We start from the raw sequence: 57,671 nt of genomic DNA, 5'->3' as shown, positions 1-57,671 counted from the left end.
TCTTTAATGATCCATTTTTCATTGCTCAGCCACAGCGGAAGCGCGCCGCTAACCGGGCCGGACATCGCAAATTGTTTGGGATTCACCGCGCTGATCAGTTCGCTGGAAGAGACATTTTGCACCCGCAGCAGTGCCGGATCGTGCTGCGGCATACGTAGCTGTTTCATGATGATTTTGCCGCCCAGCACATCCACGCTCACGTCACTCAGCAATAAAGGATTCTCTTCGCTCCACGGATAACTTCCCTGGAGATCGGCCGTGATATTTTTCGCGGTGACCTGGTTTACCACCTCTGCGATGCGTAATGACACCGGCCCGCGCGTTCCCAGTTGCCAGGCGCCCTGACTGAAACGGAACGGCAACACAAAATCGACGCCGTTGATTTGGTTGTCCGGCATCCAGGCGCTACCGCCTTTCAATACGCCGTGTCCACCCGCTTCGAACCCCTGATCCTCTGCGGCGGAAAAAGCCACCTGCGCGTACAGTTCGCCTGCGCGCAAATTCATTTTCCAGTCAGGAGGCAGCAAGGGCTGGAAGACCGTAACCGACTGTTTTGGCCACCAGGCCTGCCCGCGTAAACGAATGCCGTCCCAGCGCCCATTTACCCGCACTGGCCCAATCGCCCCGGCATGCAGGTCGCCTTTGAACTGGAATACCGTTGGGTCCGTTCCTTCAACGCTGAATTTGAGCGTTGACGGCGGTAAGACGCTGCCGCCGGTGAACACAGTATTGCCCGCATCCAGCGATAACGCGCCGCTGAAGGTCGGGTTCCCGGCATCACGAACCCACACGATCGGTTTATCCAGCACCAGGCGCGGAGACGCCACCGTCATCGTGCCGTATTGCAGTTGATCGAACCCGGTGGACAGGTCGGTAAGCGTGATGGTGTTGTCGTGCCATTCTCCTTTCCCGGCGACATCCCAACCGGCGTTCATCGGAGTGAAGCTGCCCTCGCCCCAGTAGCGCCACTGCCAGCGCCCCGCATCGGGAAGAAAATCATTCGCCAGCCCATCAAGATGCAGGACAAAGTCGCCCATCTTATTTTCGTGCGCGCGTAAAATTGCCTGTAATCGGCCATCAACTCCGCGTTGGGTGACTTTTACGCCAGCCAGCGGCCAGCGAATTTCGTCAATATCCAGAGAGTCAATCACCCGGCCACGAGAACGCAACAGCGCGCCGGGTTCAAAGGTCAGTTGTGGATCGGCCAGACTGCCGGTGAGCTGTGTCGGCAGTACTGCATAAAAAATCAGATCGTCCTGTTTCGCTTCACCGGTTAAACGCAGGGGCATGTCGCTGTTATCCATACTCAGCTTGCCTGGCCCAATCGTCAGCACCGCATTGCCTTTACCCGCATCGCCTTGCGTCAGAACATTCAACCGGCCGCTTATCACCGCATTTTCAAGACCTGCCTGCCAGTTATTAATGTTGATCCCCAGACGTCCGCTCAGCGGAAAGCCCTGATACGGCCAGTTCCAGCGTCCATCGCTGATGGCAAGTTGCTGGCGAGTAACCTGCCAGGGGAGATCGAGCAGCGGCTCCGGGTTACCGCGCGCCATGACGATCAGCTGTCCGGCGTTGTCCCGCCACTCCAGTTCCGCATCCACCAGCGACGGTTCCTGCGGCAGGCTCAGCGTTGCGACGGCGTGTCCGTTCACCGGCAGCCCGTCCGGCACCAGAGGCAGCGTAAATTCCCCTTCCAGTTTTACAGGGGGCTGATTTTCGAAGGCGCTCACCTCCAGTTGGCTGACGGTGAAGTTTTGCCCGTGTAGCTGCCCCTGAAAGTTGACCTTCTCGCCCTGATAACGAATCTGTTGGAGGGCTGGCGTCAGCGAAAGCGACAATTTCCCCTGCCATTCCTGCCAGGGAGAAAGAATAAGCCGGTCGATATTAACCCAGGTATCAGGCAGCATAGACTGCCATTCTGCGAGCGTGCGCGGCGCCGCGGGCGATGGTTCAGATTCAGGAAGTTTTGCCAGACAGGCGGAGTCCAGTTCAAGCGTACCGATATTCAGCTGCCAGCGGCTGGGATGGGTGAGTTCCGTGCCGCTCATGCGCGCTAACGGGCAGTCCTCCACCAGATAACGCAGCTCCGGGATATGCAGGCCGTGGCGCGTAAGTTTCGGGCTTTCATCCAGCGCGATACGCGTACCAACCGGTAACCAGATGCCCGCCAGCGTAGGAAGCCACAGGCCAAGCGTCATGAGCAGCGTTAACGGTATAAGGATCAATAATAAAAGTAGCGCGAGAACGGCTTTGTATTTACCCTTCATGGGTAGTTAATATCCTGATTTAGCAAAAATTAAGCCGGTAAGGCCCGTATTGTGGCATGTTTGGGCGCTCAGTTGAAGGCGTCGCCCTCACTAAGGATAGATGTTCTGCCGCGACCCAACAATTTTGAGGCCGTCTTAGAAATGATAAAGTTGATGATATAACAGAGCGTTAGTATCCGATCCTTCTGCCATCTCACCGTGATGGCGCACATCCGCAGTCAGGCAAACATTTTGTACTGAATTAACTCAGTCTCCTGATTTATTACGGAAAACAGAGGCGCAGAGGACTGACCATTTGCAGATCCTCTGCCAGGGCTCACATTCCTGCCATCCTGTAGCAGCGTTTATACCCGGTATGTTCCATTCCTGAATGCCAGATACCGGGTAAGGTCATATTTCAGCAAAACTGCGCCAGCGCCAATCAAGAGAACATCCTTGATAATGAAGCTGTCAATTTTCCCCAGTTGTGGCAGCAGGCTCAGAGTCGTTACTCCTGTAGTGATAACAATGAGATCGCCAGATATGCCAACACCAGGTCGGGCGAAGCCAATGATCAACGCAAGAAATGTAATGGTTTCCATAACGCCAAGGAAATAACTTCCCCCGTGGACACCAAAAATCAAATACAGAATATTGAGCCATGTTGATGAAATCAGAGGCTCCAGGGCCATAACTTCAAAGTCAAACCATTTATAAGTACCAAACAACATAAATACACCGATAACGCTCAGGCGAAGAATGACGATATCGTAATCTGAGCGAATAAATCGATTAATGAAATTCTTCATTCATATTCTCCGGGAAGATAATAATGAGATGCCAGCCAGATTTTATCTCAGATGGGAAATATCAGTTCAAAAAAAGCATTCCGATCAATGCCGTTACTTTTAAATGGCAGGTGCATTCCATTTTTTAAGCCGATTTTTTTCTTGATATTGTAAATATGCGAATATACTGTTTTCTTACTTCGACCTCTCACCCTGGCGATTTGCTCTACACTAAAGTGTTTATAGTATAAAAGGAAAGCGATAATTCTTTCATTATGTGTTAATGATTTACCTTGATCATTCAAACAAGAACCATGCTTCATATTGCAAGGCTCTGACTTGCAGGCAAGGTAAAAATCATACCCGTAGAAAAGTATGCTCATGAGTCCGGCAAACTCATTATCACAGATAATAAAATACGTTTCTCTTTTGCTGTTAAAATGTTCAACGCCAAGTGCCTCACACGAATTGAATAATACTTCAGCGCCTTGCTGAAAATAAAAATCATGCGTCGCGATGATAATTTTCATTATTGCTCCCTGAGCAGGGAGTAAAATACCCCCTGCTGTAAGCTTTAATCAGAACTCCAGACTAATACCCGTGTTCCATGAAACGGAATCTCCACCGGCCGCAACTGCCATTTTACCTGCAACATTGTCTGTAAAGCGGTAGCCGATCCCAACGGCTACTGCCTGCTTATCTGAATATCCTCCCAATGCCGCAGTAGCATTAAATTTACCCACGCTATAAGGCTGGAATAAACCTGCAAGCGCCGCATTCTGAGCTGCACTTTCACGAATTTCTTTGCGGTTGTTAGATATCTGTTTTTGCAGACCATTCATTCTGTCTGCCGCCATTTTTTGCCAGGATTCATGAAGATCTAAACGGCGACTATTCTTACTGGCCGCAGACTGGTTAGCATTGATTTTTCCAGATAAATATTTGCTGGTCTGAGAAAGCTCGCCACGAACAGCTTCCGTATTGTTGTCTATACGCGCGTAAGCATCCCTTTTGACACTGCCGATTTCGCCGCGCAGGGAATCACCCTGCTGCTTAAGCTCGCCACGCACGGCTTTTGCATTACTGTCGGCCCGTGCGTAGGCATCCCTTTTGGCGCTGCCGATTTCACCACGCAGGGAATCACCCTGCTGCTTAAGCTCGCCACGCACGGCTTTTGCATTATTGTCAGCCTGTGCAATTGCATCAGCTTTGGCCTGGCCGATTTCGCCGCGCAGAACATCCTTTTGTTCATCCAGTTCTTTATTAACCTTCCCAACGCTTACGGTCACGTCCTGTTTCACCGTATTTATTGCGTCCTGCTGTGAAGACAGCGAGCGATTTTGAGCATCAATATGCTCCGCTAAAACATCAGTATAAACACTCTGCAAGATATCCCGAGCACTAATAGCATTATCAACATACTCTCTCGTACTTTTATCTGTAGATTTAATATACTCTCTCGTACTGTCATTTGTAGCCTTTACATGACTATCTATATACTTAATCAGTTCTTCTTTAGAAACGCCCCCTTTTTGAGAAACGGTTTGAGCTAATGTAGCCAGTTGGTTATATAGCTCACGTTTAGTGACTGTTTTATCGAGATCGTTGTCCTGGCCCGCTGCCCAACTGATATTGCTTAGAGCCCCGAACAAAACCATACCTAACATAGAGGCCATAACATTCTTATGCATGTAAACACCCTTAAATTAAAATTAGGAACAATTTTTATCTATTGCAGAAATAAACAGACTCAACCAGAGAACAACAATCTGGAATTCGCCATCTTTTGCGTAGGAAGTTTTCAATCAACCAGACTTGCCTGATTCCAACTTTTAAATTAATTGCTATCATCTCTCGACTGAAGCCAGAAAGTATTAGTGCAAGAACACTTTTAGACAGCTTCGATAACCTCCCGGAAGAAAGTCGCGCATGTGTTATTTCATTAAGTAAAGGTACTGTATCCGTAAGATATGCTGTATCCTGAACAGATTCTTTCCTTAGTAAAACAGGAGGAAGAAAATAAATTACACGCTGTATTGTTTTATCGTGGTGTTTTACACCGCTTCTCCCTTCAATAGTGAAGTAGTTAAAAAACTCAGCAATGGTCTCATCCACAGGCAAAAAATAGCCATGCTTAAATATCAATGCTGCGCACGGGTAACATTCCCGAACATGCAGCCAGAAACTCAAAAATAAAGACGGCCGCCCATATATTACGACAGTAGCTGAAGGATACCTGTGAAGCTGCTCCAGTAGACTACATGTAGAGCAGGCATTTTCAGTTATTGAAATTGGTTTATTCAATAAGGTTATCTTGCTTACTGTTCCAGGCTTATTCATCGACAGATTCATCGCGTACATTTTTATTCCATTAAAAAGTCGCTACGATACTGCGCGCAGTCATAATAACACCTCCAACTTAACTTCGCCGGATAAGACAGGATTTAACATGCTGTGTTGTTAATAGTATGTATTAAGTTACGGCAATATCACCCCTCCACTCTTGTTTGTATTAAACGTGTTAATAAAAGTCACGAGGATTCAAGTTAAAATAACAAAACTAATTTCTTGGTTAAATTATGCTTATTTGGAATCCTTTGACAATCCCTTGATAAACGGGATAACAGGAGCATATCAACACCTGTTTAAATAAGTGCAAAAAATAAAAGGGAAATTACTGCTGGTCACACCAGACAGGACAATTGGTGAAATTTACAGAAATGTGATAAACATCACAGCAAATGAAAAAGTGCATTAAATTCATCATGGAATGGAGCGATGAGCGGAGCAATTATCAATTTTTGTCAATCAATTGAAGCGATAGGTGATTTCGTATGAAAGTGAGGGTTTGCAGGTTATGTCTGTCGGTTGTTCGACGTTACGAACGTCTGTCAGCCTGATTCGCTACAGAAAGGATACGTCAGTCTGTGGAAGAGTAACTGACCCACTGATAAGGCGTGGGTTCAGAATGACCGAAAGGGAAATATGTGTTAAAGAAAGTTGTTTAATTTTAGTATGATAGGTGCCTTAAGAAGAGATGTTCTAAAATTATTCATTATGTCATGGTCACGCCTATCAATTATTTTTTAAATTTTGTAAGATAATTTTAATTGATTCAATGTTATTCCACCATCGCTGGAGAAAGTCTTATGAAACTCGCTGTTTACAGTACAAAGCAGTACGACAAGAAGTACCTGCAACATGTTAACGAGTCCTTTGGTTTTGAACTTGAATTTTTTGACTTTCTGCTGACTGAAAAAACGGCAAAAACCGCCAACGGTTGCGAGGCGGTATGCATCTTCGTTAACGACGACGGCAGCCGCCCGGTTCTGGAAGAGCTGAAAAAGCACGGCGTAAAATACATTGCGCTGCGTTGCGCTGGCTTCAATAACGTCGATCTGGACGCCGCAAAAGAACTGGGTCTGCAAGTCGTGCGCGTCCCGGCCTATTCTCCTGAAGCCGTCGCCGAACATGCGATTGGTATGATGATGACGCTGAACCGTCGCATTCATCGCGCTTATCAACGTACCCGTGATGCAAACTTTTCACTGGAAGGTCTGACCGGTTTTACCATGCACGGTAAAACGGCTGGCGTGATCGGGACGGGCAAGATCGGCGTCGCCGCGCTGCGTATTCTGAAAGGTTTTGGTATGCGACTGCTGGCGTTTGATCCTTACCCAAGCGCCGCCGCGCTGGAGCTTGGCGTGGAGTATGTCGATCTGCCGACGCTGTTTGCGGAGTCTGATGTCATTTCTCTGCATTGCCCGCTGACAGCTGAAAACTACCATTTGCTTAATCATGCCGCGTTCGATCAGATGAAAAACGGGGTGATGGTGATCAACACCAGTCGTGGGGCGTTGATTGATTCGCAGGCGGCAATTGAAGCGCTGAAAAACCAGAAGATTGGTTCACTGGGGATGGACGTCTATGAAAACGAACGCGATCTGTTCTTTGAGGACAAGTCCAACGATGTGATTCAGGATGACGTATTCCGTCGTCTGTCTGCCTGCCATAACGTGCTATTCACCGGGCACCAGGCTTTCCTGACTGCGGAAGCGTTGACCAGCATCTCGGAAACCACTCTGCAAAATCTGGAACAGCTCTCAAAAGGTGAAACCTGCCCGAACGCCCTGTTCTGACCCTTCTGCTCCCCTGCGTTCAGGGGAGCACTTTCAGATAATCCCCGATGATATACCAGGCTATATCATTACAATTATGAATGATTTCCCGTCAGCAAATGTAGAGAGTTTTAATGAAGAAGATCATCGCACTGGTTGCACTCAGCATGCTTATGGCAGGCTGCGTCAGCAATGGAAAAGTCTCCGTTAACCGTGATCAGCTACAGCATCACCGTTTTGTTCTGGAGAGTGTAAACGGAAAACCAGTCGCTGCGGGAAAGAACGCCCCGGAGTTAAGCTTCGGTGAAAAAATGACGGTTTCTGGCCGCATGTGCAACCGCTTCAGTGGCCAGGGCAAGCTGTCTGATGGCGAGCTGAAAGTCAAAGAAATGGCGATGACGCGTATGATGTGCGCCGACCCGCAGTTAAATGAACTGGATCACACCATTAGCGCGATGCTCAAACAGGGCGCGCAGGTCGACTTAACGGCTAACCAGTTGACGCTGGCGACCGCAGAACAAACGCTGATGTTCCGACTGGCTGATTTAGTGCATTAATAGCTGCCGCAGCTTCCAGCGGCGAGCGACTGTTCACTACAGCGTTTGCCGTTGGGTAATGCGCACATGCCAATCGCCGATCCGTCAAGCTGACGGGCAACAGAGAGCGACCCGCCAATCATGGCGCAGTTAGCTTCCCCGGAACTGGACATTGCCGCCTTTAACCCCGGCGCAACATGCGCTGCCGTCGCCTGCTGAACAGGCTCATTACTACAGGCCGACAATAATAACGCGGCACACCCCACTAAAAACGCTGCGCGCATCTCTCTCCCCTCTGAACGTTAGCCGAAACGACACCGCCATAAATAATAGGCAGGCTGCCCTGCGTCGTCGAGAGGCAAACTGCCCATTTATGCGGTTCATTGACATTTTTTAGCAATTTTTTTGCCCTCTCTTTGATCAAATCATTCATTCCCTCTATTCCAGGGACACAAAAGCGAAAATGGTAGAGATCGGGGTTTGCTAAAATAGAGAGATAACTATCAGGGCCCGCCGATGTTTCGCGAGTCCCTCTTTTTGTGCAATGTAAGGGTGTCATATGATCACTATTGACGGTAATGGCGCGGTTGCTTCGGTCGCATTCCGTACCAGCGAAGTTATCGCCATCTACCCAATTACGCCCAGTTCGACAATGGCTGAGCAGGCGGATGCCTGGGCCGGAAACGGGCTTAAGAACGTCTGGGGCGATACCCCTCGCGTCGTAGAAATGCAGTCGGAAGGCGGCGCCATCGCCACCGTTCACGGGGCATTACAGACCGGCGCGCTCTCGACCTCATTTACCTCATCTCAGGGCCTGCTGCTGATGATCCCAACGTTGTACAAACTGGCGGGACAGCTCACGCCGTTTGTACTCCACGTCGCCGCACGCACCATTGCTACTCATGCCTTGTCTATTTTTGGCGATCACTCTGATGTGATGGCGGTTCGCCAGACAGGCTGCGCCATGCTGAGCGCCGGTAGCGTTCAGGAAGCGCAGGATTTCGCGCTCATTTCGCAGATTGCCACGCTGAAAAGCCGCGTGCCATTTATTCATTTCTTTGATGGTTTCCGCACCTCGCATGAAATCAATAAAATTGTGCCGCTGGCGGATGACACCATTCTGAAACTGATGCCGCAGGCTGAAATTGACGCGCACCGCTCCCGCGCGCTCAATCCTGAACATCCGGTGATTCGCGGCACGTCGGCCAACCCGGATACCTACTTCCAGTCCCGTGAAGCCACGAACCCGTGGTACAACGCGGTTTATGACCACGTTGAACAGGCAATGAATGATTTCGCCGGGGCCACCGGTCGCCAGTACAAGCCATTTGAATACTATGGCCATCCGCAGGCGGAACGCGTCATTATTCTGATGGGTTCCGCAATCGGCACCTGTGAGGAAGTGGTGGACGAGCTGCTGGCGCGCGGCGAAAAAGTGGGCGTACTGAAAGTCCGTCTGTTCCGTCCGTTCTCAGCAAAACATTTATTACAGGCGCTGCCGGAAACCGTACGTACCGTCGCCGTACTGGATCGCACCAAAGAGCCTGGCGCACAGGCCGAACCGCTGTATCTGGATGTGATGACCGCGCTGGCGGAGGCATTCAACAGCGGCGAGAGAGAAACCTTACCGCGGGTGATCGGCGGGCGCTATGGTCTCTCCTCAAAAGAGTTTGGCCCCGATTGCGTGCTGGCTGTTTTCAACGAACTGGCGAGCGCCAGACCCAAATCCCGCTTCACGGTTGGCATCTATGATGATGTCACTAATCTGTCTCTGCCCCTGCCGGAAAACACCCTGCCCGGTACAGCGAAACTGGAAGCACTATTTTACGGTCTGGGCAGCGACGGCAGCGTTTCTGCAACCAAAAACAACATCAAGATTATTGGTAACTCCACGCCGTGGTATGCACAGGGTTACTTCGTCTATGACTCGAAGAAAGCTGGCGGCCTGACGGTCTCTCACCTGCGCGTCAGCGAGCAGCCGATTCGTTCCGCTTACCTAGTAGCGCAGGCTGATTTTGTCGGCTGCCACCAGTTGCAGTTTATTGATAAGTATCAGATGGCGGAACGTCTGAAACCAGGCGGTATTTTCCTGCTCAATACGCCGTACAACGCAGATGAAGTCTGGGCACGTCTGCCGCAGGAAGTTCAGGCGGTGCTGAACCAGAAAAAAGCGCGGTTCTTTGTGATTAACGCGGCTAAAATCGCCCGCGAATGCGGACTGGCGGCACGTATTAATACCGTGATGCAGATGGCCTTCTTCCACCTGACGCAGATTCTGCCTGGTGATAGCGCGCTGGCGGAATTACAGGGAGCGATAGCGAAAAGCTACAGCAGTAAAGGCCAGGAGCTGGTTGAGCGTAACTGGCAGGCGCTGGCGCTGGCGCGCGAATCGGTAACAGAAGTTCCGTTGCAGGCGGTGGACCCGCACAGCGCAAATCGTCCTCCGGTGGTGTCTGACGCAGCGCCCGATTTCGTTAAAACGGTTACAGCCGCCATGCTCGCCGGGCTTGGTGACGCCCTGCCCGTTTCAGCGTTGCCGCCAGACGGCACCTGGCCGATGGGGACGACCCGTTGGGAAAAACGCAACATCGCCGAAGAGATCCCTATCTGGAAAGAAGAGCTGTGTACCCAGTGTAACCACTGTGTCGCCGCCTGCCCGCACTCGGCGATCCGCGCTAAAGTGGTTTCGCCGGAAGCAATGGAGAACGCCCCGGCCAGTCTGCACTCGCTGGATGTGAAATCACGCGATATGCGTGGTCAGAAATACGTGTTGCAGGTGGCGCCGGAAGACTGCACGGGTTGTAACCTGTGTGTTGAAGTTTGCCCGGCGAAAGACCGCCAGAACCCTGAAATCAAGGCCATCAACATGATGTCCCGCCTTGAACATGTCGAAGAAGAAAAAGTGAATTATGACTTCTTCCTCAATCTGCCGGAAATCGACAAGAGCAAGCTGGAGCGTATTGATATTCGCACCTCTCAACTGATCACGCCGCTGTTCGAATACTCCGGCGCCTGCTCCGGTTGTGGTGAAACGCCGTATATCAAGCTGCTGACCCAGCTGTATGGCGACCGCATGTTAATTGCCAATGCGACCGGCTGTTCTTCTATTTATGGCGGTAACCTGCCTTCAACGCCTTACACCACCGATGCCAACGGTCGCGGCCCCGCATGGGCGAACTCGCTGTTTGAAGATAACGCCGAATTCGGTCTGGGCTTCCGCCTGACAGTTGATCGGCATCGCGTGCGCGTCATGCGGCTGCTGGAACAGTTCGCCGATCGCATCCCAACGGATTTAAACGACGCATTGCACGCCGACGCGACGCCGGAAGTTCGTCGTGAACAGGTCGCCGCATTACGCCAGCATCTGAAAGATGTCGACGGCGCGCATGAACTGTTAACCGATGCCGATGCGCTGATTGAGAAATCAATCTGGCTGATTGGCGGTGACGGCTGGGCCTACGATATTGGCTTTGGCGGTCTGGATCATGTGCTGAGCCTGACCGAGAACGTCAATATTCTGGTTCTGGACACGCAGTGTTATTCCAATACCGGCGGACAGGCGTCGAAGGCGACGCCACTTGGCGCGGTCACGAAGTTTGGCGAACACGGCAAGCGCAAAGCGCGTAAGGATCTGGGTGTGAGCATGATGATGTACGGTCATGTGTATGTCGCGCAGATCTCGCTGGGCGCGCAGTTAAACCAGACGGTGAAAGCAATCCAGGAAGCGGAAGCGTATCCGGGGCCATCGCTGATCATTGCATACAGCCCATGTGAAGAACACGGCTACGACCTGGCGCTGAGCCACGATCAGATGCGTCAGTTAACGGCTACCGGCTTCTGGCCGCTGTACCGCTTTGACCCGCGTCGCGCCGATGAGGGTAAACTGCCGCTGGCGCTGGATTCCCGTCCACCGTCAGACGCGCTGGCAGAGACGCTGCTCAACGAGCAACGCTTCCGCCGCCTGAATGCACAGCAGCCAGACGTTGCTGAACAGCTCTGGAAGGATGCGACGGCGGATCTGCAAAAACGCTATGACTTCCTTGCTCAACTGGCAGGTAAAGCAGAAAAGAGCAGTGCTGAATAATACGGCTGTTTGAGTATTCGTCAGGACGAAAAAAAGCCCGAACCAAGGTTCGGGCTTGTCAATTCATTCGCTGGAAGATCAGTACTTATCGCAATGGCCCAACGAAAAAAGCAAAATGTGACAATAAAGGCATATAACCCGCGCAGAATATCGCAACAAAATTAAATTGTATAATTTTTATTTTATATGTTTTATTAAAAAACATTCATGTCAATTATCATCATTTCTGTAGAATTATTTAATTAAGATTTTACTTAAGGCGTAACAATTCATATTTATCTCTTTACGGAACTTCTCCTTTAGCATGATTTCACTTCCCTTATGGGGAGTCACAGGTAAATAAAAAAACTAAAGGGTTATTTCAATGAAAAGAAAAGTACTGGCTCTCGTAATCCCTGCCCTGTTAGCAGCAGGCGCGGCCCACGCCGCTGAAGTTTATAATAAAGACGGCAATAAATTAGATCTCTATGGCAAAGTAGACGGTCTGCATTATTTCTCTGATGACGCAAATTCTGACGGCGATCAAACATACATGCGTATGGGTTTCAAAGGTGAAACTCAGGTTAACGATATGATCACGGGTTACGGCCAGTGGGAATATCAGGTTCAGGCTAACGGTACCGAAGGTGATAAAGGTGACTCCTGGACTCGTCTGGCATTCGCAGGTATTAAAGTCGGTGACTATGGTTCATTCGACTACGGCCGTAACTACGGCGTACTGTACGACGTGGAAGGCTGGACCGATATGCTGCCAGAATTCGGCGGCGACTCTTATACCAAAGCAGACAACTTCATGACCGGTCGTGCTAACGGCGTAGCAACCTACCGTAATACCGACTTCTTCGGTCTGGTGGATGGTCTGAGCTTTGCGCTGCAATATCAGGGGGCGAATGAAAACCAGGTTACCAACGAGCAGGAAGGTACGGGCAACGGCACTGGCGACGACCGTAACGTGAAAAACTCCAACGGTGACGGCTTCGGTATCTCCTCAACTTACGATCTGGGTATGGGCGTCAGCTTCGGTGCGGCATATACCACTTCCGACCGAACGAATCAGCAAGCAAATCACTCTACTGCTGGCGGTGATAAAGCAGATGCGTGGACTGCTGGCCTGAAATATGACGCTAACAACATCTATCTGGCGACTATGTATTCTGAAACCCGTAATATGACTCCTTACGGTGGCTCAAACGGCAGTGATAACACCATTGCCAACAAAACCCAGAACTTTGAAGTTACAGCGCAGTACCAGTTCGACTTCGGTCTGCGTCCTGCCGTATCTTTCCTGATGTCTAAAGGTAAGGATCTGGCCGGCGGTGAAGATAAAGACCTGGTTAAATATGCTGACGTAGGCGCGACCTACTACTTCAACAAAAACTTCTCCACTTATGTTGATTACAAAATCAACCTGCTGGATGAAGATGACAGCTTCTACACTCGCAACGATATGTCTACTGACGACGTCGTTGCTCTGGGTATGGTTTACCAGTTCTAAGTTCGTCAGCCCGCTAGCAACGGCGGGCTTTTCTCATAACAACAGTGTTTTATCTATACTAAAACAATATATTTGTTGCGCTAAAACTCTCCATTGATAGATGATATATTGCATAAAGATCTGCTGTAGAGGACGCCGGCAATGAACCATCATCCCGTTAAATCATCCCGTATTGCATCCGTCGGCTATGACGAAACCTCCAGCACGCTGGAAATTCGTTTTCATCGAACCGGTACTCTGCAATATCTCGGCGTCCCGTCGCGTATTTTCCGTGATTTTCTTGTCGTGGTTTCTAAAGGCCGCTTTTATGACGGCGTGATCAAAGGGAAATTTCCAGAGCAGAAACCAAACTCACGCTAAAATGTGACTCCTGTCATTGTACATAAAGTGCCATTAAGGGTTAAACTTTAATCGGATACTTAAACAGGAGGTTTTATGAGCAGAACGATTCTTGTGCCCATCGATATTTCAGATTCAGAATTAACTCAACGCGTTATCACCCATGTTGAAGCCGAGGCAAAAATAGATGACGCAGAGGTTCATTTCCTGACCGTTATTCCGTCACTGCCCTATTACGCCTCTTTAGGCCTGGCCTACTCAGCAGAGTTACCGGCTATGGACGATCTGAAAGCCGAAGCAAAATCTCAACTGGAAGAGATTATCAAGAAGTTCAGTATTCCTGCCGACAGAGTACAGATTCATATCGCGGAAGGTTCTCCGAAAGATAAAATTCTGGAAATGGCTAAAAAATTACCGGCAGACATGGTGATTATTGCTTCTCACCGCCCGGACATCACCACGTATCTGCTGGGCTCCAACGCCGCAGCGGTCGTACGCCATGCCGAATGTTCCGTCCTGGTGGTTCGCTAAACGCATCAGTCCGCACGCCGTTGCGGGCTTTTCATATCCACTTTTCAACCCTGCACGCTTACCTGCAACCTGAGGTATAACGGGTATAAATGTGCTGACATTCTTCTCGCCAATCCGTACCATACACGCCACAGTTTTTATATCAGATTTCTTTTGCCGGTCTTTCCGGCGTGATGCATACTTTTCTGATGCCACACAATGAATTGAGCCTCTATTAAATGTCGCAAAATCAAGATATTAGCAAGAAAGAACAGTACAACCTGAACAAATTACAAAAACGTCTGCGTCGTAACGTGGGCGAAGCGATTGCTGACTTCAATATGATCGAAGAAGGCGATCGCATCATGGTGTGCCTTTCCGGCGGGAAAGACAGCTATACCATGCTGGAAATTCTGCGTAATTTGCAGCAAAGCGCACCCGTCAACTTTTCACTGGTCGCCGTTAACCTTGACCAGAAGCAACCGGGTTTTCCCGAACACATTCTGCCGGAATATCTTGAGAACCTGGGCGTAGAGTATAAGATCGTTGAAGAAAACACCTATGGGATCGTTAAAGAGAAAATTCCTGAAGGCAAAACGACCTGCTCTCTGTGCTCCCGACTGCGCCGCGGTATTCTCTACCGCACCGCAACAGAACTGGGTGCAACCAAAATTGCGTTAGGCCACCACCGCGACGATATCCTGCAAACGTTATTCCTGAACATGTTCTACGGCGGGAAAATGAAAGGGATGCCGCCGAAGCTGATGAGCGATGACGGCAAACACATCGTTATCCGCCCGCTGGCCTACTGCCGCGAAAAAGATATTGAGCGTTTTTCAGAAGCCAAAGCGTTCCCGATCATTCCGTGCAACCTGTGCGGGTCGCAGCCAAACCTGCAACGCCAGGTCATCGCCGACATGCTGCGCGACTGGGATAAGCGTTATCCAGGGCGTATTGAAACCATGTTCAGCGCGATGCAGAACGTGGTGCCTTCTCATCTGAGCGATATTAATCTTTTTGATTTCAAAGGCATTAATCATGATTCCGATGTAGTGGACGGTGGTGATTTAGCCTTTGACCGCGAAGAGATCCCTCTGCAACCCGCAGGCTGGCAGCCAGAGGAAGACGATAACCAACTGGATGAACTGCGTCTGAACGTCGTGGAAGTGAAGTAATTTCTGACTCAGCCGGATGGCGACGTAAACGTCTTATCCGGCCTACGATGCGCATAAGCACCTGTAGGCCGGAGCGGGCATTTATTTCAATAAACGAACCCGACAGCTCTTCCCTTTTATCTTTCCGTTCTGCAATTGCTTCCAGGCTTTCTGCGCCACAGGCTGGCGAACCGCCACATAAACATGGGCCGGATGTACGGTAATTTTGCCAATATCAGCGCCATCCAGACCAATATCTCCCGTTAATGCTCCCAGCACGTCGCCCGGGCGCATTTTTGCCTTTTTACCGCCATCAATACACAGCGTCGCCATTTCAGCTTCCAGCGGTGCAACCGGAACGTTGCCCGGCGGCGTCAGCCAGTTCAGTTTAAGCTGCAACATTTCAGACAGGATATTGGCGCGCTGCGCCTCTTCCGGCGCGCAAAAGCTGATCGCCAGACCGCTATTGCCTGCACGGGCGGTACGACCAATACGGTGTACGTGAACTTCCGGGTCCCACGCCAGCTCGAAGTTTACGACCAGCTCCAGCGACTTGATATCCAGCCCACGCGCGGCGACGTCCGTCGCTACCAGTACGCGTGCGCTACCGTTAGCAAAACGAACCAGCGTCTGGTCACGATCGCGCTGCTCAAGGTCGCCATGCAGCGATAATGCGCTCTGCCCGACAGAATTGAGCGCATCACAAACTGACTGACAATCTTTTTTGGTATTACAGAAAACAACGCATGACGCAGGCTGATGCTGGCTCAGCAGCTTTTGCAGCAGCGGGATTTTCCCCTGCGAAGATGTTTCAAAAAACTGCTGCTCGATAGATGGCAGCGCATCCACCGAATCAATTTCAATCGTCAGTGGATTTTGCTGAACCCGACCGCTGATCGCCGCGATGGCCTCAGGCCAGGTTGCGGAAAACAGCAGAGTCTGACGGCGTGACGGCGCAAAGCGAATCACCTCGTCAATAGCGTCGCTAAAGCCCATATCCAGCATCCTGTCGGCTTCATCCATCACCAGCGTTTGCAGGGCATCCAGAGAAACGGTGCCTTTTTGCAGATGGTCAAGCAGGCGGCCCGGCGTCGCGACAATAATGTGCGGCGCATGCTGGAGAGAGTCTCGCTGCGCGCCGAAAGGTTGCCCGCCGCACAACGTCAGGATTTTGGTATTAGGCAGAAAACGCGCCAGACGACGCAGCTCCCCTGCCACCTGATCGGCCAGTTCGCGCGTAGGACAAAGCACCAGCGACTGGGTCTGGAACAGACTGGCATCAATATGCTGTAAAAGCCCGAGACCAAATGCAGCCGTTTTTCCGCTGCCGGTTTTTGCCTGCACGCGCACATCTTTTCCGGCCAGGATCGCCGGTAACGCAGCGGCCTGGACAGGCGTCATCTCAAGATAACCCAACTCGTTAAGATTCTCGAGTTGGGCGGCAGGCAGGACATTCAGAGTAGAAAAAGCGGTCACAATTTAATCTCGCGGTAAAAGACACACAGTCAGCAGGCGCGTATCCTCGCAGATCTCCGCTCTTGATGCGACAATTTAATCGGTTCTTCATCCGGCGGCGGATCTGGCATAGGTTGTGGGCGCGGGATAGGATCGGGAATCGGCACCGGATCGGTTGGTACGGAATCCGACTGGCGCGTTTGCATTTGCAACAACGTGAACAGGCTGGTCATATTACCCTCCGGTCATACAGATTGACTCTTTTAGGGTAGACGCTGATATCCCGCAGGCAAAAAAAAGCCGACTAATCTAAGTCGGCGTCGTACGAATCAATTGTGCTATGCAGTAATTCAAAAAAGGAAGTAAGACAATATGGAGCGCAACGCCCATCGCTTGACGTTGCATTCACCTGCGAGAGAGATATTGCCCCGAATGGGTAGATTGTTTATTGACTTCGCTCAAATTATGCGGCGTTTTTCTGCTCAAAGGACGATGAAAAGCGTTGTTGTTACAACCATTTACTACGATGCAACCATAAGGTAACACCACCAATCAGGACAACTAACAGAATACAGAACATAGAAAATCCAAAATGCCATGCGCCGCCCGGAATTCCCCCGAGATTCACGCCGAACAATCCGGTTAAAAATGTGCTGGGCAGAAAGACCATCGCCATCAGCGACATCGTATAGGTTCTGCGCGCTAAGGACTCCTGCATGACTTGCGCGATTTCATCGGCCATCACGCCCGTGCGCGCAATACACGCGTCGATCTCATCCAGCCCCCTTCCCAGACGATCCGCGATATCCTGCATTCGACGCCGCTGATCATCATTCATCCAGGCCAGACGCTCGCTTGCCAGTCGCGCATAAACATCACGCTGAGGCGCCATGTATCGACGCATCACAATCAGTTGCTTACGCAGTAACGCCAGGAAACCACGCGGCGGGATCTGCTGATCGAGCAGATTGTCTTCCAGGTCGATAATTTTATCGTGTAATTGCTCGATAAATTCGCTGGCGTGATCCGTCAGGGCGTCACACACGTCGACCAGCCAGCCGCCGCAATCGGACGGGCCCGTCCCTTCCTGCAAGTCGCTAACCACCTCATCAAGCGCCAGAACTTTTCGCTGTCGCGTTGAGACGATAAAACGTTCATCCATATATACACGCATCGCCACTAGCTGATCAGGGCGTTCATCGGTACTGCCGTTGATGCAGCGTAAGGTGATCAGCGTGCCTTCCCCCATCCGACTGACGCGTGGGCGCGAACTCTCGCCAGCCAGCGCATCGCGTACAGAATTCGGTAACAAAGGCGTCGACGCCAGCCACTGCGCGCTGTCAGGGTGGGTGTAATTGAGATGCAACCAGCAGGGATGCTGGCTGTCGATAATATCGTCATTTTCAAGCGGTTTAATGCCGCCGCGACCATCCAGTAGCCAGGCAAAAACGGCATCCGGCACATTGACTTCCGATCCCTTGATGGCTTCCACAACGCCTCCACATTCATTCAACGCTTTTTCGTTAGTCTAGCCTTCGGCGTATGTTAAGCAATACCTCATTATCCCATTGCGCTGAAATGATTCAGAAAAGTACGGTATGGCAGGAAAGGCGCCGGCATCACCGGCGCAAATGTGTTGTGCGAGACAATATGGGGTGTTCAACGGATGATAATTTACTTAATCGAAATTTATGAATTTTAGTCTGTAGATCGATAACCTTGCGTTGCATCATCAGCTTTAATATGTCGTACGGGAAAGGGTTAACCTCTTTCAGAATGATTAGCCTGAGTAATGTTTATATAAGTCGCCATCAACCTTTCTTCCTTTTTACTCGTTCACACTTATATCGACCATTGAAAAAAAACTTATCATTCGTGGATTTGTCCAGGTTCCCTGCTAGATTTATCTGCACGTCTATTGTTGTCTCCCGATTTGTGAAAAAACGCTCCATATCACTGTAAGCTGTTAATAAAAAAGCCATTCACCAATAAACCGGCAACACAGCATGTGAAGATAACGGGATTATCGATGATTGCTCACGAACTCAATGCTCTGGATTTATTAAGTTTTCCTGTCTGGATTGTTTTACCACACACAGAAGAGTTAGTTTTCGCTAATACCGCCGCACGCGAACTGACACAGGAACAGACTTTCAGCCGTCTCAGAAAGGGGATATTTTCAACTTATGCGCAAAATGAACTGCGCATGTACGTTGCTGATTTACACCACCATCACGATATTGTTGAAATTCTGACGGTCTGTCGTGATGGTAAAGAAATCGCCTTAACCTGCCGCCTCTCGGTTAAAACCCTGTCGACGCAGGGGGACGTTATTATTTTTGAAGGCATAGAGACACCCACGGCGCAAGGCCTCAAGGCCAGCCGTTCGGCAAACTATCAGCGTAAAAAACAAGGGTTTTACGCCCGTTTTTTCCTGACGAACTCCGCGCCGATGCTGTTGATAGACCCTTCACGGGACGGTCTGATCGTCGATGCCAATCTGGCCGCACTCAATTTCTATGGCTACAGCCATGAAGCGATGTGCCAGAAACATACATGGGAAATCAACGTATTAGGCCGCCAGATCTTACCCGTTATGCATGAGATTGCCCGTCTGCCCGGCGGACATAAGCCCTTAAACTTCGTCCATAAACTCTCTGACGGCACCACCCGGCACGTACAAACCTATGCGGGTCCCCTTGAGATATACGGCGATAAGCTCATGTTATGCATCATTCATGACATTACCGAGCAAAAACGGCTGGAACAGGAGCTGGAACGCGCAGCCCTGCATGATGCGCTGACCGGCTTACTGAACCGCAGGCAATTTTATCTTCTTACTGAGCAAAACCATACGCCCCATCTGTCGATGACAATGGATTACAGCCTGCTGCTCATCGATACCGATCGCTTCAAAAGCATTAACGATTTATACGGTCATTTGAAAGGCGATGAAGTGCTGTGCGCTCTGGCGCGAACGCTGGAAGCCTGCGCACGTAAAGGCGACCTGGTCTTCCGCTGGGGCGGTGAAGAATTTGTCTTGCTGCTGCCGCGAACCTCGCTGGAGGTTGCGCTTAATCTTGCAGAATCAATACGCGCCGCCGTGGCGAAAGTCTGTATTCCTGGCCTGCCCCGTTTTACCGTCAGCATCGGCGTCGCACGGCATGAATCGAATGAAAGTATTGATGAATTATTTAAGCGGGTGGACGATGCCCTGTACAAAGCCAAAAACGACGGCAGAAATCGGGTGCTGGCGGCGTAATAAACGTCACAGGCTGCTCGTAAGTAGCCTGTGAACGCCCTTAACGGCTGCGTTTCGCGTGACGCTCCCAGTTTTCCTGCTTTGCCTGCGCCGTTTTACGCAACGCAACATAACACGCTCCACTGCCGCCATGATGAGGCAGCGCCGTACAGTAAGCCTGAACGTCGTCAAATTCCGTCAGCCAACGCGCCACATAGCTGCGCACAATATTGGCATGCGCGTTATCTTCCCGCCCTTTGCCATGAATGATCAGCACGTTGCGTAAACCATCCTGACGCGCCTGGCAGATGAAGCTAAACAGCATCTTGCGACATTCCTCAACCGGCTGACGAAGCAAATTGAGACTCGCCTGCTGGCTGTATTTTCCCGAACGCAGTTTGTCGAGCACGCCCTGCTGCAACCCTTCCCGGCGAAATTCCAGCGGTTCGCCCAAAGGAAGAATATCCAGAAACCCGGTAGTGAGAAAATTGTCGAGCTGGAGCGTATCGATACGCTGCGGCGCCCGTGAATTGCGCGTGGGCTGCCAGTGTACATCAGCGCAACGTTTCAACGGTTGGACATCCTCCATGGCGTCAAGAAACAGCGTTTTGTCGTCAAGGTTCATGATTCCTCCTCCAGCGCGTTAAGACAGGCACTATCATAACCGCGCGCTATTATACCGACAACGGTTTACAGTTATTTCCAATAAACGACACTGGCTCAATTATCTGGCTATGCGCATCTCACTATTTCATCCCCGGTAAAGCCACGTTTTATCCTGCGTTAACCGACAATTTCAGCGGGGCTTTTGTAAAATCAATTATGCCCTGAAAGTGGAATATCTCTTTTATAGCCGTTATAACTTTATTACCCGCTGAGGGAAAACCAGGCCGGGAAAAGGTTAAGGAAGCACTGCTGTGTAGATTTTAGGGGCTGGCGGATGTCGACAGTCCCTGTTTTTTATTCTCCTGCCGTGCTTCATTTTTTCAGCATCTTTATTTGTTCGCTTTTTCAACAAACAATGACGCTAAACGTATTATGCCCGCTTATCTTTTTAGGGGTATGGTTGCGGATATTGGTCGCATGGTATCTTGTTGAACTGCTGATAAGTCCGGGAATTATCCCGCCTGCAATGAGAGATAACGGATGCTGAGATTACTTGAAGACAATATCGCGACCCCGCTGGGGCCGTTATGGGTGATTTGCGATGAGCAATTCCGCCTGCGCGCCGTCGAATGGGAGCAACACAGCGACCGTATGGAACAGCTACTGGGCATACATTATCGTTCAGAGGGATACGAGCGCGTCGCCGCCAAAAATCCGGGTGGCCTGAGCGATAAGCTCACCGCGTATTTTGAGGGAAATCTCAGCATCATTGATACGCTGGAGACCGCCACCGGGGGAACACCTTTTCAGCGGGAAGTATGGCAGGCGCTGCGCACCATCCCCTGCGGTCAGGTTATGCATTATGGTCAACTTGCCGAAAAATTAGGCCGTCCGGGAGCCGCTCGCGCCGTAGGCGCCGCTAACGGATCTAACCCGGTCAGTATCGTTGTACCCTGCCATCGCGTAATCGGGCGCAACGGGACAATGACGGGATATGCTGGCGGCGTGCAAAGAAAAGAGTGGTTATTACGCCATGAAGGGTATCTGCTGCTGTAGAAACCAGGCATTTTGTGCCTTACCCGTCACACTTTGATGCAAAGTAACCACTTATAAAGCATGGATTTTCAAAGGGATATAAATATTTCTCCTGCTTATGCCTGAATTATCCTCTATTGGGGGTAGCTCAGGCTTACGTGCTCACCAAAAAGATGTTAAAATTGACAAATATCAATTACGGCTTGAGCAGACCTATGATCCCGGAAAAGCGAATTATACGGCGCATTCAGTCTGGCGGTTGTGCTATCCATTGCCAGGATTGCAGTATCAGCCAGCTTTGCATCCCGTTCACACTTAACGAACATGAGCTTGATCAGCTTGATAATATCATTGAGCGTAAAAAGCCTATTCAGAAAGGGCAAACGCTGTTTAAAGCAGGTGATGAACTGAAATCGCTCTATGCTATCCGCTCCGGTACGATTAAAAGCTACACCATTACCGAGCAGGGCGACGAGCAAATCACTGGTTTTCATTTAGCGGGCGACCTGGTCGGCTTTGACGCGATTGGCAGCGGGCACCACCCGAGCTTTGCCCAGGCGCTGGAAACCTCAATGGTATGTGAAATCCCGTTTGAGACTCTGGACGATCTCTCCGGTAAGATGCCTAACCTACGTCAACAGATGATGCGTCTGATGAGCGGCGAGATCAAAGGCGATCAGGATATGATCCTGTTACTGTCGAAGAAAAATGCGGAAGAACGTCTGGCAGCCTTTATCTACAATCTGTCCCGTCGTTTTGCCCAGCGCGGTTTCTCTCCGCGTGAATTCCGCCTGACGATGACCCGTGGCGACATAGGTAACTACCTTGGCTTAACGGTCGAAACGATCAGCCGTCTGCTGGGTCGTTTCCAGAAAAGCGGTATGCTGGCGGTGAAAGGTAAATACATCACCATCGAAAACAGCGATGCGCTCGCAGTGCTTGCTGGTCATACTCGCAACGTTGCTTAATCTTTCCGCAAGTAAGTCAGTTATCCTTCTGTTAAATCATTAAATTTTCCTGATTTATTGGTTTGACAGAAGGAATCACACCACGTCAATAAGCTAAAGAAATCTCAAATACGTAGCCATCACTCCAGTTGGACACCACTGGCATGGTTTACGCCCTGCCAGGCCGTTTTCGGATTAACCACATTGATTCATCATGCCGGAAAAGTACAATCCGCAGCGGCTGGCAACCGTTCTATATTCGCACTATCGAACGATCGTCGGCTGGCCGCAGTTGCGTTCTTGCATACGACGCAACTGCGGCAACCCTAACCCCTTGTCATTTATAATGATTATTGATTTAATTCCCCCCGAAAACTATAAACAGGTGGAATTAATGAATAGAAACACAGATAACGGATCTAAAGTTTACACCCCCCTCACACTAAAACTTTATGACTGGTGGGTCTTGAGGGTATCAAATCGGCTTGCATGGGGGTGCCCCACTAAGGAATACCTTCTTCCACACTTCCTCCGACATTTAGGGAAAAAACATCTGGATATTGGTGTAGGAACCGGATATTACCTCACTCACGCTCCTGAAAGCCGTTTAATATCGCTAATGGATTTGAACGAAGCAAGCTTGAGCGCAGCATCAACAAGGGCTGGAGAAACGAAAATTCAGAGCAAAATTACCCATGATGTTTTCGAGCCTTACCCAAAAACCTTGCATAATCAATTTGACTCCATCTCCATGTTTTACCTTCTTCACTGCCTGCCTGGAGATATGTCTGCAAAAGGATGTGTAATACAGAATGCCGCGCAGGCTTTAACCGACAATGGCACTCTTTACGGCGCTACCATTCTTGGTGATGGCGTTAAGCACAATACTTTCGGTCAAAAACTGATGCGCATTTACAACCGGAAAGGCATTTTCTCAAATACCGGAGATTCAGAGGCGGGCTTAACGCAAATACTGTCCGAGTACTTCGAGGATGTTAAAACTACGGTTAAAGGTACTGTAGTTATGTTTTCAGCTTCAGGAAAAAAATAACAGTCAGCCGCACCAGGGTCCTGCATCGTGCGTAAACCCCGTCGTCAGCGGTTTGGTGAGTATAGAAAAAGTGTGACCTTGATCAAAAACAAAAAAAGATTATGGCAAAGGTGTATTTATATTACGTTCGCTTCTGGACTGCGGCCCGGATTGTTAAGCGGATTTTTTGATACCCAGATATTAAGAGGAGAAAGAACCATGATCACTTATGATCGTAACCATAATCCTATTACTAATGGCAGTCGGGTTATGATTAATGGGACGGGCAGAACGGGTAAAATCGTTGCCATACATTCTAACGGGTTAACTCCAGCCCAGTTACGCCGCAACAAAACCGTCGAAGTGGAAGGCTGTGAAGGCCAGTTCGAACCCGTTGAACTGATCCGTCTTGGTTCCCACTAACGATAAGAATGCCGCTATGGCGGCATTCATGAATCAAACAGATTTAATTACAGACTCTACTAAGCAGCTATTTACCCCAGGTATGCCCCGGAAGTCTGATTTTACTGATAGAAATTGTTTACATTCAATACACTGCCCTATAGAACAGCAAATTTTCCTGATTTATTGATCTGGCAGAAGGTTCCCCCCTGTTTCATTCAACATATATGGGTTACTCTTTTAATTACAAACTGCGGTGACAGTTGTAAGGAGACCCTGTATGGCTATGTATCAAAATATGCTGGTGGTCATCGACCCAAACCAGGACGATCAACCCGCATTACGACGCGCTGTTTATTTGCATCAACGGATTGGTGGCAAAATTAAAGCCTTTTTGCCGATCTATGATTTTTCCTATGAAATGACTACCCTGCTCTCGCCTGATGAGCGTACCGCGATGCGTCAGGGCGTCATCAGCCAGCGAACAGCCTGGATACGCGAACAAGCGAAATACTACATCGAAGCAGGTGTTCCCGTTGAGATAAAAGTGGTCTGGCACAACCGTCCCTTTGAAGCCATTATCCAGGAAGTGATCAGCGACGATCACGATCTGGTGCTCAAAATGGCGCACCAGCATGACCGCCTGGAAGCGGTAATCTTTACGCCGACTGACTGGCATTTGTTGCGTAAATGCCCAAGCCCGGTATGGATGGTCAAGGACCAACCGTGGCCTGAAGGCGGTAAAGCGCTGGTGGCCGTGAACCTGGCAAGCGAAGAACCTTATCACAATGCGCTGAATGAAAAGCTGGTCAAAGAAACGCTGCAACTTGCAGAACAGGTGAACCACACCGAAGTCCATCTGGTTGGCGCCTACCCCGTGACGCCCATCAATATCGCAATCGAACTGCCTGAATTTGATCCGAGCGTTTACAACGACGCGATTCGCGGTCAGCATTTGCTGGCGATGAAGGCGCTACGGCAGAAATTCAGCATTGATGAGAAAGTGACGCATGTTGAAAAAGGGTTGCCTGAAGAGGTTATCCCGGATTTAGCCGAGCACCTACAGGCGGGTATCGTTGTACTGGGTACGGTTGGTCGTACCGGGATATCTGCGGCCTTCCTGGGCAATACGGCGGAACAGGTTATCGACCATTTGCGCTGCGATCTGCTTGTCATTAAACCCGATCAGTATCAGACACCGGTAGAACTGGACGACGAAGAAGACGATTAAGCCTATTTTCGTGCCGGGTAGCGCTTATGCCTACCCGGCGAAGCCGCTCACTCACGTTACTGTTTGTCCTCACCACCGAGGAAATAGATCCCCAGCGGAATGGCCAGCAGAATGGTGAAAACCAGACTGTAGACGCAAATCATTGATGACTGAATGAAATACATCGAGGTTGTCCACTCGGACAACGGAATATCATACTGTTCGATCACGCCGCCGATAGTCGCCCGCGTAACCACTGATGCCGCAATAATAAACACCGCCAGCAGGCCCAACAGAAATTTCTTCCCCTTTGCTGTCTTCAGCTTTGTCATGATCATGGTATCGTCCTTTTGCAGATGAAAGCTCTGTTACTTGCGCGTAACAATACCATGACAATCCCCCGTTGTCTGCCACACAAGTCGTGACATAATATTCACATCGCGCGTCCCTGTCTGAAAATGCGCTACGTCTTATTCTTTTTGATCAATGACCAGCGCATTCGAAGCGGATAAAATATCTGCACCTCAGGATCTTTTAGCGTTATATCAACCATACGGGGTAGTGACAGACCAAAATGATTGCAGAATTTTTTTTCAAAAACGCGTTTAATCTGGCAATAATTTTTGGCAGTGGCGCCGCCTTACTTCTGATGAGTATTGTGTTTCGTCGTGGCGAGAAAAGAAGAAAAGGATTTATATTTCATGCCGTACAGTTCTTCGTTTATGCCCTTATCATCGGCACGCTGGGCAGTATCGCCAATAATGTTATTGAAAACTACGATCTGAAATTCATCTCTCCAAATGCCGTCGATTTTATCTGCACATCTCTGATTGCGCTGATTCTGACAATAAAACTGTTTTTACTCATCAACCGCTTTGAAAAATCACAGATCGGTAAAGGCAGAGACGTCACCAGTGCGAAGATCCTGTCTCGCATTATTAAGATCACCATTATTATCGCCATCGTTTTACTCTATGGCGAACACTTTGGCATGAGTCTGTCCGGGTTGCTGACTTTTGGCGGTATTGGCGGCATCGCTGTTGGGATGGCGGGTAAGGACATTCTGAGCAACTTTTTCTCGGGGATTATGCTCTATTTTGATCGCCCCTTTAGCATTGGCGACTGGGTCCGTTCCCCGGACAGAAATATTGAAGGCACCGTGACTGAAATCGGCTGGCGAATGACCAAAATTAACACCTTCGACCACCGCCCTTTATATGTGCCGAATTCGATTTTCTCCTCCATTAGCGTGGAGAATCCCGGCAGGATGACCAACCGACGTATTAAAACGGTGATCGGGTTACGGTATCAGGATGCCAGTAAAACAGGCGTTATTGTTGATGCGGTCAGAACGATGCTGCAAAACCACCCTGATATCGATCAGCGCCAGACGCTACTGGTCTATTTCAATGAATTCGGCGAATCATCGCTGAATATCATGGTCTATTGCTTTAGCAAAACCACCAAATGGGAAGCCTGGCTTGCGGTTCAGCAGGATGTTTACCTGAAGATTATCGACATTGTTCAGACGAACGGCGCAGATTTTGCGTTTCCAAGCCAGACGCTTTATCTGGATAACGCCGCGTCACCGCAATCCGCAAATTAAAAAAGACGCGGTATTCCGCGTCTTTTCGCTCACTGCCGCATATTATTTGTCGTGCTTCACAATATACATTGTCCGGCTATACGCCACGTCTTCCGGGTTATTAATGGGATAACCTTTCAGCCACGGTTTGATCAAACGTCCGTTGGTATACTGGTAAATCGGCGCAATCGGCGCCTGTTCCATCAGGATTTTCTCTGCCGCATTATAGTCCGCATTGCGCGCCTTCGCCGTATTTTCTACTGTCGCCTGCGTCATGATTTTATCGTAGGCCGGGTTATTGAAGCGCGAGATATTGCCCGTATGGGTCGAGGTTAACAATGACAGGAAAGTAGACGGTTCATTGTAGTCCCCCACCCAGGAGGCGCGGATAACATCAAAATTACCGGTGTTGCGGCTATCGATATAGGTTTTCCATTCCTGGTTTTGCAGCTTCACCTCTACGCCCAGATTCTTTTTCCACATCGAGGTGACCGCAATCGCGATTTTCTGATGATTTTCAGATGTATTATATAACAGCGTCAATTTGAGCGGTTTCTGCGGGCCATAGCCAGCCGCAAGCAATAACGTTTTCGCCTGAGCATTGAGTTCTTCCTGGCTCATTTGTTCAAATGGCGAAGGATCGGGAGTAAAGCCTGCCGTCACGTCCGGGGTGAAGCGCCAGGCCGGTTTCTCCCCGGTTCCTAATACTTTTTCCGCCATGATGCGGCGATCAATCGTCATGCTCAGCGCCAGACGAACGCGGGAATCCGCCGTCGGGCCTTTTTGGGTGTTAAACGCATAATAATAGGTGCCCAACTGCGGCGGTGTGTAAACCTGCCCCGGTATATCCTTCAGCAACTTCTGATACAGATTTTTCGGGAAAGACTCGGTGATATCGATATCGCCAGCCAGATAACGTTTAGTCGCTGACGACTCCTGATTAATCGGCAGGAAAGTCACTTTTTGCAGCACCGTCTTCGCATTGTCCCAGTAGTGGGTATTGGGTACCACCACCAGTTTCTCGTTGACCACGCGATCATTCAACACATAGGCGCCATTGCCGATCAGGTTTCCGGGCTTCGTCCAGTCTTTACCGCTTTCTACATTGGCTTTCTGTACCGGGTAAAAAGCAAAGTTGGCAGTCAGGTTAACAAACCACGGCAGCGGTTTATCCAGCTGTATTTTTAGCGTGCGGGCGTCCACGGCGCTAACCCCAAGCGTATCCGGCAACGCTTTACCATCAATAATCGCCTGGGCGTTATTAATGCCAGCAAGGGCGGCAAACCAGGCAAACGGTGACAGGGTTTTCGGATCAACCAGACGTTGCCAGCTGTAGACAAAATCCTGCGCGGTCACCGGAGTGCCGTCCGACCACTTTGCGTTATTGCGCAGGGTAAACGTCCAGATCCGGTTATCATTGGTCTTCCAGCGCGTAGCGACGCCAGGAATGATTTCTCCTTTCTCGTTCTGATTCACCAGACCTTCAAACAAATCGCGAATGACCTGAATCTCCGGCAGCCCAACCGCTTTTGCCGGATCTAACGACGCCGGTTCATCTTTAATATGGCGGACCAGTTCTTGCTTCTCTGCCAGTACCGTTCCGCCGGGAACATCCGCAGCGTGTGTCAGGGAGACGCTGCTAATCAACAGCGCACAACAGGTAACTGAAACAGAGTGCTTCATAAGATGCCCTTAAATGATGAAGTTAGATGACTGCGTAATTATTTGTTTCGCATGAAGGAAATGCAAACATCTTCCTACAGAAAGTTGATATTAACCCGATATACGCATCCGCTTCCAGGAAGCCAGACAGAGGATATTGCATAGCGCGCGCAACGCGTGAAAACGATTTGATTATCTGGGCAATTTGCACAACACTGCGAGTAATAACAACAGCATTCAGAGACACTTATGACCGTTACCCGTCCTCGTGCCGAGCGCGGCGCATTTCCGCCAGGAACCGAACATTATGGACGTTCATTACTGGGAGCGCCGTTGATCTGGTTTCCGGCTCCGGCTGCCGATCGCGAAAGCGGCCTGATTCTGGCCGGAACGCACGGCGATGAGAACGCGTCAGTGGTGACGCTCTCGTGTGCGCTGCGTACGCTGAATCCTTCACTCCGCCGTCATCATGTGGTGCTGGCGGTGAACCCGGACGGTTGCCAGCTTGGTCTGCGCGCCAATGCCAATGGCGTCGATTTGAACCGTAATTTTCCGGCGGCGAACTGGAAAGCGGGTGAGACGGTTTATCGCTGGAACAGCAGCGCCGAGGAGCGCGATGTGGTGCTGCTTACTGGCGAACATCCGGGGTCTGAACCCGAAACCCAGGCGCTGTGCCAACTGATACACCGGGTGCATCCTGCCTGGGTGGTCTCCTTTCACGATCCCCTCGCCTGTATTGAAGATCCCAGACATAGCGAGTTAGGCGAATGGCTGGCCCGGGCATTTGAGCTGCCGCTGGTCTCCAGCGTAGGTTACGAAACGCCCGGTTCGTTTGGAAGCTGGTGCGCCGACCTCAATCTGCACTGTATTACCGCAGAGTTCCCGCCGATCTCATCCGATGAGGCCAGCGAAAAGTATCTGATGGCGATGTCTACTCTGCTGCGCTGGCACCCTAAAGATGAAGTTGCCCGGTCGTAAACCGTAGAGCGGGCTCGACATCCACCGCCAGCCAGGTGGGGCCATCGAGGTCAGCAAAACGCACCTGTGGGGCCAGCGGCAACGCTGCGCTGATGGCCCTGGAGGTACACAGCATACATCCCAGCATCAGCCCAAAACCCTGTTCTCTGGCTTCGGCGGCCAGCGCCAGCGCTTCCGTCAGACCACCGGTTTTATCCAGTTTGATATTGACCATATCGTAGCGCCCCTGTAACGCCTTCAGGCTACTGCGGGTATGGCAACTTTCATCCGCGCAGATAGGAAGCGGATGAACAAAATTTTCCAGCGCGGCGTCATCCTGCGCAGGTAACGGTTGTTCCAGCATCGCGACGCCTAAATCCGCCAGCAGCTGGCATCGAGCCGCCAGCCCTTCTGTACGCCAGGACTCGTTTGCATCCACAATTAGCGTCGCATCGGGCACGACGGAGCGAATCGCGACCATTCGTTCGCTGATCAGGCGATCGTCCAGCTTAATTTTGAGCAGTTTCGCCCCTTTTTCCCACAGTGCCGCCGCGCTGGCCGCCATCTGTTCAGGCGTACCGATCACGACAGTCTGTGCTGTTGTCAGCGTAGCGGGCAATTCAACGGCCACAAACTCCGCCAGCGTTTGCTGCTGCTGGCGAGCGCTCAGATCCCACAGCGCGCAATCGACCGCATTTCTGGCCGCGCCGGCAGGCAGCAATTTTTGTAGTGCTTCGCGGGTCAGCCCCTGTTCCAGTTGCGGCGCGATACTCATGATCTGCGCCAGCACCGAGGCATCGCTTTCGCCATAACGTGGATAAGGCGTACATTCCCCTACGCCTTTTACGCCCTCTTCCTCCAGCTCCACGACCACAACATGCGCTTCGGTACGACTTCCCCGGGCAATCACAAAGGGCGTGTGTAGCGGCCAGGCCTCCTCATACACCTTAACAGATCTCATTGGTTCTCCTTTTCTCGCCGTTTTTCACGTTGCAGATGCGTGGCGGTGGATTAAACACAAATAGCGTTTGCCGTGTTAACTGCTGATGGCATAAACTAGCCACGACGTTAACTATATGTAAACAGGAAGATAACCATGTCACAAACCGTTCATTTCCAGGGCAATCCAGTCGCCGTCGCCAACACCATTCCTCAAGCTGGTAGCAAAGCACAGGCTTTTACCCTCGTGGCAAAAGATCTGTCTGACGTCACACTGGCTCAGTTTGCAGGCAAGCGCAAGGTGCTGAATATTTTCCCAAGTATTGATACCGGCGTTTGTGCGGCATCGGTACGTAAGTTTAACCAACTGGCGACAGAAATCGACAACACCGTCGTACTGTGCGTTTCTGCGGATCTGCCGTTCGCCCAGTCTCGTTTCTGCGGCGCGGAAGGTCTGAGCAACGTCATTACCCTTTCCACTCTGCGTAATCCTGACTTCCTGAAAGACTACGGCGTTGAAATCACTGAAGGCCCGCTGAAAGGTCTGGCGGCGCGTGCCGTGGTGGTCATTGATGAAAACGACAACGTCATTTTCAGCCAGCTGGTGAACGAAATCACCAACGAACCTGACTATGCTGCTGCGCTGGACGTGCTGAAAGCGTAATGATTCATTCTTGTCCAGCTCAATTATGAGCTGGACAAGTTACCGTTGTCATTATCTCCTTAAACTGTAGGATCTGCGGTACTGAAGCGGTGTTTTTCCCATCAATCGTCTGAAGCTGGTTATGAACCAGGCATATTCTGCAAATCCCGATTCTAAACCCACCTCTCTGACCGTAAGAGAAGTATGCACCAGCAATTCGCATGCATGGCGAATCCTTCGCATAACCACATATTCCTGAATGGTTCCTCCGGTCTCCTTGCGAAAACGCCTGGAAGCATGCCCTTCCGAACAACCAGATACCGTAGCCAATATCTCCAGTGAACAATTCTCCTTAAAATGATCCTCAATCCAGCGGATAATTGATGCAGAGAATGTATTTATCCCCGAAAGCGAAGCCTGTTGCTGATCATGTTCAGGCAAAAGACCGATAAGTTGCAGAAGTAAAAAAGCACTATCATTAATTGTTAGTACATTTTTTGAACTCAGCTGTTCAAAACGAAAGAATAGCGCTTCAATAAAGTTTTGTATTTCTGAAACATCAAAGATCCTCACCTCTTCACCATAACTGCTAAGTTGGCGAAATTGTATCTGCTGACGCGGAAAATCACGAAAAAATGGCAGCAACATTGCGCTACTGAAATGTAAGGTTGTACGATGATATTGATTGTGTAAATCATGCTCCACATAAATTTTATGAACGCGGCCTGGCGGAAAAACAAATAACCGACCAGGCTTAACGGTGTACTGCTTATGTTCCACAACGGCGATCCCTACACCTTGCGTTACAAACAGAATTTCCGCACATTCATGGAAGTGATAATAATCGGCAGATATAGTTTTCATCCTGTTAAAAGCGATCGCCGACTCACCAATTTCAAGCACTTCCAATAGTGTCGCTAATTTTCCAGAACCGCACTGACTATTCATATAATTCCTGTTTTAAAAATTAAACTTTAGCCATTTCGGTGAAAATTTATCGTATTATTTAAATAAAATCCTTCACTTTTGCAATTTCTTGCTTTTATTTATAAATTAAAGGTAACCCTCACACGAATACGCGAGTCAGGTTTACCCTTCTCGCCTTTATAGTTACTTTGCTCGTCAAGATAATCATATTCGAAATAAGGGCTAAAATATTCATTCCACCGATACTTTATAGTGAATGCATTTTCTGTCGCCCAACGTTTCCCGTTATTATATTCCAGATCTGGATCTTGATGCATATATGCTGTTCCCTGCCACATAAAATTCCAGTCCTGGTTTATTTTATAACCGAGAAACAAATCTATACGGTGCTCATTGTCGTGAATAGTATCACCAGTATTATCGACGACATCATAATTATGATGATCAAGACGATAGCGGATACCACTTGAAAAGCGTTCAGATATTTTGTAATTCAGTCGAATATAAGGACGTAACTGCGTACCACTATTACTCCAATGAATAACACCACCAGGTACCAGAGCGAAACGGTCATTAATATGCCAGGTATAGTTAGTCTCCATCTCATTATAAGAGGAAGTCATATCATCTAATGAAGGTGAACCATTATTGCTATCGGTTTCCATACTGGCCCACCAACCACTGCTCCAGCTATTGCTGACTTTAAATCGGGACTCATAACTGTGGTTTTCTATATTATACCCACCACGCACATCAAACTGAACTGCATGTACAAAAGGCGTAAAAGATAAAAAAATAACCGCACCTGTGAACAGGAATTTTTTTGACATAGACATAAAAAGCACTCCGGCTAATAATCTAATATAGATAATTATCATCCACGATATTATTGTGGTGTTAATTTTTAGCAATAACGTATTTGCCAACTGACAGTCACATTTTTAGCACCAGAAACATTTCTCCTTCCTGTAATCTGTTGTCCTAATGCGCCATAAGGGCTACACAATGCTGTTCTTTCCACACAATAGTCTTCAAATCCATTTAATTCGAGAGATTGAATACCATTACTTTCATAATCTATATGTAAACTATCTGCCGAATGTATCATACGCATTTTTTCTGGAAAGACGGCACATTGTAGTTCGAGATACATCTCGCTATGTTTTAAAAAAGAAAATGTATCCACTCTGGTCAAAGTCGAGGGTTCAATAAAATAACGGGTACGACACTGACAAGAGTAATCCTTTTTCGGTCCTGATAGCAGAACCCCATTTTCCATTACTACGTTAAGTGCGGAATAATTAATCTCAATTTCCCAACCATTCTTCGTCTTCTGGTAACCACAGTCACCAAACCACACTAATGGTCGCAGTATACAGCCACGAGAGTCCACTAATCCAGGCACCCAAAGCGGCGCATGTCCCTGAGCTACGCCAGTAATCAGTCCGGCAGAAAAGGGAACCGGGAAATAGGGAGATGTGGCAAAATAATGTTTATCACCGTTAATTAATGGTAAAACAAATAACCGCTTGCCGTCATACCAATGGAATAGACCTCTGGTATATTTGTCATTGCAAAATGGCGTAAATTTAAGCGTTTGTTCTGGTAACATTAAAGGCGTTGCATCAAAGGAGACATCAGCCCAGGCTCGCTGCACACAAAGATGCTGACAAGACAAACTGATATTTTCACCAACCAGTCTATGCTCAGCCCGATACGCGTCTGTTTGTCTCCCATAAAACCACAGATTCACACTCTGTTCATTTGAGTCATACCAAAAGTTTAAAAAACGTTCGCTACAGGCAAGCGTAAATCTGCTAGCCGCCGCGCATTCTTGTCGATCCAACAAACCAAGTCGCATACTGATAGTCAGAATTTCATTAAATGCACTATCACCATACGCGCCAATTGATCTTCCCCACAGGAACCCGACACCCTCATCATTCAACATTGCCAGTATCAGTGTCGACACTTGTCGCAATGCGTCTTTGAGCCAGTCGCATATCTCTAACCCGGTATCAATATGTCGTTGGCAAATTTCCGCAATCAGCAATATGCTATAACGGTCAAAGCGCCCTTTTCCCTCAGTTTCATCCACACATCCATGTTGCGAATGGGTACGATAATGTTCGACAAGTTGCTGGAGGATTTTTTGTGATGCAAATTGCGTCTCCCAACCAAGTAAAAAGCGCAATCGGGCGATGCTAAATGCGACACCATAATAATTAGTTGGAAAAGGTGGGTTTAATTTCCACGATTCCTCATCCACCAGTTCTTGCCAGCGAAGTTTTTCAGTAAGCCTTTGCAATTGCTGATCGCTAAAAATAGTATTCAGCAACCCCAAACAGTGCAGTTTCCACAGCGCCTGCAAGAAGTAATATTTCCCCCAGTTTTCACTGGGTGCTTTAACCAGCTCATGCCATACTCCAGACCACTGGTCAGCGCGTGCCGGGAAACGCTCAATCAGAAAACTCAGGGCCAAAGCAAACTTACCGCTAGCGTAGGGATCATCATCCAGCGTCAGTACAACACCAAAACTTTGCTCTTTGTTAATCGTTCTGTTCACGACACTATCCAGCACGTCGTATAATTTATCAATGATATTTTCTCTAAGCATATTACGCTCAAGCATGCGCATTCTCCGCAATGACTGGTTCTGTTCGTTTGTTATTTTGAAGAAGAAATGCGGATATAATAGTGAAAAACAATACTGTACATCCCATCATAAAATATGTATGTGAAAAACCTAATCGCTCATACAAGTAACCACTCAACGGCGACAAGATAACTGTTCCGATATAGTTAACGCTTTGATAGCCTAATAAATACATTGAACCATTTACTTTTTTATCAAAGTTAATTTCCAGATATTTGAAAATTGAAACCAGCAGGAATGACATTTCTATCCCCCACGACAATTTGATAATTCCAATTGTTATTGCACTTGTAACCAAACCAGAACCAATAAATCTAGCGGCCACAACAAAGCCTGTAATCAGCAAGCCGGTTTTTGGCCCCAGACGGTTGACAATGCCAGGTGCAATCATCATGAACAGAAACTCTACTCCCAGACTGGCAGCACCAAGATAACCAAACATTTGATGCCCGATTTCTTTACTGGCATAAAATGTGATAAAGAAACGTGGATATTGTTGTTCTGCGACAAAAATAATCCACACAACACCACAAACATATAAAACAAACGTCCAGAAATTGCGTGTGCTAAATAATGCTATAATATCGTATATTGTCGCTTTATCTTTAGCAATGATGCGATTTTTTACCTCTTCATTGACTTCGATCTTCATCGTAAAAACAATAATAAGAATTATCAGCGCACCTGCGGAACTTAACCCAAAATTGATCATTGGGTTAATATTAAAAATATAGCCTGTACTTGCGGCAGAGAATACAGAACCAATTGCGCCCCACATGCGGATTTGACCAAACTCAAGATCAAACAAACGGCCGAAGCGATCAAGGTATGATTCTGCGGCTGCACACCCTGCGTAGTATCCCATACTTAAAAATATACCGCCCAACGCAATACCAGCATACAACGCAGACTGCAATAGTGGTTTGTATATATAAAAGAAAAAGGGGAAAACGGTTATCGAAATAAGCGAGATAAAGAATAACAGATCTTTCCTTAACCCTAGCCGATCGATAAGAAACCCATATACAGGTTTGATTAGTACCGCACAAAAGCCGTTTGCGGCAAAAACAATACCAATCGCAACACCATCAAGGCCTATCTTTTCTGATAGCCAAAAAGAATAAGTATCAAGTGTCGCTTTCCATGAGAAGAAGTAGACCAGGATAAAGAGACTGAGCGTAATATAAATTTTACGCCTGTTCTTTTCAGCACTATCACTTTTATTCATACACCCTCCTGTTTTGAGAGGGTTACATTATTCGCAAGATATGTAGCAAAATTGAATTAAGATCACAAAAAAAACATCGCACATGAAATGGTGTTTTAAAAAATAGGAAAAAAGCGTAAAAACTTAAGAATTATGATGCAAATTTATTTATTCTGATATAAAAAAACACCCAACAGCAATAACTGTCGGGTGTTCTTCTATTCATTAATTACTCTTCGCTTTTCTTCTGATTCAAACCGTATTCACGTAACTTATTGGCAATCGCGGTATGTGAGACGCCCAGGCGTTTCGCCAGTTTGCGCGTGCTCGGATAATTGCGATAAAGCTGCGTCAACACGGAACGTTCAAAACGACTGGTGATATCATCCAGCGAGCCTTCCATCGCATCTTCACCAACGGCAACGGTCGTGGCGTCGTAATCCGGCAGCAAGATATCCTGCGGACGTAATTCGTACCCTTCAAGCTGCGTCAGCGCCCGGTAGATAGCATTTTTAAGCTGGCGCACGTTGCCCGGCCAGCCATAACGGGTTAATACGGTGCTGAGATCGGCAGAGAGTTTCGGACGCGGCACGCCCTGCTCATCGGCAAAACGCGCCACGAAAAGTTCAGTGAGCGGCATGATATCCTGCGGACAATCACGCAGCGGCGGCAGATTGAGCGTCAGCACATTCAGACGGTAGTAGAGATCCTCGCGGAACAGCCCTTTTTGCACCAGTTCCACCAGATTCTTCTGCGTGGCGCAGATCACCCGGACATCAACGTGAACCTCATGATCCTCGCCAACGCGTCGGAAGGTGCCGTCGTTAAGAAAACGCAGCAATTTGGTCTGCATGCGTGGCGACATCTCACCAATCTCATCCAGCAGCACCGAACCCCCGTTAGCCTGTTCAAAGAAGCCTTTTTTACCTTCCGGCGCATGACCAAACAGTTCGCTTTCAACCGCATCTTCAGGAATGGAGGCGCAGTTCAATGCCAGATACGGTTTTGCCGCACGCGGGCTTGCCAGGTGACAGGCATGGGCGAAGAGATCTTTACCGGTTCCGGTATCGCCAGTAATCAGCAGTGGCGCGCTCAGCGTAGCCAGCTTGCGAGCCTGCTCTACGACATGCTTCATTTTCGCGCTGACGGCGATAATCTGGCTAAACGCGCTCAAATCCTGAGTCGTCAAATTCTGCAACTGACGCCCCATTCGGATGGTGGAACGTAACATAACGACAGCGCCCGTGAGCATGTACTCGTCATTTTCCCCTTGCAAATGAACCGGGGTAATCTCCATCAGGAAGTTCTGCCCATTGATCACCACATGCTCGTTGTGAGAGACCTGCGGGTTGCTCTCCAGCCAACGCTGGAAGTTGAAGCCGTTGATCAACTGCGCGGCAGTGTGATTGCGCATACGCTCCTGATTTTGTGAGAAAAGCTGACAGCTCGCGGGGTTCGCCATCTCTATTTTACTTTTCATATCCAGAGAGAGGACGGGTTCCGGCAACGCTTCGAGCAGTGCGCTCAGCGCCAGATGCTCGCGTTCAGACGGCATCCACAGCACCGTACGGACATCGGTCACGCCGGAAATGCGGCGGATCTCCGCCATCAGGCTGCTGAAGTTGGTGAACTCCAGTTCAGCAAAATTAAGGTAAATTCGCCCGATGGGGTCAATCTCAATACCGCGTAAATCAATGCTACGAAGCACCAGCAAATCGAGTAATTCGCGGGTCAGACCAAGACGGTCTTCACAAAAGACTTCCAGACGCATGGGAACTTTCACCTAAAACAATGAGCTATTAGATAGATGATAAGCCAGTATTCGATTAGCAGGAAGGATTCTGTCAACAATTATTGACAGCATGACGGAAAATTGGGCGCCGGGCCGTAAAGTTATACGGTCAGCGCCCTTCCAGCGATCAGTTTTCACGCGGGGTTTTGCTTTTCTGCAAGGTTTCTTTGACCTGAACGATAAGCTGGCGACGAAAATCCCCCAGACGCGGCTTATCATCGTCGATCCACGGTAAAGGACGACACAGCTCCATCGCTTTAATGCCCAGACGAGCGGTTAACAGCCCGGCGCCAATACCCTGCGCCGCACGGGCAGACAAACGCGCCGCCAGATCCTGCGACATCCAGTCCATCCCGACTTCACGCACCAGCTCGCTGGCGCCCGCAAACGCAATATTGAGCAACACCAGACGAAACAGGCGCAGACGGCTGTAATACCCCAGTTCAATGCCATACAGCGTCGCAATGCGATTGATCAGCCGCAAATTTCGCCAGGCGATAAATGCCATATCCACCAACGCCAGCGGGCTGACGGCGATCATTAACGTGGATTCGGCGGCCGAACGGCTGATTTCACGTCGCGCCTGGGCATCCAGCACCGGTTGCACCAGTTGAGCGTATAAGCTGACCACTTCCCGATCATTTTGCGTTTCGTGAATCGAAGCATACCAGCGCTGCAACGCCGGGTGAGACTGATCGATACCGGCCTGCTGCGCCAGCTTTTCGCAAAACGCACGGCCCTTTCCCGTACCGTGGCTGTGCAACAGATCGCGCGCTTCATCCCGTTCATGCGCCCGCTGGCGTAATCGCCATAGCCGACGCCATTCTGTCGCGACCGAGCCAACGCCTGCGCCAATGATCAACGCCCCGGCGGCACAACCGCCCAGCGCCACCCAGTCCTGGGTTTGCCATGCGTTCATGGTCCATTGCACGCCCTGGCCCACAACGCTGACGCCAAACAACGCCAGTCCCCCCATCACCATCCTGCGCCACAAACTGCGTTTAGGGCGCAGTGCGGCGTCAATGACCGCTTCCGCCTGTCCCTCGTCTTCCAGAGGTTCATCCACCTGCGCGGGGGCAAAGGTCTGCGCCTGCGTCTCGCTGAAGGTCTGTTGCGTTTTAAGCGTCTGGTTTTGCTCCACCTCCAGTGGACCTGCGAAATCGATACGCGGTTTTAACGGTTCGCTCATCGCAATTTGTCTCCTATTAAAAATTCCAGCGCGGCATCCAGACGAATGTGCGGCAATGGTTTATCCACATCCATCACCTGCGGGCGAAACGCTTCAAACTGGAAACCCTGACTGTCCCAGAACGCCTGTCCCGGCAGGCGTGCAGGCACTTCGCCGGGGTACACCGTTAACGGCGTTCCATCGCTTAAACGGTTACCGCGTAAAGCCGGGATCTTTTCACCATTCACGTCAATCAATCCACTGGTCGTCGCCTGTACGGACGCCAGTCCCAGACAATCCATGCTGATGCCTTCAAACGCCGCGTTTTGCCAGGCATCCTGAATCAGTTGCTGGAGCAAAGAGACCATATTGGCATGTTGATCGACAGTCACATGGTCTGCCTTGGTCGCCGCAAACAGCAGTTTATCAATCACCGGGGAAAAGAGTCGGCGAAATAGCGTTCGCTGACCATAGTGGAAACTCTGCATCAATTGCGTCAGCGCCAGACGCATATCGTTGAACGCCTGCGGCCCGCTGTTCAACGGTTGCAGGCAATCCACCAGTACAATCTGGCGATCAAACCGCAGGAAATGGTTTTTATAGAACCCTTTCACCACTTTTTCACAGTAGTAATTAAAGCGTTCACGCAACATTCCAGCGTTGGTGTGTTTGTCCGCCTGCGCCAGTATCGATTCGCCATGCGCATCCACATCCGGCCACGGGAAAAACTGCAACGCAGGCGCGCCCGCCATATCGCCCGGCAGCACAAAGCGGCCAGGCTGAATAAAGTGCAGCCCCTGCTGTTTACATTGGTGCAGATACGTCGTCCAGGCCGCAGCGATCTCCGCCAGGCGATTTTCATCAGCAGGCGCCAGCGGGTCCAGCCCCTGGCATAACTGACGCCATTTGGCCGACCATTCGCCCCGCTGCCCTTGCAATAAGCCGGTCATTTGCCGGGACCAGCTCAGGTAATCCTGCGCCAGCATCGGCAAGTCGAGCAGCCATTCGCCGGGATAATCGACAATCTCCAGGTATAACGTCGAGGTGTCTTTAAAATGGCGCAGCAAAGAATCATTGGATTTATAGCGTAACGCGAGGCGGATTTCGCTCACGCCGCGCGTTGGCGTCGGCCAGACAGGTGGCTGACCATAAAGCTGGGCCAGCCCTTCATCATAGGTAAAACGTGGAATACCAAAATCACGTTGTGGAACGCGTTTCACGCCCAGCAAACGCTCCTCACGCACCGCGCTTAGCAGCGGCAGTCGCGATCCAGCATGGATGTTGAGCAGTTGGTTAACCATCGCAGTGATAAACGCGGTTTTTCCACTGCGGCTAAGTCCGGTAACGGCCAGACGTAAATGCCTGTCTACACCGCGATTAACCAGCGAGTTAAGTTCGTTTTTGAGTCGCTTCATCGCCATCCTGTTGTGCCTGAAGAGTCCATAAAAAGTATAACGAGCAGGAAATAAAGATAGGGGCTGATTATTAATTATCAACTCTCTGAGGTATTTATGGCGACGCCGTTTACGCCGCCACAAGCAGAAAAGTACACCTGTTATCGTTCTTACTGATGATCAGGATTTCATCATCCTGTACACATGGCCTTAAGAAAATATTTCCTGCATCCTCTTATCGCCCATAACGCCGGGATAATTTAGCCGCTGCCCGGCTCAGTAAAGGCTCAAGCGCCACCGCCAGCAACATCTTCAGCGGGCGCCGGGCCACGGATTTCACCGCCCACCCCGCTACGCCTGCGGGACCGTAGCGTAACGCGGTCAGGAGAACCAGCTTCCCTGCAAGTTTAAAGCCCGGCTTCACCTTTTGCCCGGCGCGTTGCCAGCGAGTATTCATCTCTGTCCTCTTACAATTGACGGAAGCGGCTGCGTAACGTGAAGGTATCAGAGGTCACATAGCGCTCCATTTCGCGTAAACGTTTTTCGCCTGCGGCCAGTTCACGATCCACCGCATCTAACAGTTCACCGCTGGAAGGCTGTTGCTCGCCCGTTGCCATGCTGTCCGGCATCGGGTCCAGTACAAAAGAGAGAATGATGTAAGCCACCAGGGTGAAAAATGCCAGACCAAAGAAGATCGACAACACCACCAGGATACGCACCAGTTTCACCGGTACATCAAGGTACTGCGCGATACCGGCACACACCCCTCGCACCATCCCCTGCTGCGGCATACGCCATAATTTCTTGTTCAGGTTAATTCCTCCCATTAGCGATCCCTCCAGTTCGGATGTTCGGCGTCAAGAATGGCTTCCAGCGCCTGAATACGCTCGCGCATGCGTTGTGCTTCGTCGGTTAGCTGCATTAAACGTTGCTGTTCGCTTTGCGACAATTCGCCCCGACCGGAACGGTTGCTGTAATGCAGCCATAACCAAATCGGTAACACGAACAGCACGAAAATGGTTAACGGTATGGCCAGAAATAACGCGCTCATGAGTGCTCCTTACAGGTGATGAGCGGCGGCGCGTTCGGGCGCCGCCAGGTATTATTATTGGTTATCTTGCTTCATTTTGGCTTTCAACTGCGCCAGTTGTTCGCTGATTTCATCATCTGCTTTCAGATCGGCAAACTGCTGATCCAGGGTTCTCTGCTTGCCAAAGTTTTGGCTTTCCGCTTCCGCCTCCATCTGATCGATACGGCGTTCAAACGATTCAAAACGCGCCATAGCCTCATCCAGTTTGCCGCTGTCCAGTTGACGACGAACATCACGGGAAGAGCTTGCCGCCTGGTGGCGCAACGTCAATGCCTGCTGACGGGCACGGGTTTCACTGAGTTTATTTTCCAGCTCGCCAATCTCTTTCTTCATCCGCACCAGCGTGTCGTCAACCAGTGCCGCTTCCTGATCGAGGGTGGCGATCAAATCCGTCAGTTTTTGTTTCTCAATCAGCGCGGCGCGCGCCAGATCCTCTTTGTCTTTACGCAGCGCCAGCTCGGCTTTCTCCTGCCACTCCGCCTGCTGCGCGGCGGCCTGCTCAATGCGACGGGATAACTGTTTCTTTTCTGCCAGCGCGCGCGCGGAATTAGAACGGACTTCCACCAGCGTATCTTCCATTTCCTGAATCATCAGGCGCACCAGCTTTTGCGGATCTTCCGCTTTTTCCAGCAGCGCATTAATGTTGGCGTTCACGATGTCGGCAAAACGAGAAAAAATACCCATAATTCAATCCTCACACGGTATGTTCTGATATCGGGCTATGCCCTGCTACAGGGTTAATACAATCTGCGTGCCAACTTTTTAATATATTGATTATTAAAACAATGTACGATTTTACCTCACGAGAGAAATAGGCTAAAGTGGTGAATAACACTAACAAGTGGTGAATCTCATCATGGCAGAATACAAAGATAACCTTCTCGGCGAAGCCAACAGCTTTCTTGAAGTGCTGGAGCAGGTTTCCCATCTGGCGCCGCTGGATAAACCCGTGCTTATCATTGGCGAACGCGGAACAGGGAAAGAGCTGATCGCCAACCGGCTGCATTTTCTCTCAACGCGCTGGCAAGGGCCGTTCATCTCCCTTAACTGCGCCGCGCTCAATGAAAACCTGCTCGACTCCGAGTTATTTGGTCATGAGGCAGGCGCATTTACCGGCGCGCAAAAACGTCATCCCGGGCGCTTTGAACGCGCCGATGGCGGTACGCTCTTTTTGGATGAGTTGGCGACCGCTCCCATGCTGGTTCAGGAAAAACTGCTGCGGGTGATCGAATACGGCGAGCTGGAGCGCGTCGGCGGCAGCCAGCCGTTGCAGGTTAATGTGCGTCTGGTCTGTGCGACAAATGCCGATTTGCCGCAAATGGTGAGCGAAGGGACATTTCGCGCCGATCTGCTGGACCGGCTCGCTTTCGACGTCGTGCAGCTTCCCCCTTTACGCCAGCGTCAAAGCGACATCATGTTAATGGCCGAACACTTTGCCATTCAGATGTGCCGTGAGATCCATCTGCCCCTCTTCCCGGGTTTTACCGCGCGGGCGAGAGAAACCCTGCTTCAGTACCGCTGGCCGGGAAATATTCGTGAGCTGAAAAACGTGGTTGAGCGTTCGGTTTATCGGCATGGCAGCAGCGATTATCCGTTAGATGAAATTATCATCGACCCGTTTAAGCGTGACACTCCCGAACCGACGCCGCCGGAAACGCCCGTTTCTGTGCCATCATTGCCGCTGGATTTACGCGAATTTCAGCAACAGCAGGAGAAAGACTTTCTGCAAATCAGTCTGCAACAGGCGAAATTTAATCAAAAACGGGCAGCAGAATTGCTGGGTCTGACCTACCACCAGTTGCGCGCATTGCTCAAAAAACATCAGATTTAGCGCTCATGCCCGGGACAGTTGTTCTCATTCTGTGGGGGTAATATGTTAAGTGAATTAATGAGGTTTTCTTTATAATTAATTTCGATATTGGTTAATAACATAATAAAAATAATTACAAAGGTGATTGAATTTCCAGCGTAATGTTATACCCAACGATTTTGCATACAAGGGAAATGCCATGAATTGGGATAAACACGCAACCGTAGAATACGCACGCAGACATGCGGGAAGTTCAAGCCAAAAAAAATGTGCACATTTCGTATCAAATGCAATTCGTGCTGGAGGAGCAAACCTGCACAACACTCATCACGCGAAAGATATGGCATCAAATTTATACGCTGCTGGTTTTCGCCCGGTGTCCGGCGCACCCAGGGAGGGTGATGTCGCAGTGATTCAACCAATCCCAGGGCATCCGTCAGGGCACGCGTGTATTTATGATGGGCGTGGGACCTGGTATTCAGATTACAAGCAGCACAGCATGTACCCTGGATCTACATGGAGTAAAGCAGAGCCAGCTTATCAACTTTACAGGCGTGACTGATATGAAACATTCCATTCTGGCTGGCTTGTTAATCAGCTCTTCTGCTTTTGCGGCGTTGTCTCCCGGCGGACCCGAAGCTACAGCTTTAACATTTAATCGCTGGTACATATCCCAGCTAATACAGGAGAAAAATCCACTGGCTGATTATGAGGGACTCCAGCCCTACGTTACAGCAAACACCATTGCTGCGTTAAAGGCCTCAAATACAGCAGACCCAAGCTCCGAAGATGTACCCGATTCTGATATGTTCATCAAAGCCCAGGATTTTGACGATGACTGGCAGCAAATAGAGATCGTCTCATCAGACTTAGATCCCGTATGTACACAGGTTTATGTCTCTTTCGGCGCTGAACAGAAACACACCGTAATAGACTGCATGGTGAAAGAAAACGGTACCTGGAAAGTACAATCTGTCGCAGGCCAGAAAATATTGCGAAACGTAAGCCTGAAGTAATCATGTATCAAAGCCCGTAACTTAACTGAACGGGCATTTCCTTTGGTGTTTATTCAACCAGTATGACGATTCCTTCATCGCAATTGTGTACATTTACGCCAGTTGTCCGCAGTCATTTTTACCTGGCGGGCCGAAGTGCGATACACTTTGCAGATCGAATCTAAAAACCTTAAAAATTATGCGCCTGGTTTTATCGTCTCTGATCGTGATGGCTGGACTCCTGAGTGGTCAGGCTGCGGCTGCGCCTGAACCGACTACGCACGCTGATATTCGCGACAGCGGCTTTGTCTATTGCGTCAGTGGGCAGGTCAACACCTTCAATCCACAAAAAGCGAGCAGCGGCCTGATCGTTGATACACTTGCCGCCCAGCTGTATGACAGACTGCTGGATGTGGACCCTTATACTTATCGTCTGGTGCCGGAACTGGCAGAAAGCTGGGAAGTGCTGGACAACGGCGCGACCTACCGTTTCCACCTGCGTCGCAACGTCTCTTTCCAGAAGACCGCCTGGTTCACCCCTACCCGCAAGCTGAACGCGGATGACGTGGTGTTTACCTTCGAGCGCATTTTTGATCGCAAACATCCCTGGCATAACGTTAACGGCGGCAGCTTTCCCTATTTCGACAGTTTGCAGTTTGCCGATAACGTCCAGAGCGTGCGTAAGCTGGACAACAATATCGTCGAATTTCGCCTGACCCAACCAGACGCCTCCTTCTTATGGCATCTGGCGACGCACTATGCGTCGGTCATGTCAGCGGAATATGCGGCGCAGCTGACAAAGCAGGATCACCCGGAACTGATTGACCGCCAGCCGGTCGGCACCGGCCCGTTCCAGCTCTCGGAATATCGCGCCGGACAATATATTCGTCTGCAACGTCATGAGGGATTCTGGCGTGGTAAACCGCTGATGCCGCAGGTGGTGGTTGACTTAGGCTCCGGCGGCACAGGCCGTTTATCGAAATTGCTCACCGGCGAATGCGATGTGCTGGCCTGGCCCGCCGCCAGTCAGCTCACGATTCTGCGCGACGATCCGCGCCTGCGTTTGACGCTGCGCCCCGGTATGAACATCGCCTACCTGGCCTTTAATACCGATAAGCCGCCGCTGAATAATCCCGCCGTGCGCCATGCGCTGGCGTTGTCGATCAACAACCAGCGGCTGATGCAGTCGATCTACTACGGTACAGCGGAAACCGCCGCCTCTATTTTGCCGCGCGCCTCGTGGGCCTATGACAACGAGGCTAAAATTACAGAATACAATCCGGCTAAATCCCGCGAGCAGTTGAAAGCGCTGGGGCTGGAAAACTTAACGCTACAGCTGTGGGTGCCGACCAGTTCCCAGGCCTGGAACCCCAGCCCGCTGAAAACCGCCGAGCTGATCCAGGCGGATATGGCGCAGGTCGGCGTAAAAGTGGTGATTGTTCCGGTAGAAGGTCGTTTCCAGGAGGCGCGGTTAATGGACATGAACCATGATCTGACGTTGTCCGGTTGGGCAACCGACAGTAACGATCCAGACAGTTTCTTCAGGCCGTTGCTGAGCTGCGCCGCCATTAACTCACAAACCAACTTTGCACACTGGTGCCATCCTGAGTTTGACGGCATTCTGCGAAAAGCGCTCTCGTCCCAGCAGCTTGCGGCGCGTATTGACGCGTATGATGAAGCGCAAAATATTCTGGCAAAAGAGCTGCCGATACTGCCGCTCGCCTCCTCGCTGCGTTTACAGGCTTATCGCTATGATATTAAAGGGCTGGTTTTAAGTCCCTTTGGTAACGCCTCGTTTGCCGGTGTTTCGCGGGAAAAAGAAGATGAGGTGAAAAAACCATGATTATTTTCACCCTGCGTCGGTTTCTGCTGCTGTTGGTCACGCTGTTCTTTCTGACCTTTATCGGCTTTAGCCTGAGCTATTTCACGCCCCATGCGCCATTACAGGGCGCATCGTTGTGGAACGCCTGGGTTTTCTGGTTTAACAGCCTGATCCACTGGGATTTTGGCGTTTCCAGCATTAACGGCCAGCTGATCTCTGAACAGCTCAAAGAGGTTTTTCCCGCCACGATGGAGCTGTGCATTCTCGCTTTCGGCTTTGCCCTGATGGTCGGAATCCCCGTGGGGATGCTGGCAGGCGTAACGCGGAATAAATGGCCAGACCGTTTCATCAGCGCCCTCGCCTTAGTGGGATTTTCGATTCCGGTCTTCTGGCTGGCGCTGCTGTTGACGCTGTTTTTCTCGCTCACGCTCGGCTGGCTGCCGGTATCAGGTCGTTTTGATCTGCTTTACGAAGTGAAGCCGGTCACCGGTTTCGCCATTATTGATGCCTGGATTTCCGACTCGCCCTGGCGCGATGAGATGGTGATGAGCGCAGTGCGCCATATGGTATTGCCGGTGCTGACGCTGGCCGTCGCCCCCACCACGGAAGTGATTCGTCTGATGCGCATCAGCACTATTGAAGTGTATGACCAGAATTACGTGAAGGCAGCGGCGACGCGCGGTCTGTCACGGCTGACGATTCTGCGTCGGCATGTGCTGCACAACGCGCTGCCGCCGGTGATCCCGCGTCTCGGCTTGCAGTTTTCCACCATGCTGACGCTGGCGATGATCACCGAGATGGTCTTTAGCTGGCCGGGGCTGGGACGCTGGTTGATCAACGCTATCCGCCAGCAGGACTACGCCGCTATTTCCGCAGGCGTAATGGTGGTTGGTTCGCTGGTGATTATCGTCAACGTGATCTCTGATATTTTGGGTGCTATGGCTAACCCTCTGAAACATAAGGAATGGTATGCCTTACGATAGTGTGTACAGCGAAAAGCGCCCACCGGGAACGCTGCGCACTGCCTGGCGCAAATTTTATGGCGACGCTTCTGCGATGGTCGGTCTTTACGGCTGCGCAGGTCTGGTGGTGCTGTGTATTTTTGGCAGTTGGTTTGCTCCCTACGGCATCGATCAGCAGTTCCTCGGCTACCAGTTGCTGCCGCCGTCCTGGTCGCGCTATGGCGAAGTCTCATTTTTTCTGGGGACGGACGATCTGGGGCGTGACGTTTTAAGTCGCCTGCTGAGCGGCGCGGCGCCCACCGTCGGCGGCGCGTTTATCGTCACGCTGGCGGCAACGCTGTGCGGCCTGATTCTGGGCGTTGTCGCCGGGGCTACGCACGGCTTACGCTCCGCCGTACTCAACCATATTCTGGACACCCTGCTCTCTATTCCGTCGTTGCTGTTGGCGATTATCGTTGTTGCCTTTGCCGGGCCGCATCTGAGTCACGCAATGTTTGCCGTCTGGCTCGCACTGCTGCCGCGTATGGTGCGCTCGGTCTACAGCATGGTGCATGACGAGCTGGAAAAAGAGTATGTGATCGCCGCGCGCCTTGATGGCGCCACCACGCTCAATATTCTCTGGTTTGCTATTCTGCCCAATATTACCGCCGGTCTGATTACCGAAATCACCCGCGCGTTGTCGATGGCGATCCTCGATATCGCCGCGCTCGGTTTTCTCGACCTCGGCGCGCAACTCCCCTCTCCTGAATGGGGCGCCATGCTCGGCGACGCGCTGGAACTGATATATGTCGCGCCGTGGACGGTGATGTTACCTGGCGCGGCAATTATGATCAGCGTTCTGCTGGTGAACCTGCTTGGCGACGGCATCCGGCGCGCGATTATCGCGGGGGTGGAATAATGCCGTTACTGGATATCCGTAACCTGACCATTGAATTTAAAACCGGCGAAGACTGGGTTAAAGCCGTAGATCGGGTCAGTATGACGTTAAATGAAGGGGAAATTCGTGGACTGGTCGGCGAATCCGGCTCCGGGAAAAGCCTGATTGCAAAAGCCATTTGCGGTGTGGCGAAAGACAACTGGCGCGTCACCGCCGACCGTATGCGCTTTGACGATATCGACCTGCTGCGTCTTTCCGCGCGCGAGCGCCGCAAACTGGTCGGCCATAACGTGTCGATGATCTTTCAGGAACCGCAGTCGTGCCTTGATCCTTCAGAGCGCATTGGCCGTCAACTGATGCAGAATATTCCCGCCTGGACCTATAAAGGTCGCTGGTGGCAGCGTATTGGCTGGCGAAAACGCCGTGCCATTGAACTGTTGCACCGGGTCGGCATTAAAGATCACAAAGACGCGATGCGCAGTTTTCCGTATGAGCTGACGGATGGCGAATGTCAGAAAGTCATGATCGCCATTGCGCTCGCCAATCAGCCGCGCTTGCTGATTGCCGACGAACCGACCAACGCGATGGAACCCACCACCCAGGCGCAGATTTTCCGCCTGCTGACGCGCCTGAACCAGAACAGCAATACCACTATTTTGCTGATCAGCCATGACCTGCAAATGCTCAGCCAGTGGGCAGACAAAATTAACGTTCTGTATTGCGGGCAGACAGTTGAAACTGCGCCCAGTAAGGATCTGGTGGCTACGCCTCACCACCCTTATACTCAGGCGCTCATCCGCGCGATACCGGATTTTGGCAGCGCCATGCCGCATAAAAGCCGCCTGAATACCATGCCAGGGGCAATCCCGCTGCTGGAACAATTACCGATAGGTTGTCGTCTGGGGCCACGTTGCCCGTATGCTCAACGAGAATGCATTGAAACCCCGCGTCTGACCGGGGCGAAGAATCATCTCTACGCCTGTCATTTTCCGCTGAATATGGAGAAAGAGTGACATGGTGGAAACTCTGCTCGAAGTGCGTAACCTGAGTAAAACCTTCCGCTACCGTACAGGATGGTTCCGGCGTCAGACCGTCGAGGCGGTAAAGCCGCTCAGCTTCACATTACGCGAACGCCAGACGCTCGCCATTATTGGCGAGAATGGCTCCGGCAAGTCCACGCTGGCGAAAATGCTGGCAGGAATGATCGCGCCGACCAGCGGCGAACTGCTGATTGACGATCATCCGCTGAAATACGGCGACTACTCGTTTCGCAGCCAGCGCATCCGCATGATTTTTCAGGACCCGTCAACGTCACTCAATCCGCGACAGCGCATCTCGCAGATTCTGGATTTCCCGCTGCGGTTGAACACCGATCTGGAACCGGAGCAGCGACGTAAGCAGATTATTGAAACCATGCGGATGGTCGGCCTTCTCCCTGACCACGTCAGCTATTATCCGCACATGCTGGCGCCAGGGCAGAAACAGCGTCTGGGATTAGCCCGCGCCCTGATTTTACGCCCGAAGGTGATCATCGCCGACGAAGCGCTGGCTTCGCTCGATATGTCGATGCGCTCGCAGCTCATCAACCTGATGCTGGAACTCCAGGAAAAACAGGGGATTTCGTATATCTACGTCACTCAGCATCTGGGAATGATGAAACACATCAGCGATCAGGTGCTGGTCATGCATCAGGGCGAAGTGGTCGAACGCGGCAGCACCGCTGATGTTCTCGCCTCTCCGTTACATGAACTCACCCGCCGTTTGATCGCAGGACACTTCGGCGAAGCCCTCACCGCCGACGCCTGGCGAAAAGATCGCTAGCCTGAAGGAGCGTTATGATGCTGTTGTCTGAATCAATTAACGGCCATTTGGCCATCCACCGCGCGCCCCGGATGCAGGAGCGCCCATGAGAAAATATTCCTGGCTGATCCTGTGTCTGGCGCTGGTTGTGCTACTGGCGTCCGCTTTCGCATTCACTCGCGCTGACAACCAGACTGAACCGGCATTCGGCTACACTCTGGACTTCAAAAAACCGTTGTCCGGGATCGACAATTTATCCTCCCTGAGCTACGTGCCCGAAGAAGATGTTTTTGTCGCCACCCTCAACAGACCCGCCACCATCCTCAAACTGTCTAAAAATGGAGAAATACTCGCCAGAAAAAGCATCGCAGATCGGATTAAAGATGCTGAATCAATCGAATACGCGGGTAACGGGACATACTTACTGGTCGATGAAGCAGACTCCGCGATGTATGTTTACCAGCTCAGCCAGAATCTGGACGTCAGGTCAGTGAGAAAAATAGAAACAGACCTGTTTGAGAACGCGCGCAATCGGGGAATCGAAGGCATTGCCTGGATGGCCGGACGAAATGAACTCTATTTCGCCAAAGAACGTAAACCGGTCATGCTGTACCGAACCCAAAGCGACGGCGGCCTTACTCATTTTTCTGAGATCGTCCCACTGGATGATCTGATTAAAAATCTGGACGTAGACGATATCTCCGCCCTTCACATCCACGGTGAACATCTGCTGATCTTATCTGATGAGTCACGCAGCCTGACAGAGATAGACCTGAACGGCAATGTGCTGCGCCGGATGTCATTAACGCAGGGCGAAAATGGTCTTGAGGAAGATATCCCGCAACCTGAAGGCGTGTCGATGGATAAGGCCGGCAACATTTATATTATGAGTGAGCCGAACCTGTTTTATCGATTTGAAAAGGTCTCGACTGGCAGGTAAACCGTAAGTTCAGACTCTTCTTTCCCGTTGAAGCGCGGTTTTGACGGGAGAGAAGAAACGGCGATACGCGGGCTTTTGTGAAGTCAGAAAACACTGGAAACGTTTGAAATGGTGCCGACTACCGGAATCGAACTGGTGACCTACTGATTACAAGTCAGTTGCTCTACCTACTGAGCTAAGTCGGCCTGGGCCGCCATCGAGGCCTCGAACCCCGTTCCCTACAACACCCACAATAAATGTCGTTCGCTCTTCCAGATGAGCTAATGGCGGTTTGACGGTTCTTGTGAGTTATCACGCACTTACGCGTCATAACGAACCGGCTGCGAATAATACATAAGTAGAATTAGTCATGCAACCATTATGATTCGTCCAAATGTATTTATCCCTTATATTCGCAGCGCGTCACCCGCTCGTGCTGGTTGGATGAGGCGAACCTGATAGCGGGTGATATACTGGACGGATGCAGGAAAATATCGAAAGTAAACAGGCTCGCCCTGCGCCGCCCCGGAGCTAAGTCACGGGAAATGACGGAAAAATATCGTGACACAAAGGGCTGTGAGTGGGATATAATTTCGAGCTAATTTCGAATAACTTTGAAATGTTGCTTTTAATTTATTGATATTAAAAGCAAAAAATAAGTAATGACTATAAGGATTAAAGCTATGGGTTTTCTTTCCGGTAAGCGCATTCTGGTAACGGGTGTTGCCAGCAAATTGTCCATCGCCTACGGTATCGCTCAGGCGATGCGCCGCGAAGGAGCTGAACTGGCGTTCACCTACCAGAACGACAAACTGAAAGGCCGCGTGGAAGAGTTTGCCGCTCAACTGGATTCCAGCATCGTGTTGCAGTGTGATGTGGCTGAAGATGCCAGCATCGACGCTATGTTTGCCGAGCTGGGTAAAGTCTGGCCGAAATTCGACGGTTTCGTTCACTCTATCGGCTTCGCGCCTGGCGATCAGCTGGATGGCGACTATGTGGATGCCGTTACCCGTGAAGGCTTTAAAATCGCGCACGACATCAGCTCTTACAGCTTTGTGGCGATGGCAAAAGCTTGCCGTACCATGCTGAATCCGGGTTCCGCCCTGCTGACCCTGTCTTATCTGGGTGCTGAGCGCGCAATCCCGAACTACAACGTCATGGGTCTGGCAAAAGCGTCTCTGGAAGCAAACGTGCGTTACATGGCTAACGCGATGGGCCCGGAAGGCGTTCGTGTTAACGCAATCTCCGCAGGTCCGATCCGTACTCTGGCCGCGTCCGGCATCAAAGATTTCCGTAAAATGCTGTCGCATTGCGAAGCGGTTACGCCGATTCGCCGCACCGTTACCATTGAAGATGTGGGCAACTCTGCCGCCTTCCTGTGCTCTGATCTGTCTGCCGGTATCTCCGGTGAAGTCGTTCACGTCGACGGCGGTTTCAGCATCGCAGCCATGAACGAACTGGAACTGAAATAATCGTTTCACTTCCCGCAATGGGCGGCATAGCGTCGCCCATTATTCCCTTCTCTGATGACGCCTTTCCCCCCCTTCCATTCTTCGCGCGCTGTCGCATCGCGGTATATATCATTCTGATATTTATTATCACCTAACAATCTTTTATCCCCTCTCTTGCTTACGCCAGGATAATGCAGCGAAAACGATCCGGCGTGATTCGACGACGACGTGTCCGGGTCGCCACTTTTAGACCAAGGAACGCCCATGGAACAACGCCGAATTGAAGGCAAAAGCCACTGGTATCATGAAACCCAGTCCAGCACTTATCCGCAAGAGGTTCTCCCGCTGGTGCCGGAAGCCGCGAACGTCGAGGACAGTTTTCTGCTGGATTTAGCGATCGCCGAAGACGTGCTTTTACCCTTTCAGTCCTGGTTGCACCCTGCCCGTCAACTTGCTCAACGCCTCTTTCCCGAGCGCGTCACACAGAATCGTCTCCACACGTTCAGCGCCTATGAACGGATGAGTACCGCATTGACCGTTGCCCAGGTCTATGGCGTACAGCGGCTCTGTAACCATTACGCCGCGCGACTGACCCCGCTTCCCGGCCCGGACTCCTCCCGGGAGAGTAACCACCGACTGGCGCAAATCACGCAATACGCGCGTCAACTGGCCAGTTCCCCTGCGGTCATTAATGCCCGCGACCGCCAGCATCTTGACGATGTGGGTCTGACGACCTGCGACATCATTCTGATAAACCAGATTATTGGTTTTGTGGGTTTTCAGGCGCGCGTCGTGGCGATATTCCAGGCTTATCACGGACACCCCGTCCGCTGGGTGCCGGGTCTGGATATACAGCAATTCGCCGATGCGCAGCTTTTCCAGGAAAGGGACGCGCAATGGCACCCGGCTCAGGAAGGCGTGGAAATACGTTACGCCAGCGCCGAACAGCTGGAGTGCCTGTCTCACCATCAGCCGGTTGCAGAACTGCTGACGCTCGCGCCAGTCCTGGTTCACGAACCCGCCCTGCTTTCTTTACTTGGTACACTGCTCACCAGCGCCCTGCGTACGGATGCGCCACCGGCGTCACTCCCGCTCGCCACGCTGCTCACGTCACGCATCAATGGCAGCGTTGCCTGTTTTAATGAACAGTCACGCCACGCGGGTGAATGGGCAGAGACCATTTCGGTGTTCCGCCGGGGTGAACGGGAGATACAGCACTGGGAAAGCCAACATCCGGTTGAGCGTCCTGTCACGCAAGCGATACAATGGCTGACCAGGGCGCCCGATCGTTTTAGCGCTGCGCAATTCACGCCGTTACTCGAACAAGGGGCGTCACTGGAACAGGCCGTCAACTTGCTGGGCTGGTGCGGATTGTGCGGTTGGTTGAACCGTTTAAAAATCGCGTTGGGCGAAACACATTAACCGCGCCTTTACTGAAAGAGCGCTTGCTGCGCCAGGCAGAATCGCGTAAAACTGTCAGCCGCTCTTTTGGCCACGAAAATAGACAATTATGTTTCAGGACAACCCGCTGCTAGCGCAGCTTAAACAGCAACTACATTCCCAGACGCCGCGTGCTGAAGGGGTGGTAAAAGCCACGGAAAAAGGCTTTGGCTTCCTGGAAGTCGATGCACAAAAAAGTTATTTCATCCCGCCGCCGCAGATGAAAAAAGTCATGCACGGCGACCGCATTGTCGCGGTGATCCATACGGAAAAAGAACGCGAGTCCGCCGAGCCAGAAGAACTGATCGAGCCGTTCCTGACCCGCTTCGTGGGCAAAATCCAGGGTAAAAACGATCGTCTGTCCATCGTACCGGATCATCCGTTGCTGAAAGACGCTATCCCATGCCGTGCCGCCCGTGGCGTGGAACACGAATTTAAAGAGGGTGACTGGGCCGTTGCTGAAATGCGCCGTCATCCGCTGAAAGGCGACCGCTCTTTCTACGCCGAGTTAACCCAGTTCATCACCTTCGCCGACGACCACTTCGTACCGTGGTGGGTCACGCTGGCTCGCCATAATCTCGAAAAAGAAGCGCCGAACGGCGCGGCGACAGAAATGCTTGATGAAGGTCTGGTACGCCAGGATCTGACCGCGCTGGATTTTGTCACTATCGACAGCGCCAGCACCGAAGACATGGATGACGCCCTTTATGCGCAAGAGTTGGGCGAAGGTAAGCTGCAACTGACGGTTGCGATTGCTGACCCGACCGCGTGGATTGCGGAAGGCAGCAAGCTGGATAACATCGCAAAAATCCGGGCGTTTACCAACTATCTGCCGGGCTTCAACATCCCGATGTTGCCGCGCGAACTGTCTGACGACCTCTGCTCCCTGCGCGCGCAGGAAGTTCGTCCGGCACTGGCCTGCCGCATGACCATTGCCGCCGACGGCACTATTGAAGATGACATCACCTTCTTTGCGGCCACGATCAAGTCGAAAGCCAAACTGGCCTACGACAATGTCTCCGACTGGCTGGAAAATACCGGCAGCTGGCAGCCTGAAAGTGACGCTATCGCCCAACAGATCCGCCTGCTCCAGCGCATTTGCCTGAGCCGTGGCGAATGGCGTCACAACCATGCGCTGGTGTTCAAAGATCGCCCGGACTATCGCTTTATTCTTGGAGAGAAAGGCGAAGTGCTGGATATCGTCGCGGAACCTCGCCGCATTGCGAACCGCATTGTGGAAGAGTCCATGATCGCGGCGAACATTTGCGCCGCCCGCGTGCTGCGCGACAAACTGGGCTTTGGTATTTACAACGTTCATATGGGCTTTGACCCGGCCAACGCCGACGCGCTGGCAGCGTTGTTGAAAACGCATGGCCTGCACGTTGACGCAGGAGACGTATTAACCCTGGAAGGCTTCTGCAAACTGCGCCGCGAGCTGGATGCCCAACCGTCCGGTTTCCTGGACAGCCGTATTCGTCGCTTCCAGTCATTCGCAGAGATCAGCACCGAACCGGGCCCTCACTTCGGACTGGGTCTGGAAGCGTATGCGACCTGGACCTCTCCGATTCGTAAATACGGCGACATGATTAACCACCGCCTGCTGAAGGCCGTCATCAAAGGCGAAACCATCGCGCGTCCGCAGGAAGAGACAACGCAGCAGATGGCTGAACGCCGCCGCCTGAACCGTATGGCGGAACGTGACGTCGGAGACTGGTTATATGCGCGTTTCCTGAATGATAAAGCCGGTACAGAAACACGCTTTGCGGCGGAAATCGTTGATATCAGCCGCGGCGGGATGCGCGTTCGCCTGGTCGATAATGGCGCAATGGCCTTTATCCCGGCGCCGTTCCTGCATGCCGTACGTGACGAGCTGGTTTGCAGCCAGGAAAGCGGCACCGTGCAGATCAAAGGTGAAACGGTATACAAAGTGACGGATGTGATCGATGTAACGATCGCGGAAGTTCGCATGGAAACCCGTAGCATTATCGCCCGGCCTGTCGCCTGACGTTTTTGATGTAGCGGCCTTTCTTTAACCGGAAAGGCCGTTTTTTTTCTGCCCGCCCCACCCACCGCACGCTACACTTCACTCATCCGTTCAGAATTATTTTTATCCGCTCGCTATGCTTTTTTCTGAATCTGGATTACATATAAATACATAAGTAAAACAATATGTTCAGCCATAATTACCTCGTACGAATCATGGCTAACCTTTCTCCTGAGGCTGTATGCGCTTTAAACGGGATGGTAAGCATCATGAAAGACGTTCTGGAGCCTGTTTCATTGTTTAGCGATTTGGGAACCCATAGCCCTTACTGGCGTTTATCGGATGACTGCGACACCCTGCGTTTATCCGCGACTGAGGCTGCCGACGCTGACCAGACCGTTGCATTATCTTCCGAGCAGGCTGACCGCATCCGGGAGATGACCGTCATCACGTCAAGCCTGTTACTCACCCTTCCCGGTGAACATAATGCCATTCCCGTGCAACTTGTCGGGCGAAAAATCAACAAGCGCGAATGGGCAGGAAACGTATCGGTCTGGCATGATGCGCCCTCAGATACGCAGGAGGCCGTTCTGGGACTCTCCTTTGCAGAGCAGGTGGTATCAGAGGCCAACTCAGCGATCGTAATCCTTGACAGCCGCGGGAATATCCAGCGTTTTAACCGTCTTTGCGAAGAATACACCGGGTTAAAAGAGCATGACGTCATTGGGCAAAGCGTCTTCAAATTATTTATGAGCCGGCGCGAAGCCGCGGCCTCCAGGCGCAACATCAGCGGTTTTTTCCGCAACGGCAACTCTTATGAGATCGAACGCTGGGTAAAGACCCGCAAAGGCCAGCGCCTGTTTCTGTTTCGGAATAAATTTGTCCATAGCGGCAGCGGTAAGAACGAAATCTTTTTAATCTGTTCAGGCACCGACATTACCGAGGAGCGGCGTACGCAGGAGCGTTTACGCGTACTGGCGAATACGGACACAATCACCGGGCTGCCTAACCGGAATGCCATTCATGAGCTGATTAACGATGCCATTGAAAACGCGGGCGACAATCAGGTTGGTATCGTCTATCTGGACCTGGACAACTTCAAAAGGGTGAACGACGCCTACGGGCATATGTTTGGAGACCAGCTGTTACAGGCCGTCTCGCTGGCGATCCTGAGTTGCCTTGAGGAGAATCAACTGCTGGCCCGCCTCGGCGGCGATGAGTTTATCGTTCTCGCCACGCAGACTTCGCAAGGGTCGCTGGAGGCCATGGCATCGCGAATTCTCACACGCTTACGTCAACCCTTTCGCATTGGCCTTATCGAGGTGTATACCGGCTGTTCTATCGGTATCGCCCTTGCGCCACAGCACGGGCATGACAGCGAAAGCGTGATTCGTAATGCGGATACCGCAATGTACACCGCGAAAGAAGGCGGACGTGGACAGTTTTGCGTGTACTCTCCCGAGATGAACCAGCGCGTCTTTGAGTATCTTTGGCTGGACACCAATCTGCGCAAAGCGTTGGAAAACGATCAGCTCCTGATCCACTACCAGCCGAAGATGACCTGGCGCGGCGAAGTCCGCAGCCTCGAAGCGCTGGTGCGCTGGCAATCACCGGAACGCGGGTTAATTCCCCCGCTGGAGTTTATCTCCTACGCCGAAGAGTCTGGGCTGATTGTCCCGCTGGGGCGATGGGTGATGATGGATGTTGTACGGCAGGTCGCCAAATGGCGCAGCAAAGGCATCAACCTTCGCGTCGCGGTGAACGTATCCGCCCGCCAGCTCGCGGATCAAACTATTTTTACCGACCTGAAGCAGGTGCTTCATGAACTGAACTTCGAATATTGCCCGATTGATGTCGAACTGACAGAAAGCTGTTTGATTGAAAACGAAGAGCTGGCGCTGACCGTCATCCAGCAATTCAGCCAGCTTGGCGCACAGATACATCTGGACGATTTTGGCACCGGCTACTCGTCGCTTTCTCAGCTTGCCCGCTTCCCCATTGATGCGGTCAAGCTGGATCAGACGTTTGTCAGAGACATTCATAAGCGGTCGGTTTCGCAATCGTTAGTACGCGCGATCGTCGCCGTAGCGCAGGCGTTAAATCTACAGGTGATTGCGGAAGGCGTCGAAAGCGCAAAAGAAGATGCGTTTTTAACCAAGAATGGCGTCAACGAGCGCCAGGGGTTCCTGTTTGCCAAACCCATGCCCGCCGCCGCTTTTGAACGCTGGTATAAACGTTATCTGAATAAAAAGATGCGCTGAGATGGGCAAAAAACAGGCGTTCGGGACAGGGTAAGAGACCTCTGGTAACAAACTTATCTGCATGTAATAACAGAATATATAATATTACCCAATGGTTTTGGCGAATCCTGTTTTTCCCCTTCTCTTTTGGC

At 50.8% G+C, this 57,671-nt stretch carries 52 protein-coding genes and 1 tRNA gene (1 of these 53 running past the window's edge); 28 read left to right on the top strand and 25 right to left on the bottom strand.

Going from position 1 to position 57,671, the window contains the following annotated elements; all coding sequences use genetic code 11:
- The 5 genes from OGV83_RS15000 to OGV83_RS14980 all read right to left on the bottom strand — a co-directional run.
- Nucleotides 1-2,270 carry the 5' portion of a YdbH family protein gene (locus OGV83_RS15000; RefSeq protein ID WP_286463926.1) on the bottom strand. The gene continues 370 nt to the left of window position 1, outside the view, so only the first 2,270 of its 2,640 coding nucleotides appear in the window; its start codon is at nucleotides 2,268-2,270; its stop codon lies beyond the left edge, outside the window.
- A gap of 344 nt (nucleotides 2,271-2,614) precedes the next feature.
- The gene (locus OGV83_RS14995) at nucleotides 2,615-3,058 is read right to left on the bottom strand and encodes a DUF417 family protein (RefSeq protein ID WP_012132309.1); all 444 of its coding nucleotides are present in this window, start codon (nucleotides 3,056-3,058) and stop codon (nucleotides 2,615-2,617) included.
- Between the two features lie 47 nt (nucleotides 3,059-3,105).
- Nucleotides 3,106-3,567, bottom strand: coding sequence for a helix-turn-helix transcriptional regulator (locus OGV83_RS14990; RefSeq protein ID WP_286463923.1), 462 nt, complete (start codon nucleotides 3,565-3,567; stop codon nucleotides 3,106-3,108).
- Nucleotides 3,568-3,615: 48 nt separating this feature from the next.
- A complete protein-coding gene (locus OGV83_RS14985) occupies nucleotides 3,616-4,728 on the bottom strand; it encodes a YadA-like family protein (protein WP_286463922.1) in 1,113 nt (370 codons plus the stop codon).
- A 34-nt stretch (nucleotides 4,729-4,762) separates the two neighbouring features.
- Nucleotides 4,763-5,398, bottom strand: coding sequence for a hypothetical protein (locus OGV83_RS14980; RefSeq protein ID WP_123907487.1), 636 nt, complete (start codon nucleotides 5,396-5,398; stop codon nucleotides 4,763-4,765).
- A 788-nt stretch (nucleotides 5,399-6,186) separates the two neighbouring features.
- Between OGV83_RS14980 and ldhA the strand changes: the two genes are divergently transcribed.
- Nucleotides 6,187-7,176, top strand: coding sequence for a D-lactate dehydrogenase (gene ldhA / locus OGV83_RS14975; protein ID WP_012132304.1), 990 nt, complete (start codon nucleotides 6,187-6,189; stop codon nucleotides 7,174-7,176).
- Nucleotides 7,177-7,289: 113 nt separating this feature from the next.
- Nucleotides 7,290-7,712 carry a heat shock protein HslJ gene (gene hslJ, locus OGV83_RS14970; RefSeq protein WP_286463920.1) on the top strand — a complete coding sequence of 141 codons (423 nt, stop codon included), beginning with the start codon at nucleotides 7,290-7,292 and terminating at the stop codon, nucleotides 7,710-7,712.
- Here the strand turns inward: hslJ and OGV83_RS14965 are convergent.
- Nucleotides 7,709-7,975 (bottom strand): putative hemolysin, encoded by a 267-nt coding sequence (locus OGV83_RS14965; RefSeq protein ID WP_012132302.1) that lies wholly within the window; start codon nucleotides 7,973-7,975, stop codon nucleotides 7,709-7,711. The genes hslJ and OGV83_RS14965 overlap by 4 nt on opposite strands.
- A gap of 275 nt (nucleotides 7,976-8,250) precedes the next feature.
- Between OGV83_RS14965 and nifJ the strand changes: the two genes are divergently transcribed.
- The 5 genes from nifJ (at nucleotide 8,251) to ttcA (ending at nucleotide 15,294) form a co-directional block, all read left to right on the top strand.
- Nucleotides 8,251-11,775, top strand: coding sequence for a pyruvate:ferredoxin (flavodoxin) oxidoreductase (nifJ, locus tag OGV83_RS14960; RefSeq protein WP_286463917.1), 3,525 nt, complete (start codon nucleotides 8,251-8,253; stop codon nucleotides 11,773-11,775).
- 364 nt (nucleotides 11,776-12,139) lie between these two features.
- Complete coding sequence (gene ompC, locus OGV83_RS14955; RefSeq protein ID WP_275055873.1) at nucleotides 12,140-13,270, top strand: porin OmpC; 1,131 nt, start codon at nucleotides 12,140-12,142, stop codon at nucleotides 13,268-13,270.
- A gap of 141 nt (nucleotides 13,271-13,411) precedes the next feature.
- Complete coding sequence (locus OGV83_RS14950) at nucleotides 13,412-13,630, top strand: KTSC domain-containing protein (RefSeq protein WP_012132297.1); 219 nt, start codon at nucleotides 13,412-13,414, stop codon at nucleotides 13,628-13,630.
- A gap of 75 nt (nucleotides 13,631-13,705) precedes the next feature.
- Complete coding sequence (uspF, locus tag OGV83_RS14945; RefSeq protein ID WP_012132296.1) at nucleotides 13,706-14,140, top strand: universal stress protein UspF; 435 nt, start codon at nucleotides 13,706-13,708, stop codon at nucleotides 14,138-14,140.
- Nucleotides 14,141-14,358: 218 nt separating this feature from the next.
- Nucleotides 14,359-15,294, top strand: coding sequence for a tRNA 2-thiocytidine(32) synthetase TtcA (gene ttcA / locus OGV83_RS14940; RefSeq protein WP_012132294.1), 936 nt, complete (start codon nucleotides 14,359-14,361; stop codon nucleotides 15,292-15,294).
- Nucleotides 15,295-15,375: 81 nt separating this feature from the next.
- Here ttcA and dbpA read toward each other — a convergent pair whose 3' ends face one another.
- From dbpA to zntB, 3 genes are all read right to left on the bottom strand, one after another.
- On the bottom strand, nucleotides 15,376-16,749 hold the full coding sequence (dbpA, locus tag OGV83_RS14935; protein WP_286463914.1) for an ATP-dependent RNA helicase DbpA: 1,374 nt from the start codon (nucleotides 16,747-16,749) through the stop codon (nucleotides 15,376-15,378).
- A gap of 29 nt (nucleotides 16,750-16,778) precedes the next feature.
- Nucleotides 16,779-16,961, bottom strand: a complete 183-nt coding sequence (ynaL, locus tag OGV83_RS14930; RefSeq protein ID WP_072025335.1) for a proline-rich small protein YnaL — start codon at nucleotides 16,959-16,961, stop codon at nucleotides 16,779-16,781.
- 275 nt (nucleotides 16,962-17,236) lie between these two features.
- Nucleotides 17,237-18,220 carry a zinc transporter ZntB gene (zntB, locus tag OGV83_RS14925; protein ID WP_012132292.1) on the bottom strand — a complete coding sequence of 328 codons (984 nt, stop codon included), beginning with the start codon at nucleotides 18,218-18,220 and terminating at the stop codon, nucleotides 17,237-17,239.
- Between the two features lie 537 nt (nucleotides 18,221-18,757).
- Here zntB and OGV83_RS14920 point away from each other — a divergent pair.
- A complete protein-coding gene (locus tag OGV83_RS14920; protein ID WP_114847872.1) occupies nucleotides 18,758-19,990 on the top strand; it encodes a sensor domain-containing diguanylate cyclase in 1,233 nt (410 codons plus the stop codon).
- Nucleotides 19,991-20,030: 40 nt separating this feature from the next.
- On the opposite strand, the gene smrA is transcribed toward OGV83_RS14920, so the two are convergent.
- Nucleotides 20,031-20,594, bottom strand: a complete 564-nt coding sequence (smrA, locus tag OGV83_RS14915) for a DNA endonuclease SmrA (protein ID WP_012132289.1) — start codon at nucleotides 20,592-20,594, stop codon at nucleotides 20,031-20,033.
- Between the two features lie 521 nt (nucleotides 20,595-21,115).
- Here smrA and ogt point away from each other — a divergent pair.
- From ogt to uspE, 5 genes are all read left to right on the top strand, one after another.
- Nucleotides 21,116-21,631, top strand: a complete 516-nt coding sequence (ogt, locus tag OGV83_RS14910) for a methylated-DNA--[protein]-cysteine S-methyltransferase (protein WP_286459676.1) — start codon at nucleotides 21,116-21,118, stop codon at nucleotides 21,629-21,631.
- A 194-nt stretch (nucleotides 21,632-21,825) separates the two neighbouring features.
- Nucleotides 21,826-22,578: a fumarate/nitrate reduction transcriptional regulator Fnr gene (gene fnr, locus OGV83_RS14905; RefSeq protein WP_003020397.1), complete on the top strand. Its 753-nt coding sequence runs from the start codon at nucleotides 21,826-21,828 to the stop codon at nucleotides 22,576-22,578.
- Nucleotides 22,579-22,903: 325 nt separating this feature from the next.
- Nucleotides 22,904-23,608: a class I SAM-dependent methyltransferase gene (locus tag OGV83_RS14900; RefSeq protein WP_230012614.1), complete on the top strand. Its 705-nt coding sequence runs from the start codon at nucleotides 22,904-22,906 to the stop codon at nucleotides 23,606-23,608.
- Nucleotides 23,609-23,806: 198 nt separating this feature from the next.
- The gene (gene ydfZ / locus OGV83_RS14895) at nucleotides 23,807-24,010 is read left to right on the top strand and encodes a putative selenium delivery protein YdfZ (RefSeq protein WP_024130312.1); all 204 of its coding nucleotides are present in this window, start codon (nucleotides 23,807-23,809) and stop codon (nucleotides 24,008-24,010) included.
- Between the two features lie 259 nt (nucleotides 24,011-24,269).
- Nucleotides 24,270-25,220: a universal stress protein UspE gene (gene uspE / locus OGV83_RS14890; RefSeq protein ID WP_012132283.1), complete on the top strand. Its 951-nt coding sequence runs from the start codon at nucleotides 24,270-24,272 to the stop codon at nucleotides 25,218-25,220.
- A gap of 56 nt (nucleotides 25,221-25,276) precedes the next feature.
- Here the strand turns inward: uspE and OGV83_RS14885 are convergent, their stop codons facing one another.
- Nucleotides 25,277-25,537 carry a DUF2534 family protein gene (locus tag OGV83_RS14885; RefSeq protein WP_012132282.1) on the bottom strand — a complete coding sequence of 87 codons (261 nt, stop codon included), beginning with the start codon at nucleotides 25,535-25,537 and terminating at the stop codon, nucleotides 25,277-25,279.
- Between the two features lie 236 nt (nucleotides 25,538-25,773).
- Between OGV83_RS14885 and OGV83_RS14880 the strand changes: the two genes are divergently transcribed.
- Nucleotides 25,774-26,805, top strand: a complete 1,032-nt coding sequence (locus OGV83_RS14880) for a mechanosensitive ion channel family protein (RefSeq protein ID WP_286459679.1) — start codon at nucleotides 25,774-25,776, stop codon at nucleotides 26,803-26,805.
- A 42-nt stretch (nucleotides 26,806-26,847) separates the two neighbouring features.
- Here OGV83_RS14880 and OGV83_RS14875 read toward each other — a convergent pair whose 3' ends face one another.
- Nucleotides 26,848-28,467, bottom strand: a complete 1,620-nt coding sequence (locus OGV83_RS14875; RefSeq protein ID WP_286463912.1) for a peptide ABC transporter substrate-binding protein — start codon at nucleotides 28,465-28,467, stop codon at nucleotides 26,848-26,850.
- Between the two features lie 228 nt (nucleotides 28,468-28,695).
- On the opposite strand from OGV83_RS14875, the gene mpaA reads away from it, so the two are divergent.
- The gene (mpaA, locus tag OGV83_RS14870; RefSeq protein ID WP_012132279.1) at nucleotides 28,696-29,424 is read left to right on the top strand and encodes a murein tripeptide amidase MpaA; all 729 of its coding nucleotides are present in this window, start codon (nucleotides 28,696-28,698) and stop codon (nucleotides 29,422-29,424) included.
- Here mpaA and ycjG read toward each other — a convergent pair.
- Nucleotides 29,399-30,364, bottom strand: a complete 966-nt coding sequence (gene ycjG / locus OGV83_RS14865; protein ID WP_012132278.1) for an L-Ala-D/L-Glu epimerase — start codon at nucleotides 30,362-30,364, stop codon at nucleotides 29,399-29,401. The genes mpaA and ycjG overlap by 26 nt on opposite strands.
- Nucleotides 30,365-30,499: 135 nt before the next feature.
- Here ycjG and tpx point away from each other — a divergent pair, with 135 nt between their 5' ends.
- Nucleotides 30,500-31,006: a thiol peroxidase gene (tpx, locus tag OGV83_RS14860; RefSeq protein ID WP_012132276.1), complete on the top strand. Its 507-nt coding sequence runs from the start codon at nucleotides 30,500-30,502 to the stop codon at nucleotides 31,004-31,006.
- 51 nt (nucleotides 31,007-31,057) lie between these two features.
- On the opposite strand, the gene OGV83_RS14855 is transcribed toward tpx, so the two are convergent.
- The 11 genes from OGV83_RS14855 to pspA form a co-directional block, all read right to left on the bottom strand.
- Nucleotides 31,058-31,933, bottom strand: coding sequence for an AraC family transcriptional regulator (locus OGV83_RS14855; RefSeq protein ID WP_012132275.1), 876 nt, complete (start codon nucleotides 31,931-31,933; stop codon nucleotides 31,058-31,060).
- Between the two features lie 98 nt (nucleotides 31,934-32,031).
- A complete protein-coding gene (locus tag OGV83_RS14850; RefSeq protein WP_286463909.1) occupies nucleotides 32,032-32,748 on the bottom strand; it encodes an oligogalacturonate-specific porin KdgM family protein in 717 nt (238 codons plus the stop codon).
- Nucleotides 32,749-32,816: 68 nt separating this feature from the next.
- Nucleotides 32,817-34,544 (bottom strand): hypothetical protein, encoded by a 1,728-nt coding sequence (locus tag OGV83_RS14845; protein ID WP_286463907.1) that lies wholly within the window; start codon nucleotides 34,542-34,544, stop codon nucleotides 32,817-32,819.
- A complete protein-coding gene (locus OGV83_RS14840; RefSeq protein WP_071258370.1) occupies nucleotides 34,537-35,796 on the bottom strand; it encodes an oligosaccharide MFS transporter in 1,260 nt (419 codons plus the stop codon). The genes OGV83_RS14845 and OGV83_RS14840 overlap by 8 nt, the downstream gene beginning before the upstream one ends.
- A 208-nt stretch (nucleotides 35,797-36,004) precedes the next feature.
- On the bottom strand, nucleotides 36,005-37,546 hold the full coding sequence (gene tyrR / locus OGV83_RS14835) for a transcriptional regulator TyrR (RefSeq protein ID WP_134769386.1): 1,542 nt from the start codon (nucleotides 37,544-37,546) through the stop codon (nucleotides 36,005-36,007).
- A gap of 148 nt (nucleotides 37,547-37,694) precedes the next feature.
- Nucleotides 37,695-38,756: a YcjF family protein gene (locus OGV83_RS14830; protein WP_115609280.1), complete on the bottom strand. Its 1,062-nt coding sequence runs from the start codon at nucleotides 38,754-38,756 to the stop codon at nucleotides 37,695-37,697.
- The gene (locus OGV83_RS14825) at nucleotides 38,753-40,150 is read right to left on the bottom strand and encodes a YcjX family GTP-binding protein (RefSeq protein ID WP_115609861.1); all 1,398 of its coding nucleotides are present in this window, start codon (nucleotides 40,148-40,150) and stop codon (nucleotides 38,753-38,755) included. The genes OGV83_RS14830 and OGV83_RS14825 overlap by 4 nt, the downstream gene beginning before the upstream one ends.
- Nucleotides 40,151-40,364: 214 nt before the next feature.
- Nucleotides 40,365-40,586: a phage shock protein PspD gene (gene pspD / locus OGV83_RS14820; protein ID WP_049008178.1), complete on the bottom strand. Its 222-nt coding sequence runs from the start codon at nucleotides 40,584-40,586 to the stop codon at nucleotides 40,365-40,367.
- A 10-nt stretch (nucleotides 40,587-40,596) separates the two neighbouring features.
- Complete coding sequence (pspC, locus tag OGV83_RS14815; RefSeq protein WP_012132267.1) at nucleotides 40,597-40,956, bottom strand: envelope stress response membrane protein PspC; 360 nt, start codon at nucleotides 40,954-40,956, stop codon at nucleotides 40,597-40,599.
- Nucleotides 40,956-41,180, bottom strand: a complete 225-nt coding sequence (pspB, locus tag OGV83_RS14810) for an envelope stress response membrane protein PspB (RefSeq protein WP_012132266.1) — start codon at nucleotides 41,178-41,180, stop codon at nucleotides 40,956-40,958. Before pspB ends, pspC begins: the two co-directional genes overlap by 1 nt.
- A gap of 54 nt (nucleotides 41,181-41,234) precedes the next feature.
- Complete coding sequence (pspA, locus tag OGV83_RS14805; protein ID WP_012132265.1) at nucleotides 41,235-41,903, bottom strand: phage shock protein PspA; 669 nt, start codon at nucleotides 41,901-41,903, stop codon at nucleotides 41,235-41,237.
- A gap of 172 nt (nucleotides 41,904-42,075) precedes the next feature.
- Between pspA and pspF the strand changes: the two genes are divergently transcribed.
- The 8 genes from pspF (at nucleotide 42,076) to OGV83_RS14760 (ending at nucleotide 50,425) form a co-directional block, all read left to right on the top strand.
- The gene (pspF, locus tag OGV83_RS14800; protein ID WP_199972032.1) at nucleotides 42,076-43,050 is read left to right on the top strand and encodes a phage shock protein operon transcriptional activator; all 975 of its coding nucleotides are present in this window, start codon (nucleotides 42,076-42,078) and stop codon (nucleotides 43,048-43,050) included.
- Between the two features lie 542 nt (nucleotides 43,051-43,592).
- Nucleotides 43,593-44,045, top strand: coding sequence for a DUF3828 domain-containing protein (locus tag OGV83_RS14790; RefSeq protein WP_258869216.1), 453 nt, complete (start codon nucleotides 43,593-43,595; stop codon nucleotides 44,043-44,045).
- Nucleotides 44,046-44,223: 178 nt separating this feature from the next.
- The gene (gene sapA / locus OGV83_RS14785) at nucleotides 44,224-45,867 is read left to right on the top strand and encodes an ABC transporter substrate-binding protein SapA (protein WP_012132260.1); all 1,644 of its coding nucleotides are present in this window, start codon (nucleotides 44,224-44,226) and stop codon (nucleotides 45,865-45,867) included.
- Nucleotides 45,864-46,829 carry a peptide ABC transporter permease SapB gene (sapB, locus tag OGV83_RS14780; protein ID WP_047463560.1) on the top strand — a complete coding sequence of 322 codons (966 nt, stop codon included), beginning with the start codon at nucleotides 45,864-45,866 and terminating at the stop codon, nucleotides 46,827-46,829. Before sapA ends, sapB begins: the two co-directional genes overlap by 4 nt.
- A complete protein-coding gene (gene sapC / locus OGV83_RS14775) occupies nucleotides 46,816-47,706 on the top strand; it encodes a peptide ABC transporter permease SapC (protein ID WP_012132258.1) in 891 nt (296 codons plus the stop codon). Before sapB ends, sapC begins: the two co-directional genes overlap by 14 nt.
- The gene (gene sapD, locus OGV83_RS14770) at nucleotides 47,706-48,698 is read left to right on the top strand and encodes a peptide ABC transporter ATP-binding protein SapD (protein ID WP_012132257.1); all 993 of its coding nucleotides are present in this window, start codon (nucleotides 47,706-47,708) and stop codon (nucleotides 48,696-48,698) included. Before sapC ends, sapD begins: the two co-directional genes overlap by 1 nt.
- Before the next feature lies 1 nt (nucleotide 48,699).
- Nucleotides 48,700-49,506 (top strand): peptide ABC transporter ATP-binding protein SapF, encoded by an 807-nt coding sequence (sapF, locus tag OGV83_RS14765; protein ID WP_012132256.1) that lies wholly within the window; start codon nucleotides 48,700-48,702, stop codon nucleotides 49,504-49,506.
- An 85-nt stretch (nucleotides 49,507-49,591) separates the two neighbouring features.
- A complete protein-coding gene (locus OGV83_RS14760) occupies nucleotides 49,592-50,425 on the top strand; it encodes an SdiA-regulated domain-containing protein (RefSeq protein ID WP_286463898.1) in 834 nt (277 codons plus the stop codon).
- 109 nt (nucleotides 50,426-50,534) lie between these two features.
- On the opposite strand, the gene OGV83_RS14755 is transcribed toward OGV83_RS14760, so the two are convergent.
- Nucleotides 50,535-50,610, bottom strand: a tRNA-Thr gene (locus tag OGV83_RS14755).
- A gap of 477 nt (nucleotides 50,611-51,087) precedes the next feature.
- On the opposite strand from OGV83_RS14755, the gene fabI reads away from it, so the two are divergent.
- The 4 genes from fabI (at nucleotide 51,088) to pdeR (ending at nucleotide 57,540) form a co-directional block, all read left to right on the top strand.
- On the top strand, nucleotides 51,088-51,876 hold the full coding sequence (fabI, locus tag OGV83_RS14750) for an enoyl-ACP reductase FabI (protein ID WP_058669218.1): 789 nt from the start codon (nucleotides 51,088-51,090) through the stop codon (nucleotides 51,874-51,876).
- A 243-nt stretch (nucleotides 51,877-52,119) separates the two neighbouring features.
- Nucleotides 52,120-53,277, top strand: coding sequence for a carboxymuconolactone decarboxylase family protein (locus OGV83_RS14745; protein ID WP_200030180.1), 1,158 nt, complete (start codon nucleotides 52,120-52,122; stop codon nucleotides 53,275-53,277).
- Nucleotides 53,278-53,365: 88 nt separating this feature from the next.
- Nucleotides 53,366-55,300 carry an exoribonuclease II gene (locus OGV83_RS14740; RefSeq protein ID WP_060816072.1) on the top strand — a complete coding sequence of 645 codons (1,935 nt, stop codon included), beginning with the start codon at nucleotides 53,366-53,368 and terminating at the stop codon, nucleotides 55,298-55,300.
- Between the two features lie 248 nt (nucleotides 55,301-55,548).
- Nucleotides 55,549-57,540 carry a cyclic di-GMP phosphodiesterase gene (pdeR, locus tag OGV83_RS14735; protein WP_286463891.1) on the top strand — a complete coding sequence of 664 codons (1,992 nt, stop codon included), beginning with the start codon at nucleotides 55,549-55,551 and terminating at the stop codon, nucleotides 57,538-57,540.
- Nucleotides 57,541-57,671: the final 131 nt, after the last annotated feature.

Source organism: Citrobacter sp. CK189 (assembly GCF_030333505.1).
In the GTDB taxonomy this organism is placed as follows: Bacteria; Pseudomonadota; Gammaproteobacteria; order Enterobacterales; family Enterobacteriaceae; genus Citrobacter_B; species Citrobacter_B koseri.
Note: the sequence above shows the minus strand (reverse complement) of the source record. Positions and strands in the feature narration are given on the sequence as shown.

What these genes read in the sequence shown, in the direction of transcription:
- OGV83_RS14995 (WP_012132309.1), bottom strand. Translation starts at nt 3,058, where the DNA reads ATGAAGAATTTCATTAATCGATTTATTCGCTCAGATTACGATATCGTC.
- OGV83_RS14990 (WP_286463923.1), bottom strand. Translation starts at nt 3,567, where the DNA reads ATGAAAATTATCATCGCGACGCATGATTTTTATTTTCAGCAAGGCGCT.
- OGV83_RS14985 (WP_286463922.1), bottom strand. Translation starts at nt 4,728, where the DNA reads ATGCATAAGAATGTTATGGCCTCTATGTTAGGTATGGTTTTGTTCGGG.
- OGV83_RS14980 (WP_123907487.1), bottom strand. Translation starts at nt 5,398, where the DNA reads ATGTACGCGATGAATCTGTCGATGAATAAGCCTGGAACAGTAAGCAAG.
- ldhA (WP_012132304.1), top strand. Translation starts at nt 6,187, where the DNA reads ATGAAACTCGCTGTTTACAGTACAAAGCAGTACGACAAGAAGTACCTG.
- hslJ (WP_286463920.1), top strand. Translation starts at nt 7,290, where the DNA reads ATGAAGAAGATCATCGCACTGGTTGCACTCAGCATGCTTATGGCAGGC.
- OGV83_RS14965 (WP_012132302.1), bottom strand. Translation starts at nt 7,975, where the DNA reads ATGCGCGCAGCGTTTTTAGTGGGGTGTGCCGCGTTATTATTGTCGGCC.
- nifJ (WP_286463917.1), top strand. Translation starts at nt 8,251, where the DNA reads ATGATCACTATTGACGGTAATGGCGCGGTTGCTTCGGTCGCATTCCGT.
- ompC (WP_275055873.1), top strand. Translation starts at nt 12,140, where the DNA reads ATGAAAAGAAAAGTACTGGCTCTCGTAATCCCTGCCCTGTTAGCAGCA.
- OGV83_RS14950 (WP_012132297.1), top strand. Translation starts at nt 13,412, where the DNA reads ATGAACCATCATCCCGTTAAATCATCCCGTATTGCATCCGTCGGCTAT.
- uspF (WP_012132296.1), top strand. Translation starts at nt 13,706, where the DNA reads ATGAGCAGAACGATTCTTGTGCCCATCGATATTTCAGATTCAGAATTA.
- ttcA (WP_012132294.1), top strand. Translation starts at nt 14,359, where the DNA reads ATGTCGCAAAATCAAGATATTAGCAAGAAAGAACAGTACAACCTGAAC.
- ynaL (WP_072025335.1), bottom strand. Translation starts at nt 16,961, where the DNA reads ATGACCAGCCTGTTCACGTTGTTGCAAATGCAAACGCGCCAGTCGGAT.
- OGV83_RS14920 (WP_114847872.1), top strand. Translation starts at nt 18,758, where the DNA reads ATGATTGCTCACGAACTCAATGCTCTGGATTTATTAAGTTTTCCTGTC.
- smrA (WP_012132289.1), bottom strand. Translation starts at nt 20,594, where the DNA reads ATGAACCTTGACGACAAAACGCTGTTTCTTGACGCCATGGAGGATGTC.
- ogt (WP_286459676.1), top strand. Translation starts at nt 21,116, where the DNA reads ATGCTGAGATTACTTGAAGACAATATCGCGACCCCGCTGGGGCCGTTA.
- fnr (WP_003020397.1), top strand. Translation starts at nt 21,826, where the DNA reads ATGATCCCGGAAAAGCGAATTATACGGCGCATTCAGTCTGGCGGTTGT.
- OGV83_RS14900 (WP_230012614.1), top strand. Translation starts at nt 22,904, where the DNA reads ATGATTATTGATTTAATTCCCCCCGAAAACTATAAACAGGTGGAATTA.
- ydfZ (WP_024130312.1), top strand. Translation starts at nt 23,807, where the DNA reads ATGATCACTTATGATCGTAACCATAATCCTATTACTAATGGCAGTCGG.
- uspE (WP_012132283.1), top strand. Translation starts at nt 24,270, where the DNA reads ATGGCTATGTATCAAAATATGCTGGTGGTCATCGACCCAAACCAGGAC.
- OGV83_RS14885 (WP_012132282.1), bottom strand. Translation starts at nt 25,537, where the DNA reads ATGATCATGACAAAGCTGAAGACAGCAAAGGGGAAGAAATTTCTGTTG.
- OGV83_RS14880 (WP_286459679.1), top strand. Translation starts at nt 25,774, where the DNA reads ATGATTGCAGAATTTTTTTTCAAAAACGCGTTTAATCTGGCAATAATT.
- OGV83_RS14875 (WP_286463912.1), bottom strand. Translation starts at nt 28,467, where the DNA reads ATGAAGCACTCTGTTTCAGTTACCTGTTGTGCGCTGTTGATTAGCAGC.
- mpaA (WP_012132279.1), top strand. Translation starts at nt 28,696, where the DNA reads ATGACCGTTACCCGTCCTCGTGCCGAGCGCGGCGCATTTCCGCCAGGA.
- ycjG (WP_012132278.1), bottom strand. Translation starts at nt 30,364, where the DNA reads ATGAGATCTGTTAAGGTGTATGAGGAGGCCTGGCCGCTACACACGCCC.
- tpx (WP_012132276.1), top strand. Translation starts at nt 30,500, where the DNA reads ATGTCACAAACCGTTCATTTCCAGGGCAATCCAGTCGCCGTCGCCAAC.
- OGV83_RS14855 (WP_012132275.1), bottom strand. Translation starts at nt 31,933, where the DNA reads ATGAATAGTCAGTGCGGTTCTGGAAAATTAGCGACACTATTGGAAGTG.
- OGV83_RS14850 (WP_286463909.1), bottom strand. Translation starts at nt 32,748, where the DNA reads ATGTCTATGTCAAAAAAATTCCTGTTCACAGGTGCGGTTATTTTTTTA.
- OGV83_RS14845 (WP_286463907.1), bottom strand. Translation starts at nt 34,544, where the DNA reads ATGCTTGAGCGTAATATGCTTAGAGAAAATATCATTGATAAATTATAC.
- OGV83_RS14840 (WP_071258370.1), bottom strand. Translation starts at nt 35,796, where the DNA reads ATGAATAAAAGTGATAGTGCTGAAAAGAACAGGCGTAAAATTTATATT.
- tyrR (WP_134769386.1), bottom strand. Translation starts at nt 37,546, where the DNA reads ATGCGTCTGGAAGTCTTTTGTGAAGACCGTCTTGGTCTGACCCGCGAA.
- OGV83_RS14830 (WP_115609280.1), bottom strand. Translation starts at nt 38,756, where the DNA reads ATGAGCGAACCGTTAAAACCGCGTATCGATTTCGCAGGTCCACTGGAG.
- OGV83_RS14825 (WP_115609861.1), bottom strand. Translation starts at nt 40,150, where the DNA reads ATGAAGCGACTCAAAAACGAACTTAACTCGCTGGTTAATCGCGGTGTA.
- pspD (WP_049008178.1), bottom strand. Translation starts at nt 40,586, where the DNA reads ATGAATACTCGCTGGCAACGCGCCGGGCAAAAGGTGAAGCCGGGCTTT.
- pspC (WP_012132267.1), bottom strand. Translation starts at nt 40,956, where the DNA reads ATGGGAGGAATTAACCTGAACAAGAAATTATGGCGTATGCCGCAGCAG.
- pspB (WP_012132266.1), bottom strand. Translation starts at nt 41,180, where the DNA reads ATGAGCGCGTTATTTCTGGCCATACCGTTAACCATTTTCGTGCTGTTC.
- pspA (WP_012132265.1), bottom strand. Translation starts at nt 41,903, where the DNA reads ATGGGTATTTTTTCTCGTTTTGCCGACATCGTGAACGCCAACATTAAT.
- pspF (WP_199972032.1), top strand. Translation starts at nt 42,076, where the DNA reads ATGGCAGAATACAAAGATAACCTTCTCGGCGAAGCCAACAGCTTTCTT.
- OGV83_RS14790 (WP_258869216.1), top strand. Translation starts at nt 43,593, where the DNA reads ATGAAACATTCCATTCTGGCTGGCTTGTTAATCAGCTCTTCTGCTTTT.
- sapA (WP_012132260.1), top strand. Translation starts at nt 44,224, where the DNA reads ATGCGCCTGGTTTTATCGTCTCTGATCGTGATGGCTGGACTCCTGAGT.
- sapB (WP_047463560.1), top strand. Translation starts at nt 45,864, where the DNA reads ATGATTATTTTCACCCTGCGTCGGTTTCTGCTGCTGTTGGTCACGCTG.
- sapC (WP_012132258.1), top strand. Translation starts at nt 46,816, where the DNA reads ATGCCTTACGATAGTGTGTACAGCGAAAAGCGCCCACCGGGAACGCTG.
- sapD (WP_012132257.1), top strand. Translation starts at nt 47,706, where the DNA reads ATGCCGTTACTGGATATCCGTAACCTGACCATTGAATTTAAAACCGGC.
- sapF (WP_012132256.1), top strand. Translation starts at nt 48,700, where the DNA reads ATGGTGGAAACTCTGCTCGAAGTGCGTAACCTGAGTAAAACCTTCCGC.
- OGV83_RS14760 (WP_286463898.1), top strand. Translation starts at nt 49,592, where the DNA reads ATGAGAAAATATTCCTGGCTGATCCTGTGTCTGGCGCTGGTTGTGCTA.
- fabI (WP_058669218.1), top strand. Translation starts at nt 51,088, where the DNA reads ATGGGTTTTCTTTCCGGTAAGCGCATTCTGGTAACGGGTGTTGCCAGC.
- OGV83_RS14745 (WP_200030180.1), top strand. Translation starts at nt 52,120, where the DNA reads ATGGAACAACGCCGAATTGAAGGCAAAAGCCACTGGTATCATGAAACC.
- OGV83_RS14740 (WP_060816072.1), top strand. Translation starts at nt 53,366, where the DNA reads ATGTTTCAGGACAACCCGCTGCTAGCGCAGCTTAAACAGCAACTACAT.
- pdeR (WP_286463891.1), top strand. Translation starts at nt 55,549, where the DNA reads ATGAAAGACGTTCTGGAGCCTGTTTCATTGTTTAGCGATTTGGGAACC.